Origin of the sequence: Carboxydocella sp. ULO1 (assembly GCF_002049255.1) — a bacterium.
Lineage (GTDB): Bacteria > Bacillota.
In genome coordinates this window covers 52718-110388 of record NZ_BDLQ01000076.1, presented here as the reverse complement: position 1 = coordinate 110388, position 57671 = coordinate 52718, and the positions used below count along the sequence as shown (strand labels likewise).

Here is a 57671-nt window from a genome sequence, read left to right as displayed (position 1 = left end):
AACGGGGGGCGCTACCTGGTGGCCAGAGGACGCCCCATGGTTCCAGGCGAGGCTGGAAAAATCGAGTATTATTTTCTGGATGAAACCCAGCAGGCACGACTGGATGAGATGGAAGAGGAGCAGCGGATTAACTTCTATGAACACCGGACCATTCCCAGTGTGGAAGCCGGGGAGATTCTGGCCCGCAAATATCCGGCCAGGCCGGGGCGGCCCGGGATGACAGTAACCGGGGAAATTATTCCTGTGCCGGAATACAAAGAACCACAGCTGCTGGTGAAGCAGGGGGCTACGTTGATGGAAGATGGCCAGGTGGCGGTAGCGGTTACGGCTGGACGGCCGATTTTGAAAAACTCGGTCATCAGTGTTTTACCCATCTACACGGTGCAGGGGGATGTTAACCTGGCTTCCGGCAATGTGCGCTTTGATGGCCACGTAGTAGTTTGGGGCAATGTCATGGATGGTGCCAGTGTCATCGCCGGAGGCGATGTGGAAATCCATGGCAGTGTCACCCAGGGTTCAGTGCAGGCCAGAGGCAATATCACCGTCCATAAGAACGTGGTCGGGGCAACCCTGGTGGCAGGGGGTATGGATGCCATTAACAGTGAAATTATCTACCGTCTGCGGGAAATCAAGGGGGAACTGGAATCTCTCCTGCTGGCAGTAGTACAGCTCAAACAGCATCCGGCCTTTGGCAGTGAAGACCTGGCTCGCTATGGCTTAGGCCGTTTGCTGCGCATTTTGCTGGATCAGAAATTTGCTACTTTACCGAAACTGATTTTACAAATTGTTCAGATGTTACAAAACCAGAGCCCCAGTGACAGTTTGAACGAAATCATCCGCCTGGTGGCTCGCAAGTTTGTGGGATTAGGCGTACTGGAAGTGGCTGATGAGCTGGAAATTCAGGAAGCCATTTTGCGGCTGGAAAAGGAGATTATTGACCTGGAGGCCACCATCAATTCCGCTTCTGATATTAAGCTGGCTTATGCCCATAACAGTAAACTGGAGGCCAGCGGTAAGATAGTCTTTACCGGCCAGGGTGCCTATATGTGTCAGGTAAGTGCCGGGGGCGATGTGCTGGCGGAGAAAAAAGACAGCATTTTTCGCGGTGGGCGTTTGATTGTGACCGGTAATGCCGTATTGAATGAACTGGGGAGCCCCATGGCCACTCCCACGATGGTGGAATTTGTTTTCGGCCGCCGCATTCTGGTTAACCGGGTCTATCCCGGGGTCAGCTTCCGGGTCGGTCGTCAGCTGTTCAAGGTCCAGGAAGGTCTGCAAGACGTTCGGGTAGCAGTGGATGAACAGGGGATTTTACGGGTGGATTACCTGTATAAAGAACACTTGCAATGAGGAGGAAGAATATGTTACAGGTGGAAAAAGAGCGGCTGGGTGAACGGGCTTTAATAAAAATTAGCGGAGCGCTGGACCTGGGTACGGCGGATGCCTTTAAGCAGCAGCTGGTACCCCTGTTGCTGGGGGAAACTGAAGTAGTATTCAATTTTTGCGGAGTTAAGTTTATTGATTCCACCGGGATGGGGGCGGTGCTGGACTTTCTGGAAGAACTGACCTTGCTGGGAGTAACCGTTACGGGCTGGGAAATCGGGCCGACCTTGTTTGAGATCCTGCAATTACTGGGAATGGTGGTGCCGGCTGAGAACGGCTGGGTACTGAAAGCGGCAGACAAGGAGATACCTCTGGCACTGGTTTGCCGTGATCAGCAGTGAAAAACCGCTTCTGGCTGGTTACTACCCTCTATATCATACTTTTTTCTCTGTTACTGGCCCTGCTGTATTATGATGGTCATCGCCTGGCCTCTGTATGGTTACTGACCTTTTTGCTGCTTTTGGCTCTAGGCGGTGTTTACTATCTATTATTTCAGCAACAAAAAACCTGGTGGCAGCAGCGCTGGGAGCAGGCGGAGCTGGTGCGGCTGGTGTTAAAAATTATGGACGGGCAGGTTATGGCTGAAGAAGCCTGGGAAATCTTTGTCCGCTTTCAGAAAAACCTGGTGGGTTCCTGGGCAGCTGCCATAATAAAGTTTGATGACGAGTATGAGTGGCAAATTATTGCCGGTGATCGACAAATAGCCAGCCGCTTTAGCCCGGCAATCCAGGAAGCAATCCGCAGGCTGAAAAGGGCAGAGGGAGATTATCGTTATCTTTCTGAGCCTATTCCCCTGGGCTGGAATAAGTTGTATGCATCCTGCTACGGGGACTTGTTACTGGTAAATATCTGCTGCCGGCAAAAATGCCTGCTGGATGATTCCGAAGTGGCTAATCATTTTCGCCAGAATCTACGAAGGTTTTTACAAGCCGGAATTATCACTCCTGTATTACAGGCAGAACAGGCCTATTTGCTGGGTTTATTGTTTCTAATGCTAATGTCCGGCAGCCAGATAGGGACGGTGGTGGTCAGGGAAGAAGGAGAAGAAGGCTTTCGCCTGCTGGCCCACTGGGGGCTGGGGGAGGAGGCCAGCCTGAGCCGCCAGACTGTCGGGCTGCTTTCCCTGGTCTGCGCTTCCGGGGAAACACTGAATCTGGGGACTGCGTCCCAAACTGTGCAACTGGATTTGCTTTCCCCGGAATACAGCAATATTCTGGTGGTTCCCATCCGCATTGATGGTACTACCCGGGGAGCTTTGCTTATAGGCAACCGGGTAAAAGCGGAAGACAGCAAGAGACCCTATCCTCCGGAGATAGTGATGGTGGCTACTTTAATTGCGGAAAAAATGGGAGCTATCCTCAAACACGAACTGATGCACCAGGCCATTAAAGCCCGTTTTCTGGCTACCATCCAGGCTCTGGTACAAGCTCTGGAGGCCCGGGACCGCTATACCAAAGGTCATTCCGAGAATGTGGCCCGCTATGCTCGTATTATTGCCGAGGAAATGGGGTTGACGGCACAGCAAAAGGAAAATATTTATCTGGCCGGTTTGTTGCATGATATCGGTAAAATCGGGGTGCCGGAGCTGATTTTGAATAAACCGGGCCGGCTGACGGAAGAGGAACGGGTGGTGATCAGACAGCATCCTGTAACATCCCGGCGTATTCTGGAAGCCATCCCGGAAATGCAGGGGATCCTGCAGGCGGTGGAACAACATCATGAGCGCTGGGATGGCCTGGGTTATCCTGCTGGCATAGCCGGAGAGGACATTGACCTGGGGGCTCGTATTATCGCTGTGGCCGATGCCTTTGATGCTATGACCAGTGACCGGATTTATCAGAAGGGGCGGACGGCTGAACAGGCCTTAGAGGAGTTGGTTCGGGGAGCAGGGGCTCAGTGGGACCCGCAAATAGTGGATGTTTTCCTCAACTGGTGGGAGCGTACGAACAAGAAATCGGTGGTTAACTGGAAATTGAAGTTCACCCGCCGCATCTACCGCGATATTCTGGCCAGTGTCACTCAATCCAAACTGCATCTTGCTGAAAAGGAAGAAATGCTGGATTTCTGGCATAAATTAAATTTGGGAGAGTGGCTGGAGGTTAAGGAGGCCCGGGATCTGGGCCAGCTGCGGGAACATTTCCAGATCTGGTTACAGGTGCGTCAGTATCCGGAGAAACGCAGCAAGGAACTGCTGCTGATTCTCTCTGAGCTGGCAACCAATGCCCTCAAGCATGCCCGGGGCGGGCAGGTTAACTGGGGGCTGGATGACCGAGATAATCTCTATATTGTCGTCAGGGACGAAGGGAGCGGTTTTGAAGTGGAAAAACTGCCCCAGTCCTTGCTGGTCAAGGGGTTTTCTACCAAGAAATCCCTTGGGTATGGTTTCTCGGTAATACTGGAACACTGCAACAAAGTCTATCTGGCTACAGATAGTACCGGTTCTATCGTAATGGTGGAGTGCGGGAAGAGCAGGATGGAGGTTACTGGTACCTTATGAGTATTAAAGTTTTAGTAGAACAGGAAGGCAAGAAAGTTAGTCTAGAGGGAGAAATGGATTTGCTGCTGGCTGAAAATCTGGGAAATGAGAAAAAATATCAGCTGCAGCCGGAGTTTAGTCTGGACTTAAGCCATGTTACTTTTACCGACAGTTCAGGGATTAATATTTTGCTGGAATGGCTGCTGGAATTGCAGCAACAGCAGATCTATGCCAGTTCCTGTCTTTTAGGAGAGGATACCTTCCGTTTGCTCTTTGACATGGGGTTGATTGTACTGGTAGATGGCCGCATCTTCCTGGCTCCGGAAGGTTTGCAACGGCCCATTGCTTTAAGTTTTTTGCATACATTCGCTGAAGAGAAAGGAAAACGCCAATCGCTGTCGAAAGACCTTCTTGTGAATACATAAAACGGGAGGTACTTTCATGGAACTGGCAGAACGGGCGCTGAGAATTTCTCCATCACCTACCCTGGCGCTGGATAGTAAAGCCAAGGCAATGGCCAGAGCCGGGGCAAAGGTGATCAATTTCGGGGTTGGAGAACCGGATTTTGATACCCCTGAACACATCAAGACTGCGGCCATGCGGGCCATAGAGCGGGGGATGACCAAATATACCGCAGTAGCAGGGATAGAAGAACTGAAGGAAGCGATTGTGACCAAACTGGCTCAGGAGAATGGCCTTTTATATAGTCCGGCCCAGGTAGTAGTTTCCTGTGGGGCCAAACACAGTTTGTATAATGCCCTGCAGGTTATAATTAACCCCGGGGATGAGGTGCTGATGCCTGTACCTTACTGGGTGAGTTATGAGGAACAGATCAAGCTGGCCGGTGGGGTACCGGTACCGGTGCCAGCCAGCCGGGAAAATAATTATAAAGTCAGGGTGGAAGACCTGGAAAGGGCAATAACTGGACGAACGAAAGCCTTGATATTAAACAGCCCCAATAACCCTACAGGAGCAGTGTACAGTCGGGAAGAACTGGAAAGTATCGGAAAATGGCTGCTGGAACGGGGTTTGGCGGTGATTTCTGATGAAATCTATGAGAAACTGGTTTATGATGGTAACCAGCATCACAGCATCGTGGCAGTAGTGCCGGAATTGAGCGGGCAGGCCATTGTTATCAACGGGGTGTCCAAAGCCTATGCCATGACCGGATGGCGGATCGGTTATGCAGCTGCTCCTTTGCCCTGGGCCAAAGCTATGGCTGACTTACAGAGCCATTGTACCAGCAACCCCACTTCTATCGCCCAGGCGGCGGCTCTGGCTGCTTTAACCGGGCCCCAGCAGCCCTTGCAGGAGATGGTGGCAGCTTTTGACCGACGGCGGCAGCGGGGCTGGGAACTGTTGCAGCAAATCCCCGGAATCTACTGCTCTCGGCCAGCTGGTGCTTTTTACCTGTTCCCCGATGTCAGTGGCGTTCTGGGCAAAAGCTGGCAGGGGCGGCCAATAGAGAGCAGCGCTCAGCTGGCTGAACTGTTACTGGAAGAGGTCCAGGTGGCTGCTGTACCCGGGGAGGCTTTTGGTCAACCGGGAACCCTGCGCCTTTCCTATGCCGTTAGTCTGGAAGTACTGGAGGAGGGCATCAGGCGGATTGGGCAATTAATATCGGAAGTTAAATAATACAAAAAAATGGGACGGTTTTTCCGTCCTAATTTTTTGTGCCCTATTGCGCTTTTGCAGGTGAATGGTATATATTATAAGTGAACGGTATATATTTTAGTGTGAATGGTTATTCAGCGATCAGGGGTGGGGGCTATGTTGCGCGTGAGAGAAGTGAAAAGTCCACAGACTGTGGATTATCTGGAATCCATCCGTTATTGCCAGTTGATGTTTGACCTGTCCAACTATGAGGTCAGGGAAATTACCCAGAAACTGCTGGATCATTCCCTGATTGCCCCCAATGAGATGCATTACCTGGTCCTGAAAGAGGATGAAGAACTGGTAGGCTATGCTGTCTACTATTATCTCCAGGATTTGCAGCTGGCCTTTCTGGATTATATCGGCATTTTGCCTGCCTTTCAGAGTCAGGGTTATGGAGCCCGACTTTATCAGGCTATGCTGCAGGAAATCCGGCAACAGCATCCTGAGGCACAGGGACTGATAATGGAAGTGAAGAGCACTGATGATGATTTTGACCGCCGTTGCCGGTTCTTTCAGAGACTGGGAGCTTCCCTGATTGATTTGCAATCAATGGATGTGCCGGCCAAACTCAAGGAATCCGGTCTGGTGTTGATGATCCATCCTTTTCAGCAGGATTTACAGCTGGACCGGGAGATGCTGATGAGATTCTTTCGGGTACTGGCCCGCACCCTCTGGCACTAACAGCCTGCACGAGACCCTCCGGGTCTCTTTTTTTATTTTTGCATCTTGACAGAAGGCTGGAAAAGTGGTATTCTTTAACCAGAAAGTTTACTAACATAGTAAACAATGAACGGAGAATGGGTTATGGTACTCAATCAGGCCACCGATTACGCTTTACGGGCTGTAGCCTGTCTGGTCCGGCACCAGGGGGAAAAAGTGGAGGCCCAGCAAATAGCCAGAGAGGAAGTGATCCCGATGCGCTTTTTGCTGAAAATCATGCCTTCCTTGATCAAAGCCGGAATTGTCCGCTCAATCCGCGGGGCGGGTGGAGGCTACCAGCTGGCCAAAAAGCCGAAAGAAATTACCTTTCTGGAGGTAGTGGAAGCCATCGAGGGGCCGCTGGCCATCAATAAGTGTTTACTGGATTATGCTGCCTGCAATAAAAAAGGAGCGCCTGCCTGTTCCATTCACCAGGCTCTGGCCAGGATCCAGGGGAAACTGGTGGAGGCATTGAGGGAGCAGAACTTTGCCAACCTTTAGCCTGCGGGCGCTTCTTTTTGAGCATAAACTTCACTAATTTAGTATACAATAACGACAAGGAGGGGTTTTGATGGATGCTGTTTTGCTTTCGCGGATTCAGTTTGGTCTGACCGCCTTTTTTCACTTCTTTTTTCCGCCTTTGACCATCGGTCTGGCGGCCCTGCTGGCCTTTATTGAGTACAAACACTGGCGCACAGGGAAAAAAGTTTATGATGAAATGTCCCGCTTCTGGACCAAATTGTTTGTGGCCTGTTTTGCCGTTGGGGTAGCTTCTGGCATCACGATGGAGTTTCAGTTCGGCACCAACTGGTCGGAATACTCTAAATTCGTGGGGGATATTTTTGGTGCTCCGCTGGCAGCGGAAGGGGTCTTTGCCTTTTTCCTGGAATCCACCTTTATTGCTCTGCTCATCTTTGGCCGGGAACGAATCTCTGCTGGCTTGCGTTTCTTTGCGGCTCTGATGGTAGCTCTGGGCAGCAGTCTGTCAGCTTTCTGGATTATTGTAGCTAACTCCTGGCAGCAAACCCCTGCTGGTTTCAAAGTGGAAGGCGGGCGGGCCATTCTTACCGATTTTGCTGCTGCTGTCTTCAACCCATCCACTATCCCCCGCTATCTACACACTCTGGATGGGGCTTATATCACCGGTGCCTTTTTCATGATGGCAATCAGTGCCTATCTCCTGCTGAAAAAGAAACGGGTGGAATTGGCCCGGCACTCCTTGAAACTGGCTTTGGTAGTGGCACTGGTAGCCAGCTTGCTCCAGGTATTTCTGGGTGACATTCACGCCAAGCAGGTGGCGGAAACGCAACCGGCCAAACTGGCCGCTTTTGAAGGGTTATGGGAGACCAAAAAACAGGCACCACTGTTGCTGATAGGTATTCCTGCCCCGGCCCAGGAGCGCAATTTGCTGGAAATTGGTGTGCCCGGGGCGCTGAGCTGGCTGGCCTTTGGGGATCCTCAGGCGGAAGTAAAAGGCTTGAAGGATTTTCCCCGCGAAGAACGGCCGCCGGTGGCTGCCAGTTTCTATTCCTTCCGTCTGATGGTGGTGTTAGGCAGCTTTTTCGCTGTACTTCTGCTCTGGGCTCTCTGGCTGCTGTATCGGGGCAAACTCTATGAACATACTTTTACCCTGAAAGCTTTACTCTGGTCTTTGCCCCTGCCCTTTCTGGCCAATGAGCTGGGCTGGATGGCGGCAGAAATTGGGCGGCAGCCCTGGATTGTTTATGGTTTGTTAAAAACTCAAGCTGCTGCTTCTCCATTGCCGGCGGGACAGATAATGCTGACCATCCTGGCCTTTGTGCTCATCTATTCCTTCCTTTTCGGGATGCTGGTATATCTGATTCGCCGCATCATTAACAAGGCCATGGCTGAAGATGTACAGGAGGTGAAGTAGGATGGACCTCAACACTGCCTGGTTTTTGCTGGTAGGGATACTGATCGTTGGTTATGCCATTCTGGATGGGTTTGATCTGGGAGTAGGTACCCTCTATTATCTGCTGGGCAAAAATGATGACGAAAAGCGCCAGCTTCTCAATGCTATTGGTCCTTTCTGGGATGCCAATGAGGTTTGGCTGTTAACCGGTGGTGGAGCTCTTTTTGCCGCCTTTCCCCTGGTGTATGCTACCGTCTTCAGCGGATTTTACCTGGCCTTGATGCTGGTTTTATTTGCTCTTATCTTCCGGGCTGTGGCTATCGAGTTTAGGAATAAGGATGACAGTCTGTCCTGGCATAATTTATGGGATAGGGCCTTTTTCCTGGGCAGTGCTTTACCAGCTCTTCTCTTCGGGGTAGCTCTGGGCAATGTACTCAAAGGCCTGCCTCTCGATAGCCAGCAATATTATACAGGTGGCTTTTTCGGTTTACTTAATCCTTTTGCCTTGCTGGTAGGGGTGCTGGGACTGGCAGCTTTCCTGCAGCAAGGGGCAACCTATGTGATGATGAAAACAGGAGAGCCGCTGGCAGGGCGGGCCCGGCAGCTCCTGCCTGGTATCTGGGGCGGAGTGGTTGCCCTCTATCTGGCGGTTACCCTCTTCAGCTGGCTGGTTGCGCCCCATCTTTTTACCAATTTCAGCAAATATCCCTGGTTGTGGATATTGCCGCTTCTGACCTGGTTGGCGATGGGAGCTGTAATCTATTTTGGACGCCGGGGTCAGGGAACAGCCGCTTTTCTGGCTTCATCTCTTACTATGGCTGGTCTGGTGCTGATCGCCGCTGCTGGTCTTTATCCCAATCTGGTTCCTGCCCTGGATCCGGCCCGCAGTCTGACTATCTATAATGCATCTTCTTCGCCCCTAACTCTTAAGGTCATGCTGATTATCGCCCTCTGTGGTGTGCCGATTGTTCTGGGTTATACCGTTTTTGTCCACTGGCTGTTCCGTGGCAAAGTTAAACCTGATGCTCAAGGTTATTAATTCTGCATAATTCTGTCCGTCACGGGAAAAGAGTATAAGGGGAGGTGATGAAGATGACCCTTATACCCTTTGACCCTTTTCGCGAGTTCAACCGCTTTGTCCAGGAAGCGGTAGGCCGCAGCCGGGAGGGCTTTCTGGGCTATCAGGTAGCGGGGCCACGGGTGGACATCTATCAGACGGAAAATGAAGTGGTGGTGGTAGCGGAAATCCCCGGTCTTGAGTCCAGGGAGGACCTGGATGTGCGGGTTACCGAAGATGCGGTTACCATCCGGGGAGAAATCAAGCGCAGTGCGGAAACCAGAGATGAAGACTACCATCATTCCGAACGGTATTATGGCGCCTTTGCCCGCACCTTTACCTTGCCGGCGGCGGTAAAGGCAGAAGAAGCCCGGGCCTCCTATCGCAATGGCATCCTGGAAATCCGGATCCCCAAAGCGGGACGAGGACGCAGCATCAAAGTGGATATTAACTGAAAAGGTCGGTTACTACCGGCCTTTTTCTTTTGTTTTGGCGGGAAATAGAGTAAAATATGGATATAAGCAGATTAGTGAGGGATGAGAAATGCAAGGCCTGGGTGAAAAAGAAATTAAACTAATTATAAATTTTTTGCAGGAGCGAGTTAACCCCCTTTTTATCTTGCTCTTCGGTTCAGCTGCTCAGGATAGACTGCGGGCCGATAGTGACATAGATCTTGCGTTTCTGGCAGAACAAAAAACTGAGGCCTGGTACAGGTATCAACTGGCTCAGGAACTGGCTGAGCTATTGCAGAGAGAAGTGGACCTGGTGGATTTACGGGAGGCTTCGACGGTATTAACGGCTCAGATTGTCGGTACGGGGAAAATAGTCTTCTCTCGAGATGAAATAGCCAGGCAGTGGTTTTTTATGAGGGCACTAAAGGAATACGCTTTATTAAACGAAAGAAGACAGGTAATACTGGAGGCAATTAAAAAGAGGGGGCGGGTTTATGGCGAAGGATGTGATTATCAATAAAAGTTGCTATAATTTTTAGCGATGCATGTTATTGCCGAGCAGGGATGGGGTGTTCCTCAAAATAGCCGGGAAGCTTTTGATATTTTGCTGGAAAAGGGGATTATTGATGAAAAATTAAGCAAGAACCTCAAAGGAATGGTGGGGTTCCGCAATCTGGCTGTTCATGATTATCAGGACGCTTAATCTGGCCATAGTTCAGCAAATTATAGACAAACACCTGGTTGATTTACTGGATTATAGCACGATTATGTTAAATCTAAAAATATAAAAAACCGTTGCTTTTCGGCAACGGTTTTTTGCGTGGGATTTGGTGCGGACAAGAGGACTTGAACCTCCACGGGCGTAAGCCCACTAGAACCTGAATCTAGCGCGTCTGCCAATTCCGCCATGTCCGCAGGCACTGGTCGGGGCGACAGGATTCGAACCTGCGGCCTCCACATCCCGAATGTGGCGCGCTACCAAACTGCGCTACGCCCCGCAGACAAAGGTTATTATAGCAAAGGCGGTGGCAGAAGTCAATACCTTAATCAGGAACAAGCAGTATAGGTTAAAAATTTTAGAAAATAGAAAAGAAAAGGCGATTCAGTAGCCACATTTTTATAAAAACAAGAAATGAGAATAAAGGCCGGTGAGTCTGAGGCTTAACCTGTCTAATTTTTTTATGGCATGCTTTTTGCAAGTAAACGATATCACTGAAAAGCAATCATCATGGGAGGAGGTTTTGGCTTTATGGCGGATAATCATTTTTTCATCCGCAAGCTCCATTCCCTTCTGGGGGTGATTCCAGTTGGTTTGTTCCTGCTGGAGCATTTGTTTACCAATTCCTTTGCCCTGAAAGGGGCACAAGCCTTTAATGAAAAGGTGGAGTTTTTTCAGAGTATTCCTTATCTTATCTTCATTGAGTTACTCCTGATTTTTTTGCCGCTTCTGTTCCATGGTATTTACGGGACCTGGATTGTTCTGACGGGAGAGAGCAATGTTTTTCAATACCGGTATTATCGTAACTGGTTTTACTGGATTCAGCGGCTTTCCGGTATCATCACTTTAATTTTTGTCATCTGGCATGTCTGGAATACCCGTTTGCAAACCCTGTTCTTTGGCACTGAAATGAGTTTTGAGTTTATGCATAATTTGCTTTCCAATCCAGTTAATGCTGTTCTTTATGCTATCGGGTTGATTGCTGCTACTTTCCATTTTGCCAATGGCATGTGGGCTTTTCTGGTTTCCTGGGGGATTACCATTGGGCCTAAAGCTCAGAGAACCAGTACTATCATCTGGAGCATATTCTTTATCGTTATTACTGCTGTAGGCTTGAATGCGCTGTTCGGCTTTATCAGAGGCTAAAGGGGTGAGAAGGAAGATGGCGGAAAAGAAGATTATCGTTGTTGGTGGCGGCCTGGCCGGCCTGATGGCTACCATTAAGGCAGCAGAGGCTGGCTTCAAGGTTGATCTTTTCTCTCTGGTACCGGTAAAACGCAGTCACTCCGTTTGTGCCCAGGGGGGGATTAATGGTGCCGTTAACACCAAGGGGGAAGGGGATTCTCCCTGGGAGCATTTTGATGATACCATTTATGGCGGGGACTTTCTGGCCAATCAACCACCGGTGCTGAAAATGTGTGAAGCGGCACCTGGAATTATCCATCTGATGGACCGGATGGGAGTAATGTTCAACCGCACACCGGAAGGACATCTGGATTTCCGGCGTTTTGGTGGTACCAAACACCATCGTACCGCTTTTGCTGGAGCGACCACCGGCCAGCAATTACTTTATGCCTGTGATGAACAGGTACGGCGCTGGGAAGCAGCTGGTCTGGTGCAAAAGTATGAGGGCTGGGATTTCCTTTCCATTGTGCTGGATGAGCAGGGGATTTGCCGGGGGATTACCGCCCAGAACCTGGCTAGCATGGAAATCAGGGCCTTCCGGGGTGAAGCGGTGATTATGGCCACCGGTGGCCCGGGCATGATCTTTGGCAAGAGTACCAACTCCACTATCAATACCGGCTGGGCGGCGGCGGCAGTTTACATGCAAGGCGCCTGCTATGCCAACGGGGAGTTTATTCAGATCCATCCTACTGCTATTCCAGGAGAGGATAAATTGCGTTTGATGTCCGAATCGGCCCGCGGTGAAGGCGGTCGGGTCTGGACTTACAAGGATGGTAAACCATGGTATTTCCTGGAAGAAAAATATCCGGCCTATGGGAACCTGGTACCGCGGGATATCGCTACCCGGGAGATTTTCCATGTCTGTGTGGATTTGAAACTGGGGATAAATGGTCAGAACATGGTTTATCTGGATGTTTCCCATATAGATCCTAAAGTGCTGGACCGCAAGCTGGGCGGGATTCTGGAGATCTATGAAAAATTTGTTGGGGAAGATCCCCGCAAAGTGCCGATGAAGATATTCCCGGGTGTCCACTATTCCATGGGCGGGCTCTGGGTGGATTACAATCATATGACCAATATTCCCGGATTGTTTGCTGCCGGGGAATGTGACTACCAGTACCATGGTGCTAACCGCCTGGGTGCCAACTCCCTGCTTTCTGCTATTTATAGTGGCATGATAGTGGGACCGGCAGCAGTGGCCTATGCCAGCGGTTTGAGCAAGTCGGCCTTTGCTCTGGAGGAAAGGCTGTTTGAACAGGAGCGCAAACGGCAGGAGGAAAAGGTGGAAGCCATTTACCGGATGAATGGCAAGGAAAATCCCTATCTGCTTCATGAAGAGCTGGGTAAATGGATGACCGATAATGTCACGGTAGTGCGCTATAATGACCGGATGGAAAAAACCGATGCCAAAATTCAGGAATTGATGGAGCGCTACCAGAATATCAATCTGGCGGATACCGGCCGCTGGTCCAACCAGAGTGTGATGTTTGTGCGCCATCTCTGGGGTATGCTGCAGCTGGCCCGGGTGATTACCAGAGGGGCTATTGCCCGCAATGAAAGCCGGGGTGCCCATTATAAGCCGGAGTTTCCCAACCGGGATGATGAAAACTGGCTGAAAACCACCAAGGCCTTCTATACTCCCGCTGGGCCACGGCTGGAATATGAGCCGGTGGATGTCTCCCTGATCAAGCCCCGGCCGCGCAAATACGATGTGGATAAATCGGAGGTGAAGGCCTGATGGCTGAACAAAAATACATTCACCTGCGGGTACGGCGGCAGGAAAGTCCCCAGGCCAAACCCTACTGGGAAGAGTTTAAAATCCCGTATAAGCCCAATATGAATGTAATTTCCGCCTTGATGGAAATTCAAAAAAATCCCGTCAATGCCCAGGGGGAAAAAACTACGCCGGTAGTGTGGGAATGCAATTGTCTGGAAGAAGTTTGCGGGGCCTGTACAATGCTAATAAACGGGGTTCCCAGACAGGCTTGCTCGGCTTTGATTGACCAGTTACAACAGCCTGTTGAATTGAGACCTCTGACCAAGTTTCCCCTGATTCGTGATTTGATGGTAGACCGCAGCATCATGTTTGAAAATCTGAAAAAAGTCAAAGCATGGATTCCTATCGATGGTACCTATGATCTGGGGCCAGGGCCCAAACTGGCGGCCAAAACCCAGGAATGGGCCTATGAATTATCCCGCTGTATGACCTGTGGTTGCTGCATGGAAGCCTGTCCCCAGGTGAACAGCAAATCCAAATTCATCGGTCCGGCAGCTATCTCCCAGGTGCGCTTGTTCAACACTCATCCGACCGGGGAAATGAACAAGGAAGAGCGGTTGGAAGCCATTATGGGAGATGGGGGGATTACGGATTGTGGTAATTCCCAGAACTGTGTGCGGGTTTGTCCCAAACAGATTCCCCTGACTACCTCCATTGCGGATATGAATAAAGAAACGGTAAAATATGCCATTAAACGCTGGTTAAGAAAATAGCCAGTTTTTTGCCCTCGGTTAAACCGAGGGCTATTTTTTTTAGCATAGATTTGCCCTGCTGGTATCATACTAATGCCGGAGGTGATTTATATGCGGATTGAACAACAGGGAATTGAGGTTACTCCGGACATTATCAAGGCGGGTGATCTGGTCCGGATTCAGTACAATGGCTTACTGGCCCGGTCGGGAGCTGACCAGGTGTACTTGCATGTGGGTTATGGGGATAAATGGGAATATGTTTGTGATTACCCCATGCAGAAAACGGCCAATGGCTGGCAGAAGGTGCTGTCAGTAGAACATCCCGGCAGCCTCAATTTCTGCTTCAAGGACAGTGCCAATAACTGGGATAACAATAATGGCCTCAACTGGTCAGTAGCTATCAACAACAATTTGCGAGCCTAATGGAGGTGAAGACGGTGCATCATATCGCCATTGAGGGCACAGGGCACCTGGTCAATGGTGTAGTAGCCGGGCCCCTGCCGGTAGCCCGCGGGGGTTCAGTGACCATTATCTACAATGGCCTCCTGGCCAATAGCGGTGCTAGCCAGGTATATTTGCATGCCGGCTATGGTCCGGACTGGCATGATTCCCTGGACATGCCTATGGTGCGGACTGCCCGGGGCTGGGAAAATACCATCCAGGTCCAGGATGTCCATGAATTGAATTTTTGCTTCCGGGATGCGGCCAATAACTGGGATAACAACAATGGCCACAATTGGCGGCTGGAAGTTATCTCCTGAGGAGGTGAAATGATGGTGGAAATGAAACACACCAATTTCCGCGATAGTGATCACCGCTTGAAGGAGATGGCAGAAAGCCAGCTACAGGGCGGTGTGACTGTGGATCCTACCCCGATTACGGCTGGTCAGGAAGTGACAATCCTGTATAACGGCCTGCTGGCTAAAAGCGGAGCCCAGCAAATCTACCTGCATGTAGGGTATGGTTCCAATGACAACTGGCAGATGGTAACCGACTATCCCATGTATTTTACCGGCCATGGCTGGGAAAAAACCATAACCGTGGCCGAAGGGACCAGGCTTAATTTCTGCTTCAAGGACAGTGCCAATAACTGGGATAACAACAATGGCAATAACTGGTCCTTTATTGTTCACAATGGGCGCATGGTGTAAACCATGCCCTTTTTTTATCATATTTTTCCGTCCCGCTGGATAAACTAATCAAGTAAATCCAGAACGAAAGGGGGATGACAGTGCGTATATTAATGTATTCCTGGGAGTTTCCGCCCAAAAGCGTAGGCGGTCTGGCCCGGCATGTGCATGATTTGACTCTGGCCACGGCCAAACAGGGCCATGAAATTCAGGTTGTCACCTGCGGGGGAGATAACCTGCCTGCCTATGAAAATATAGAGGGGGTGGAGGTTTATCGCGTCCAGCCATATCATTTGCGGGCTCCGGATTTTCGCACCTGGATTTTGCAGTTGAACCTGGCCATGCTGGAATTCACCATGACTTTGCGGGATAGCCAATCAGCCCCCTGGGATATTGTTCACTGCCATGACTGGTTAACTGCATATGTCAGCCGGGCGATTAAACACGCGCAGAACATTCCACTGGTAGCTACCATTCATGCCACTGAATTCGGGCGCAACTGGGGGCTGCATGATGATAACCAGCGCTATATCAGTGATGTGGAGTGGTGGCTGACTTATGAAGCCTGGCGGGTGATTGTTTGCAGTCAATATATGCATAATGAGGTGAGATACATATTCTCTCTGCCGGAAGACAAAATCCGGATCATACCGAACGGCGTAAGGCCGGAGGATTTTCAGACCGAACCTGAACCGGATTTTCGCAATCGATATGCCCATCCTACCGAAAAAATCGTCTTTTTCGTAGGACGGCTGGTGCATGAAAAAGGGGCGCATGTCTTGCTGGATGCCATTCCGAAAATTCTCCATTACCATCCCCAGACCAAGTTCGTTATCGCCGGTCGAGGGCCGGCGGAAGGTTATTTGCGGCAAAAGGCCTGGGAGATGGGCGTGACAGAGAGAATTTATTTTACCGGTTATATCGATGATGTGACCCGTAATAAACTGTACCGTTCTGCTTCCGTTGCGGTTTTTCCCAGCCTGTATGAACCTTTTGGTATTGTGGCCCTGGAAGCTATGGCGGCCCGGACGCCAGTGGTAGTCAGTGATACCGGTGGACTGGGGGAAATTATTAAACATGGCGTAAATGGTTTGAAATGCTATGTAGGTTCTCCTGATTCCCTGGCCGATAATGTGCTGAAAATTCTCTGTGATCCGCCCTTTGCCCGGCAGGTGGAAGAAAGGGCCTACCGGGAGGTGCTGGAAATCTATAACTGGGACAAAATTGCCCGCACTACGGTAGCAGTTTATGAAGAAATTCTGGCAGAACAATAATAGAGAACGGAGGTCTGGCTATGAAAGCCATTATTATGGCGGGAGGGGAAGGTTCCCGACTGAGACCATTAACCTGTGACCGGCCCAAACCTCTGACGCCTTTACTGAACCGGCCGGTGATGGAACACATTGTCAATCTCCTGAAAAAACATGGCATCCGTCAGATTGGGGTTACCTTGCAGTATCTGCCGGAGGCCATTATGGAATATTTTGGCGATGGCAGTGACTGGGGGGTGGAAATGCGCTATTTTCTGGAGGAAACTCCCCTGGGCACTGCTGGCAGTGTCAAAAATGCAGAAGAATTTTTGGATGAACCTTTTATTGTTATCAGTGGTGATGCGCTGACGGATTTTGACCTGAGCCGGGCCATTGAGTTTCATCGGCAAAAGGGTGCCTGGGCAACCCTGGTTTTGACCCGGGTCCAGACACCTCTGGAATACGGGGTAGTGATGACTGATAAAAATGGCAGTATTTATCGTTTCCTGGAAAAACCCAGCTGGAGTGAGGTTTTCAGTGATACGGTCAATACCGGGATCTATATCCTGGAACCCCGGGTATTGCAATATATTCCGGCAGGTCAGCAGTTTGATTTCAGTAAAGATCTCTTTCCCCGCTTGCTGGCGGAAGGGAGACCGCTCTTCGGCTGTATCCTGGCGGGGTACTGGTGTGATATCGGCAATTTGCAACAATATGCAGAAGCCCATTATGCCGTGCTGGCCGGTGGGGTACAGCTGGAACTGGGCGGTCAACAGGTTGCTCCGGGGGTCTGGGCTGAGGCAGGGGCAAAAATCCATCCCCGGGCCTATCTGGAAGGGCCGGCTTTTATCGGAGCGGATACCGTTATTGATGCGGAGGCCTATGTGGGGCCTTTTACGGTGATTGGCCGCAATTGTCATCTCGGCAGCAAAGCCAGCCTTAAACGGGCTGTTCTCTGGGAAGGGGTAAATATAGGTGCCGGAGCAGAAATCCGCGGGGCTATCCTCTGCCGTCAGGTCAAGGTGGGTCAGGGGAGCCGGATTTATCAAGGTGCGGTGATCGGAGATGGTACGGTACTGGGCGAACGGGTTTATGTAGATGCCGGGGTAAAAATCTGGCCCCAGAAACGGGTGGAAAGCGGAGCCCGCCTGCGGGAAAACCTGGTCTGGGGAGAACGCCAGCCCCGTACGCTCTTCGGGCGCGAGGGGATTGTGGGAGAAATTAACCGGGAACTGACTCCGGAACAGGCGGTGAAAGTGGCGGCTGCTTTTGCCACTCTATTCCAGCCGGAAACTGCCCTGTTAGTCAGCACTGACCATTCTCCGGCGGCAGCAATGCTGAAACATGCTGTTCTGGCGGGATTGCTGGGAGCAGGGATGGTGGTCTGGGATGCCGGCATTCTGACCGGTGGTGCCAGCCGCTACTTGATTCGCAGTCTGGCTGCCAGTGGCGGGGTGCATATTCAGGGCAGCGGGCAGGGCAACCGGGCCCGGGTTTTGCTCCTCAATCAGCAGGGAGCCAGCTTAACTCCGGCAGAAGAACGCAAGGTGGAAAATCTGCTGGGACGGGAAGGGATGCGGCGCACAGCTGCCGGACATCTGGGGCGGGTTATGCCTTTGCCCAGTGGCCTGGATGAATATACCGGCTTTTTGCTCAATTTCCGTCCGCGGGGACAAAATTATCAATGGCGGATTGGGGTAGGGGCCCTGACTCCGGCTCTGGCCCAGATTTTACCCCGGATCTTTCAGGATACCGGTTTTCGTCTCATCTATCTCCAGGACGGGGAACAGCAGCTGGAACAGCTGATCAGTCTGGTACAAACAGAAAGATTGGACCTGGGGCTCTGGTTTGGGGAAGAAGGGGAACGCTTGTCCCTGGTTCTTCCCGGGGGAATGTATTTGGCTCCCGCTCAGGTTCAGATACTGAAAACCTGGCTCTATGCCCAAAGGAAAGAGCAAGCTGTTATTCCCTATCCTGTTCACTGGCCCCAGGCCCTGGCCCGCCGCCTGCAAGAGCGGGGGGCGGTGATTCAGCCGGTCAAGACTAATCCCGGCCTGATTCAGAATCAGTGGGCGCAGGATGAAGAGGGGTTCTACCTGCTGGCCGATGATCTCTATACCCTGCTGGTTCTGCTCAGGCAGGCGGAAGAGCAAGGGCTGGAAAGGCTGTTACAGGAGATGCCTGACTTTAACTGGGTTGCTAAATCCACAGCCTGTCCCTGGGAAGCCAAGGGCCTGGTCATGCGTCGCTTGATGGAAGAATTGCAGGATCGGGAGCTGGAGTTGCTGGATGGCATCAAGCTCTGGGACAATGGCGCCTGGGCCCTGGTTTTGCCCGATTCGGAGGAACCCGTTTGCCGTATTTATGCGGAAGGACCTGACATGGAAATAGCAGAAAGCCTGACTGAGCAGTTGCTGCAAAAAATTACGGAAATCCAGAAAGAAAGCGAGGGTGTCGGTTAAACCGACGCCCTCGCTTTTTGAGGAGGAGCTTCCCAGGCATAAATGCGGTAATTGAGCCAGGGGAAAAGATTGTTATTAATTTCCAGTTCTTGAAGCCAGTGGAGATCCAGCTGGTTTTGCAACAATTGTTCATAAAGTCTGGTGAAATTATGGATATGATTTTTGGTACGTCTGATGGCATAATTCACCATGGTGCCTGTTTTCATAATAAAGGCCCAGTCACTGGCCTGAGCCAGTAAGAGTTCACGAGCGGCCTGGTTGAGGGCCCGTTCCTGTTCTGCCGTAGGATTAGTAAACCGGCGGGCCAATTCGGTCATCCGTTCGGCGGCTTTGTGTAAATGCCGATAAATCCAGTCATTACTGCCTTCCAGCCACACTTCATGGTATCCTTTATGGCCCCAGGAAGAGATGCAGGGTTCGGTAACCTGATTACGGGGATATTCGGCCAGATAGTCAGAAGGGGTAGCAGTTTTCAGGATTTTGGAATCATAATGGATTTTACGCAAGAGAAAATCCAGGAACTGAGGCCCTTCAAACCACCAGTGACCGAACAATTCCGCATCATAGGGAGCTACCACAATGGGTTTACGGTCCATCAGGGACGCCAGGTATTCAACCTGGCGTTCCCGGTTGAACATGAAGTTGCCGGCGTGGATGGCTGCCTTTTCTGTAGCCCACTCGGGCACATAGGGTTCTTTCCATTCGCTCTTCTTGCCCGTAATCCGGTAATATTTGATGCCGGTATGTAAGCGGATACCGGAGGGGTGAATATAGTCCTTGATATAGTCATAATCCAAATCATAACCGATGTCCCGGTAGAATTCCCGGTAATCGAAATCGCCGGGATAACCTTCATCGGCACTCCAGACCTGTTTGGAAGATTCCACATCCCGTCCGAAAGCTGCTACCCCGGCGGGAGTAACAATGGGAGCATAGACCCCGTAACGGGGTCGGGTGGAAGCAAACAATACACCATGGGTATCCAGGAAAAAGTATCTAATGCCGAATTCCGCCAGAAATTCATCATCTCCGGGATGATAGGCACACTCTGGCAACCACATCCCCTGGGGTTGACTGCCAAACACCCGCCAGTGGTTTTCTACGGCCAGAGCCACCTGAGCCCGTACAGCCTGACGGGTCAAACCATTTAAAGGGAAATAGGCATGGGTAGCACCACAGGTGATCAATTCCAATCGTCCGGCTTCCTGTAAGCGACGATAGCCGGTTAATAAATTGCCGGCATATTTTTCAAAGAAATAATAAAAACACTGGTTAACCAGATAATGATACATCTGAGCCAGGCGATGGAAACGAGGATCGCCATAGGTACGGTCCAGTTCTTTGTAGATAAGCTCTCTTAATTTGCTTAAATAAACATAATACCTTTCTTGCAACAGAGGATCCAGGAGCATGGAGGTCAGGGTGGGGCTGAAAGACATGGTCAGCCGAAAATCCACCCCATCCTCCACCAGTTTTTCAAATTTGGCCAGTAAAGGTATATAAGTTTCAGTGATGCCTTCAAACAGCCAGCGTTCTTCCAGAGCATCAGGATCTTCCGGATGCCGGACATAGGGTAAATGGGCATGTAACACTAAAGCCAAATAGCCTTTAGGCATGTTTTTCACCTGCTTTCCAGAAACCGGGAGAAGTTCCCCAGCCTGAAGCTGTACCGGCTTTAATTTCCGGCCCTACGCCCAGAGGGGGCCAGTCGGGATCCCAGCGACCGGAGGCTTCTGCCCGCGGGGTCAGGGCGGGATTGGAGGTAAGCCAGGGTACAAACTGCCCCTGTTCCAGATGCCCCAGCTGGGCGACATATGTGGAGTTAGCGGCCGGAACCCGCAGGTAATAATTGTTGGCCATGGGATGTACCGGATAATCAAAATGGGGGCCGTTCAAGCCCCCGCGATAAAGGCGAATAAACCGGGGCAAATCAGGCGGCCCGATAGGATGGCGCAGGTCCCAGTAGGCAAACAGCCACCAGGGATCCCGGGTTAACAGGACCAGACGGTTCTCCTCATACATCTGGGGCAATTGTGAAATGGACATAGGAGCCAATCATCCTTTCTTTCTGCGGTAATTGCTGATATAAAGGCAGCAAGGGGGGCCAGTTCTCATCAATCAGAGCTGAAAAATAAGCTCTGGGTGTAACTACTTCATTGCTAACCAGCAAGCAATAAAAGAGTTGATTGTTGAGCAAGCGCCCTAACTCCACCTTATATCTGGCATCGGGGCGGGCCAGATGGAAATAAAAACTGGTCACAAAACTGGTCAGGTTTTTACTATCTTCCAGCAGCCATTGCCCGGTAGTTTCATCATATCGATAAAGACGAAGCTGGGTTATGCCGCTTTTCAGGGCTGGTAATTCCGCCTCCAGGCTTTCCAGGTAAACCGGATCCAGCTGCCAGTAGACAAAAATAGTTTCCGGGTCGCGGGCAACGGCTACTAGCCGATTATCTCCCTGGTAATAGGTGGGCAAATCTGTTACAATTTCTTTGACCGGGAAGGCTGGGGCCAGTTCACTGGCGAACTCCTGGTCCTGCCGTTCAGGTTTGGGCGCTGGCCTGGGCCAGGTTGGGATGAAAAGATAATACAAAAGAGCCACTAGAGCCAGCAGGCCGGTGAAAAAAATCAACCAATCGATGGTAGTCACCCCGCATCCTCCTTTGCTGCAAATTTGCCATTCTTAAGCTTTATTTAGTATTGCCCCGCTCAAAGTCCATTATGTCTGCAGTCAGGAGGAAGCTGAAGGAAGGGATAGTAAGATGAAAAATTACTGGCAGGAAATGTTTAACCAACAAATATTATGGCTGTTTTTTTTAATTATATTGCAGCTTATCAGCAAAAAAAGAATAAAATTTTTTCCCACTCAGGGTTTCAGGGCTAAACTGGGAATGATTGCGGTATTAAGCGGTTTACTCATTGGCCAGGGGATGCTCTGGCTGGCTCCCTATTTTCCTCGCCAGCAAGCAGTGGAACAACTGGGATTGAGTACAAACTGGTACTGGCCAGCACTGGCTTTGATTGGCCTGGGACCACTGGTGGAAGAAATTTTCTTTCGCGGTCTGCTGGGCAATTTTTTGCTAAACCGGTTCTCATTCTGGCCGGCAGCCTGTGGGAATGGGCTGATTTTTGCCGCTTTTCATGGTGGTGGCTGGTTGCTTTTGCCTTTTACCCTGGCTGGGATGGTCCTGTTCTGGCTTTTTTACAGGGAAAGGGCGATTTTTTACCCCTGGTTGGCGCACACTTCGTGGAATTTGCTGGTATTTTTCGCTTACTGGCAATAATTGCAGGGTCAAAGGTTGTCTTTTTGGGATGAATAAACATAAAATTTTATTGATTTTTGTGCACGGCAGATGTATAATTATAAAACGTACAGAATAAATACAAGGCTTTGGAGGACTGATAACATGGTATTTTACAAAAAGCTGGCTTCCATGTTGCTTGCAGCCAGCCTGGTGCTGACTCTGGCCGGTTGTGGCGGCGGACAGGCTGCCGAGGAGAAAAAACAGGGAAATGAAGGTGGCAAGCAGAAAATTGTTGTCGGTACCGACGCAGCTTATGCTCCCTTCGAATATGTAGAAGAAGGTACTGGCAAAATCGTCGGTTTTGATGCCGAATTAATGCAGGCCATTGGTGAAGCCGCTGGTCTGGAAGTGGAAATGAAAAACATAGGCTGGGATGGCCTGATTCCTGGTCTCAAGAGTGGTAGTGTTGATGCTGTCATTTCAGCTATGACCATTACCGAGGAAAGAGCCAGGGAAGTTTCCTTTTCCGAGCCTTATTTCAAGGCTGTTCAATATATCGCCATCAAGGAAGGTGCTCCTTACAGCAAGCCTGAAGACCTGGTAGGTAAGAAAATCGGGGTTCAGCTCAATACCACCGGTCATTTTGCTGCTGAAAAAATTCCCGGTGTGAACAAGGCTGATATCCGTACTTTTGATACTACCCCGGCCGCTTTGACTGAGCTGGTTAATGGCGGGGTTGAGGCTGTAGTGGCTGATAGCCCGGTGGTGCTGGAGTTCATCAAAAAGAACCCCAATGCTAAAGTGACTTACTTTGACCCCAAATTTCCGCAGGAAGACAACTATGGTATTGCGGTTAAAAAGGAAAATACCGAGCTGTTGAACAAAATCAACGAAGGTTTGAAGAAGGTAAAAGAAAGCGGCAAATATGACGAACTGTATAAAAAATACTTTGGCGTTTAAAAATAAATAAAAAGCAGGGATTTCCCTGCTTTTTTCATCGATGGAGGAAAAAGTATGCTGGATTTGGATTTTGGCATTGCCCTGCGTAACCTGCCGGTTTTGCTGCAGGGCACCTGGTTGACGCTGGAATTGACCATTGTTTCAGTGTTCCTCGGCACTTTCCTGGGCCTGTTCCTGGCCCTCTGTCGCCTGTCTCACTGGCGGGTCCTGTCCTGGGGAGCTGCTGCCTATGTGGACTTTTTCCGCGGAACTCCCTTGCTGGTACAGATCTTGATCATCCATTACGGTATACCCCAGCTGGTCCAGGGAACTTCCTGGGAATATGTTCCTAATCCTTTTCTTTCCGGTATTCTTGCCTTTACCCTCAATAGCGGTGCCTATGTGGCGGAAATCTTCCGGGCCGGTATTCAGTCTATTGATAAAGGGCAAATGGAAGCAGCCCGCTCCCTGGGCATGTCCTATGGCCAGGCAATGCGTTTTGTTATCCTTCCTCAGGCTTTTAAACGGGTAATTCCGCCATTGGGCAATGAATTTATAGCTTTGCTCAAGGACTCATCCCTGGTTTCCGTCATCGCTTTGCCGGAATTGATGATGCAGGCCAAGAACGTAGCTGGCCGGGAATACAAGTTCTTTGAAATCTATATTGCAGCTGCTGTGATCTATCTTATCATGACTATGACCATTTCCCGGTGGGTGGCCTATATGGAAAGGAGGTTGAGGGTCAGTGATCGTCATTAAAAACCTCTATAAACGCTTCGGTGACCTGGAAGTGTTAAAGGACATCAACCTCCATGTCCGGGAGGGGGAAGTGGTGGTGGTTATCGGTCCTTCCGGTTCCGGCAAAAGCACCATGTTACGTTGTATCAATAAACTGGAAGAAGCTACTTCCGGTGAAATTATCGTGGACAATATTCCTCTCACCTCCAAGGCCAATATCAATGCCATTCGGCAGGAAGTGGGCATGGTTTTTCAGCGCTTTAACCTCTTTCCCCATATGACTGCCCTGCAAAACATAACCCTGGCCCCCATACAGGTGCGGAAGCAGAGTAAGGCAGAAGCGGAAAAAATCGCCCGGGAACTGCTGGCTAAAGTGGGCCTTTCCGACAAAGCCGATTCTTATCCGGACCAGCTTTCCGGCGGGCAGCAGCAACGGGTAGCTATCGCGCGGGCCCTGGCCATGCGTCCCAAGGTCATGCTGTTTGATGAACCCACCTCTGCCCTGGACCCGGAGATGGTGGGGGAGGTACTGAACGTAATGAAGGACCTGGCCCGGGAAGGGATGACCATGGTGGTGGTTACCCATGAAATGGGGTTTGCCCGGGAAGTGGGCGACCGGGTCATTTTCATGGATGAAGGGCGGATCGTGGAAGAAGGAACACCAGAGGAGATTTTCCAGAACCCCCGTCAGGAACGGACTCGCTCTTTTCTCAGCAAAGTATTGTAAGAAAAATTTTCTACTTTCTGTTTGAAATTAGCAGGATTTTTTAGCGGACAAACAGAAAATATTATACTTACAGACGAGAAAGGAGTGACTGTTATGAAGTTTGTTGTACGGGGGAAAAACATTGAAGTAACGGACGCACTTAGAGATTATGTGGAAAAGCGGATTGGTAAGCTGGAGAAATATCTGGGTGAAATAACGAATGTGCAGGTAACTCTGGTGGTAGAAAAGAACATGCACCGGGTAGAAGTGACCATTCCCGTTGAAGGTATGATTATCCGCGGCGAGGAAGCCAGCAATGATATGTATGCTTCTATCGACCTGGTGGTGGAAAAGCTGGAACGTCAGGTTCAAAAATATCGCGCCCGCCTCAGCAAAAAGCTGCGCAACCTGGCTTCCCTGGAGCCAGTGGCAGCTGATGTGGAGACAGCTGATATTGATGACAGTGTAGTCAAGACCAAACGCTTTGCAGTTAAACCCATGCCCGTAGAGGAAGCTATTTTGCAAATGAATCTGGTAGGTCATTCCTTCTACGTTTTCCGTAATGCCGATACCAATGAGGTGAATGTGGTTTACCGGCGGCGCGATGGCAAATATGGTCTGATCGAACCTGAATTTTAAAGTTTTGGCAGTATGAAAATAGGCCGGTCCACAGGGACTGGCCTTTTTTAAAAAAGTTGTATTTTTTGAATTAACAAGCAGGAAAAATTGAAATTTTGTAGAAAATATTACACTAATCGAGAGTGAGCGAGAATACCAGGAGAGGACGGATGATAGAAAATGGGTGTAACTCCGGAAATGATCAGAGAATTTGAAGCTATTATTCGCCAGATAAAGGATGTAGTTTCTGCTAAAATAGTTTCCAATGAATACGGTGAAGTTCAGGAAGTCCATGTTCTGGCCAAGCAAAACCGCAGCCCCAAGCAACTGGTGCGGGATATAGAATCGGCGGTGATGGCCCAGTTTGGCGTGGCTCTGGACCACAAGAAAATTTCCGTAGCTCAAATGGCTAATGAAGAAGAGATTCCCGTCACCGAGGTTCGCCCCAAACTGATACGGGCTGAGCTGTTTACTGAAGGGGTACAAGCCAAGGCGGAAGTGGAACTTCAGCTCGGTGATGATACCATGTTTGGTCGAGCCCAGGGCCCGGGAGCCTATAACAATAAACTGCGCCTGGTGGCTCAGGCCACTCTGGATGCGCTGGAGCGCTATCTGCGCGGCAATTGCACCTTCGCGGTGGATGATGTAGCCATCATTCATCTGGGACGCAAGCAAGCCGCAGTGGTAGCTGTGACCCTGGTTACCCCGGAAGAGGAAGAGGCCTTGATTGGTTCCGCCTACGTCAGGGTTGATGAGTGGGAGACTGTGGTAAAGGCTACCCTCAATGCCGTAAACCGGCGGCTGTCATTACTGGTTAAACCCTAAACGGGCCATTGGTTTCCCGATCCAGGGAGACATGGCATAAATGAGAGTGAGAGGAGCGGTCACCTGAAATAAAAATGAGAAGGAGGTGTACCGCGATGCAAAAAGTACTGAAAGTTGTATTGGCTCTGATCGCTGTTGTACTGGTAGGTGGGGCAAACGCGAGATGGTAACTCTTTAGAACCGATTGAGGTGAGTTTATGCAAGAGCCTATAAAAGCGAAGCTTTTAAACTGGTATGTGGTAATTTTGAGTATAGTAACGGGTGTCATTCTTTTATATACACTTAATAGCATCAATTTCAACCAGAAAACAATAATTAATACTATTATTTTTTCTCTGATTTATTTCATAATTGAGTTGTTTCCGGTACATTTGCCTAGAGGTGGCAGTGTATCTGTAAGTATAGCTCTTACTGTTGCTATTTTATATTTATTTGATTTACCCGTTGCTATTTTTACCGTTTTTATAGGCGAATGCTTGATTCACCTCAAATCAAAGAACAAAAAAATAATTAAGACTTTTTTTAACTTTAGTCAATTAATAATTTCAATAACATTCTCAGGCATTATTAAAATTGGATTAATTAAGCTTGGTGCAGTATATGCGACAATAATTGCTGCTTTTTGTCATGTTATTATCAATTTATCGCTGGTTACGATAGTTTTAGCATTAAGCCAAAATGCGAAACCATATGGTATATGGATGTTGAATTTTAAATGGGTGGCACCTAATTTTATAGCCCTTACACCTATGGGGATATTAATGGCCAAGATCTATGAAACATGGGGGGCAGTGGGGATAATTCTTTTCATCCTGCCCCTCATGCTGGCCCGTCATTCCTTCAAACTCTACATGGACACCCGGCAAATGTACCTGGACACAGTCCAGGCCCTGGTTACCGCTATTGAGGCCAAGGATCTCTATACCAAAGGACATTCCGAGCGAGTAGCTGAATTTGCAGTGGAAACCGCCCGGGAACTGGATTGGCCGGAACATAAAATTGAGACTTTGCGCTATATGGCTTTGCTCCATGATATTGGCAAAATTGCCATTCCTGATGTTATCCTTAACAAAAGCACCCGTCTTAGCCCCCAGGAATATAATCGCATCAAGGACCACGCCGTAGTAGGGGCAGAGATTATCAAACAGGTCAAAAATCTGGGAGATGCTTATCTTATGGTCCGCCACTACCATGAACGCATGGATGGCTCCGGCTATCCTGATGGACTAAAAGGTGAGGAAATTCCCATGGGTGCCAGAATCATTGCAGTGGCAGATTGCTTTGATGCCATGACTTCTAACCGGGTCTATCGGGCTGGACGGTCTCCCCGGGAGGCCATTCAGGAACTGCAAAAATGCGGTGGTGCTGAACTGGACAGCCAGGTGGTTCAGGCATTTGTGCAGGCCTGGGAAAAGCGGTTAGCCCCGAAGTGGGAAAAACAAATACTAACGGAAATAGAAACCGGTGCAGCCAGGGGTGAAATAGCAGCAGCACAAGCGGAAGAATAGACATTTACATAAATTGAGATGCGGTACATAGAAAGCCTTACAGTGGAGTGAGCTAAATGCGAAACAAGGAGAGTAAGGCTATATGCAATCAGGCAGAAAGCCGTCCCAAGCCAACGGGAAGGGCTTTTTTCTATGGTATCTGTTGTCGAAAAATAGAGAAACTTTGCTTTTAATGTCATTCAGTTTTCTTGCAATTGCTCTACTCTCAGTTAAATGGCAAACCAGCATCACACAAGGGGTGATGCTTCTTAGTTTTTATCTAATTCCTCTCGCACTGGCTGGCTATGCCTATTACAGCTACCGGCGCATGAAAGTTCAGTTGCTGCAGACCCTGGAAGTACTGGCATCTATAACCGAGCGCACAGTAGACGGCAAGGAAGGCCATAACCAGCGGGTCGCTCAACTGGCGGACTGGCTGGCTTTACAAAAGGGAATGACAGAACCGGAGCGCAAAAAGCTATGGAGGGCTGCTCTCTACCACGATATCGGTAAACTGGTTCTAAAAGGCGATGAGCTGGATCAGGATGCCCATGCCCTGGCGGGCCAGCGCATACTGGAGCGCATTCCTTTTCTGGTTGATGTCAGCCGCTGGGTAGGGATGCACCATCTGCGCTATGATGGGGCTAACTGTTTCTTTGGTTTACAGGGAGAGAAAATTGAATTAGCTGCACGCATCTTGCATGTAGCTGATTTTGTAGATACATTGTTAGTTCAGGGTAAGAACAAAGAGGAAATTAAACAAATCCTCGCCTCGGAGAAAGGCAAGCTGATTGACCCCGAACTGGTGGACCTGATTATTTCCGGGTGGTGGAGGGAGGAATAAAAGTGTTCTGGATGGCACTGGTGGCTGCCTTGATTTTTGGCTGGCTGCGCCGGGGCAGCCTGGCCAGACTGGGTGAACTGGAATTACGGGGATTGATGCTGGTGGTGATTGCCTTCGCCCTGCAATTTCTGCTGGATATTCTGGCCCGGGCCCGATTTTATCCAGTTATTCTCTGGGGGGGCTGGGTCCATGTGGTCAGTTATTTTTTTCTTTTCTACTGGCTCTATCTTAACCGGCATTTGATTGGGGTCAGAATCCTGGGACTGGGCTTGTTTCTTAACTTCCTGGTGATTCTGTTTAATGGTGGTTATATGCCGGTCAGTGGCCGCTTTTTACCGGCCCATGTCAAGGAGAGGCTGGCCCTCTATGAAGATGGTACCCACCGTCTGTTGCAGGTAGATGATGCCCTGCCTTTTCTGGGAGACATTTTTTATATTCCCGGATTGAATGAAGTTTTCAGCATTGGTGACGTCTTGCTGGCGGTAGGTCTTTTCTGGATTATTGCTGAAGGAATGGTGGGCAGTGGCCGGAAAAAAAGCAGCTGAAAGTTGCGCCAATCCTGAGGTAATGATAAAATTATATATTGCAAGAGTTCAGGCAAAAGGGACCCTTGTGGGTTCCTTCGTTATTATAAGGGGGCAAACGGAGTGGTATTAAATTTTTTAAAAAACTTACTAGACGATAATGCCAGAGAGATTAAGAAATTGCGCAAAGTGGTGGATGTAATTAACGGTTTGGAGCCGGAAATGGAAAAACTGTCTGATCAAGAACTGGCGGCCAGGACTGGTGAATTTAAGCAACGGCTGGCCAGTGGGGCCAGTCTGGATGACCTTTTACCAGAGGCTTTTGCGGTTGTTCGCGAAGCGTCCAAACGGGTTCTGGGGATGCGCCATTTTGATGTGCAGCTTATCGGCGGTATGGTATTGCATCAAGGGAAGATTGCGGAGATGCGAACCGGGGAAGGAAAAACCCTGGTTGCTACTTTACCTGCCTATCTCAATGCCCTGGAGGGCAAGGGGGTTCATGTAGTCACTGTAAACGACTATCTGGCCAGGCGGGACTCGGAATGGATGGGTCAGGTTTATCGTTTCCTGGGATTGGAAGTGGGTTTGATTGTTCACGGCCTGGATTATGCCGAACGGAAGCGAGCCTATGCTGCGGATATTACTTATGGTACCAATAATGAATTCGGTTTTGACTATCTAAGGGATAATATGGTTATGCAGGCTGACCATATGGTACAGCGGCCCTTGAATTATGCCATAGTGGATGAGGTGGACTCTATCCTCATCGATGAGGCCAGGACGCCCCTGATCATTTCCGGGGCCGGGGACAAGGCAACTGACCTCTACTATGTTTTTGCCCGCATTGCCGAAAAGCTGGTGGAAAATGAAGACTATACAGTAGATGAGAAGGCTCATACTATTGCCATGACGGAAAAGGGCATCGAGAAAGTAGAGAAAATGCTGGGAGTGGATAACCTCTACGAAGATGACCATACGGAGTTAACCCACCACCTGCACAATGCCGTCAAGGCCAAGGCCTTGATGAAGCGGGATCGGGATTATGTGGTAAAAGATGGGGAAGTCATCATCGTGGATGAATTTACCGGGCGCCTGATGTTTGGCCGCCGCTACAGTGATGGCCTGCACCAGGCCATTGAGGCCAAGGAAGGGGTAAAAATAGAGCGAGAAAGCCAGACACTGGCTACCATTACCTTCCAGAACTATTTCCGCATGTACAAAAAGCTGGCGGGTATGACCGGTACAGCGGCAACGGAAGAAATGGAATTCCGCAAGATCTACAACCTGGATGTAGTGGTCATACCCACCAACCGGCCCAACCGCCGGGTGGATTTGCCGGATTTGATTTTTAAAACTGAAAAGGCCAAATACAAGGCTGTTGTTGAGGAAATAGTGGAACGCCACCGTACCGGACAGCCAGTTCTGGTTGGTACTACTTCCATCGAAAAATCGGAAATGCTGAGTGAGATGCTGCGCAAGCGCGGAGTACCGCATCAGGTGCTGAATGCCAAATACCATGAAAAAGAGGCAGAGATAGTAGCTCAGGCCGGTCGTTTGGGGGCGGTAACGATTGCAACCAATATGGCTGGTCGGGGTACCGACATTTTGCTGGGGGGTAACCCGGAGTTTCTGGCTAAACAGCGCCTGCGGCAAATGGGTTATGATGAAAGAATCGTCCATCTGGCAGCGGAAAAGGTGCCGCCCAATATTCCCGAAGTGCTGGAGGCCAGAGAGCATTTCTTAAGGCTGTATGAGGAAGCCAAACGGGAAACCGATGCCGAACAGGAAAAGGTAGTGGCGTTAGGTGGCCTGCATATTATCGGGACAGAAAGGCATGAGAGCCGCCGAATCGATAACCAGCTGCGGGGACGGGCTGGCCGGCAGGGAGACCCGGGGAGCAGCCGCTTCTATCTGTCTCTGGAAGATGACTTAATGCGTAAATTCGGTTCAGATAATATAGCCGGGTTAATGGACAAGCTGGGCATGGAAGAAGATGTACCTATCGAACATCCTCTGGTCACTCGTTCCCTGGAAACAGCTCAGAAGCGGGTGGAAGCCCGTAACTTTGAAATTCGCAAACACGTGCTGGAATATGATGATGTTATGAACCAGCAGCGGGAAGTGATTTATGAGCAGCGGCGTCGGGTCCTTTATGGCGAGAACCTGCGGGAAACCGTGCTGGGTATGGTGGAGGACCTGATCGACCGGGCCCTGGATATCTACTGCAATGCCGGTGTCCATCCGGAAGAGTGGGATCTGGCCGGGTTGTTACGCTACAGTGAGCAATTCTATCTGCCAGAGCATAATCTGACTGTGGAAGCTCTGCAGGATGTTGGGCGAGAAGAAATCCGCCGCCAGCTCCTGGAAGCGGCCCTGGCTTATTATGAAAACAAGGAAAAGGCATTGGGTCAGGAAACCATGCGGGAGCTGGAACGCATTATCATGCTGCGGGTTGTAGACGAAAAATGGATGGACCACCTGGATGCCATGGACCAGCTGCGCCAGGGCATTGGTCTCAGAGCCTATGGTCAAAAAGACCCGCTGGTTGAGTACAAGTTTGAAGGCTATGAAATGTTCCAGAACATGATTGAAAGCATTAAAGAAGATGTGGTTCGCTATGTTTATCGCCTTACTGTGGTAGAGGAACCGGAGGAACGCCAGGATGTCCAGGAAAATCTCTACCAGGACCAGCCCAAAGCACCGGTAAGAGGTGAAAAGACAGTAGGCCGCAATGATCCCTGCCCCTGTGGCAGTGGCAAAAAATACAAACGCTGCTGTGGAAGGAGTGCATAACATGCTGGGTGACTGGAAGCGCCCACTGGAAGAATTGCAGGAAAGACTGGAAGAAATGAGGGTTTCTCTTTGACCTGGCTGGTAAAGAAGCTCGTTTGAAGGAACTGGAACCGAAAACAATGGCTCCGGATTTCTGGGACCAGCCGGAGGAAGCGCAAAAACTGATGCAACAGATTACTTCCTTACAGGAACAAATTCGGGAATTCCAGGACTTATACCGGGAATGGGAAGATGCCTGGACCCTCTACCAGCTGGCAACGGAAGAAGACCTGGAAGAGATGGAGGCAGAAGTAGCCCAGGCTGTCCGGCAGCTGACCCGGGCGGTGGAAAAGAAAGAGCTGGAGGTTTTGCTCTCCGGACCCTATGATCAGAATGATGCTCTGCTCAGTCTGCATGCCGGTGCCGGTGGTACAGAGGCCCAGGACTGGTGTCAGATGCTGCTCAGGATGTATACCCGCTGGGCCGAAAACCGGGGATATAAAGTGGAGGTTTTGGATTTATTGCCGGGAGATGAAGCGGGGATCAAAAGTGCTACCCTGGAAATCAGTGGCCCTCATGCCTATGGTTATCTAAAGGCAGAAAAAGGGGTGCACCGCTTGGTGCGCATCTCCCCCTTTGATGCCTCCGGGCGCAGGCATACCTCTTTCGCTTCTGTGGATGTCATACCGGAAGTGGAAGATGAAGTTGAGGTTGAAATTAACCCTGAGGATCTGCGCATCGATACTTACCGGTCCGGGGGAGCGGGGGGACAGCATGTCAATAAAACCGACTCGGCTGTGCGAATTACCCATATTCCGACTGGCATCGTGGTACAGTGCCAGAGCGAGCGCAGTCAGATCAGCAACCGCACCAAGGCAATGAAAATGCTAAAGGCCAAACTCCTGGACCTGAAACTGAAGGAACAGGAAGCCAAACTGGCAGCCTTACGGGGAGAGCAACAGGATATCGCCTGGGGGAGTCAGATTCGTTCCTATGTTTTTCAACCCTATCGTCTGGTTAAAGATCATCGAACCAATGTGGAAATCGGCAATGTTGAGGCAGTAATGGATGGAGAAATCGATGAATTTATCAGTGCTTATCTTATTCAACAGGCCCGCCAGCGCAAGGAATAGAGAGAGGGGAAAGGGGAAAGTGCATTTCCCCTTTCCTTTTGGGGGATAACATTAAATGAGGTGATAACTTGACAACCTGGAGAAAAAGCAAATTCATATGGCAATCCCTGGGCACCCTGCTGGGCTCTCTGATCACTGCTGCCGGGATAGTCTGGTTTTTGGCCCCCAACCAGATTGCAGCCGGAGGTGTGAGCGGGATCGCCATTATCCTCAATAAGCTGTTTGGTTTTCCGGTTGGCCGCTCGATGCTGGCCATGGAAATTCCCCTGTTTATTGCCAGTACGCTGGCTCTGGGCTGGGGTTTTGCTGCCCGCACCTTCCTGGGTGCCCTTACCCTGCCGATTTTTGTTGATTTGCTTACTCCCTATCTTCAGCCGGCAACCAGCAATTTGCTTCTGGCCAGCCTTTATGGCGGAGTGGTAACCGGGGCGGGGATTGGTCTGGTTTTTCGCAGCAAGGGCAGTACCGGTGGTACCGATGAACTGGCGGCCTTATTACATAAATTTGTAGGTTTACCGCTGGGGCAGATTCTGTTGTTTATTGATGGGCTGGTTATCCTGGGGGCGACCCTGGTTTTTGGGGTAGAAAAAGCCCTTTATGCGCTGATTACGGTTTTTGTGGCAGCCCGGGTAATTGATCTGGTCCAGGAAGGAATAATCTCGGCGAAAGCAGCTTTTATTATTTCAGATCACAGTGAGGAAATTGCCTGCAACATTATGACCCGCCTGGACAGGGGCGTAACTTCTCTGGCTGGTAAAGGAGCCTATACGGGCATCAGTCGGCATGTCCTTTTATCTGTTGTCAGTCAATCCGAGGTCAGCCGGCTGAAAGAGGTGGTCTATGAAACTGACCCGCAGGCATTTGTGATTGTTACAGATGTACACGAAGTTCTGGGCGAAGGATTTAAAAAATTCAACTAATGGAGGGCTTTGCATGATGACAATGGTAGAGGCAGATGTCAGGTTGATAGCGGAAAAAGCCAAAGAAATGCGCCGTCAAATAATCCGTATGATCGGAGCGGCCCAGTCCGGACACCCCGGCGGCTCCCTTTCGGCTGCGGATATCGTGGCTACCCTTTATTTCCATGAAATGCGGGTAGACCCGGCCCAACCTCACTGGCCAGAACGAGACAGGTTTGTACTGTGTAAAGGCCACGCTGCCCCGGTTCTCTATGCGGCTCTGGCGGAAAAGGGCTTCTTCCCCAAAGAAGAGCTGTTAACCCTGCGTCGCATTAATTCCCGTTTACAGGGTCACCCTGATATGAAAAAACTGCCCGGAGTAGAAATGTCTACTGGCTCTCTGGGACAGGGACTTTCAGTCAGCGTAGGCATGGCTCTGGCGGCAAGAATGGATCAGGCTGCCTGGCGGGTCTATGCCCTGCTAGGTGACGGAGAAATCCAGGAAGGACAGGTCTGGGAAGCGGCCATGGCTGCTGCTCATTATAAGCTGGATAATTTGTGCGCTATTCTGGACTATAACGGTCTGCAGATAGATGGGCCCTGCTGCGAAGTGATGAATTCCGAACCAGTTGCCGAGAAGTGGCGGGCTTTTGGCTGGCACGTCCTGGAGATTGATGGCCATGATATTACGGCCATAATTGAGGCCCTGGCTCAGGCCCGGCAGACCAAGGGGCAGCCGACAATTATCATAGCCAGAACCATTAAGGGTAAAGGGGTTTCCTTCATGGAAAACCAGGTAGGCTGGCATGGTACTGCTCCCAAACCGGAACAAGTTGAAGCAGCACTGGCTGAATTGGCTTGATGAGGAGGAAGACAGATGAGTAAAATTGCAACGAGAGAAGCTTATGGGAAAGCGCTGGCCCAGCTGGGAGCCCAGAATCCTGCGGTAGTGGTCCTAGACGCTGATTTGTCTAAATCCACCAAGACAGCAGACTTTGCCAAAGTGTTTCCGGAACGTTTTTTCAATGTTGGTATAGCTGAACAAAATCTCATGGGTATTGCCGCCGGTCTGGCCGCTGCCGGAAAAATTCCTTTTGCCAGTACTTTCGCTATGTTTGCTACCGGCAGAGCCTTTGAACAGATTCGTAACTCCATCGCCTATCCCAGGTTGAATGTTAAGATTGCCGCTACTCATGCAGGGATCACCGTTGGCGAGGATGGGGGTTCCCACCAGACGGTGGAGGACATAGCCCTGATGCGGGTATTACCAGGAATGACAGTGATTGTACCTGCTGATGGCATAGAAGCGGAGCAGGCAGTATTTGCAGCTGCTGTCCATCAGGGCCCGGTTTATCTCCGCTTTGGCCGCTCGGCAGTACCTCAGGTCAATGCGGATAACTATCGCTTTGAAATCGGCAAAATCTATGAACTGCGCCCAGGTCGGGATGTAACCATTTTTGCCTGTGGTATCATGGTAGCCGAAGCCCTGAATGCTGCGGAAAACCTGGCAACTGACGGTATTGAGGCCCAGGTCATCAATGTGCCCACCATTAAGCCGCTGGATGCTGAGGCTGTGGTTCAGGCTGCCCGCTTGACAGGAGCGGTAGTAACTGCAGAAGAGCACAGTATCATTGGTGGTCTGGGCAGCGCTATTACCGAGGCCCTGGCTGAGCATTATCCTGTCCCGGTGGAAAGGGTAGGGATTAAAGATACTTTTGGCGAGTCGGGACAACCGGCCGAACTTCTGCAAAAATATGGTTTGACTGCAGAAGCTATAAGAGCAGCAGTATTCCGGGTGTTGAAACGGAGGGAAGGAAAATAAAAAGAATTCGCTGGGGTATCCTGGGCATGGCCCGTATTGCCAGGGAAAAATTCATTCCTGCTTTGCACGTTACTGAGGATGGTGAACTTCTGGCAGTTGCTAGCTCCAGTCAACAAGGGCAGGCACAGGCCCGGCAGCTGGGCAGTAAGAGGGTATATTCCAGTTATGAGGAACTACTGCAGGACCCCGAAATAGATGCAGTCTATATACCCCTGCCTAACGCTCTGCATAAAGAGTGGGTAATTCGGGCCGCAGCAGCGAAAAAACATATCCTGTGTGAAAAACCCCTGGCTTTGACAGCTGCTGATGCCGAGGAGATGGTTTCAGTCTGTAAACGGAATGGGGTTTTTCTGGCAGAGGCTTTTATGTATCGCTACCATCCGCAGCTTCAGAGGGTAAAGATGCTTCTGGCCCAGGGTGTGATTGGAGAGGTCAAATACTTTCGCGCTGGTTTCAGCTATCTTATGAATTGGGAAAAGAAAAATATCCGTTTAGATCCACAATTGGGCGGAGGCTGTCTGTTTGATATCGGTTGCTATTGTCTCGATGCCTTGAATTTCCTACTCGGGATGAAACCTGAGGAGATTTATGCCACTGGAGTCTTTCACCCTGAGTACAAAATAGACATAGCAGCGGCTGTCAATTTGAAGCTGGAAAAGGGTATTCTAGCCCAATTACAATTCAGCTTTCAACAGCCCTTTAGCGATTATTGTGAGATTTTCGGCGAACGGGGAACGATCACGTTACCCCGGGCCTTTCGCCCCGATAAAGCCGGCGGCCAGGGTATCATCCTGTTCACTGATGCCGGGGGCAAACAACAAGAGGAAGTCTATCAAGGCGATCCCTATCTGTTGCAGCTACAGGTTTATCATGCTAACTTGCGAACAGAGGACAATGACGGGGCTGAAATGTCCCGGCTGATCGAACAGGCTCGCTTACTGGAAGCCTGCTTTGCTTCTCTACAACAGGAACAGGTGGTTCACTTATAAAAAAGGCTCTTCCTGCTATGCAGGAGGAGCCTTTTCAGCTTAGAGGGAGAGTAAATTCCACCAGCGTCCGGCCAGGATGGCTATCTATCCGGATTTGACCGCCATGAGCATTTATCAGCTGGCGACAGATGGTGAGTCCCAGACCGGTACCGTATTCTTTGGTGGTATAGAAAGGGTCAAAAATGCGCTCCTGCAAGTCAGGAGGAATACCAGGACCGTTGTCCCTTACCCGCACTATAACCTGTGGACCGTTCCGAACAGTTTCCAGAAGCACTTCGCCCTGGCTGTTAGAAACGGCATGAAGGGCATTCTGAACCAGGTTGAGAATAACCTGTTTGATCTGGTTGCGGTCCATGGCTACCGGCGGCAGGGTAGCAAGCTGTAATTTCAACTGGACACCTGTCTTGAGTTCCGGCTTAAGCAACTCAGCTACCTCACAGACCAGCTGGTTGAGGTCATGCTGCTCTTTATTTTTTGGCTCAGTGAGAGGAGCGGAAAGATAAAGCAGGTCAGTGACCAGCTGGTTGATACGATTGAGTTCGGTTTTCATTAGCTGTATAGTTTCAGTATCCAGTTTGTTGCCCAGGCTATAAAGCTGTAGAAAGCCTTTAACAGCAGTAAGGGGGTTGCGAATTTCATGGGCCAGACCAGCAGCCAGCTGCCCGATGGTGGCCAGGCGCACTGAATTGCTGAGAGCAATTTCCCGTTGTTTGGCGGATTTTCTGGTAACCTGGTTTAGTTTTTGTTCAAGATCAGTTAAAAGGGATTCAAGATTAAAACTGTTGTTTTCAATTTTTACATTAGTGAAAGGAATCTGAGCTGCATGCAGCCGTTCTGATAAAGGGGAATGACTGATAATTAAAATACGATTAGTTGTATAACGGCAAAAGAGCTGGGGACCACACAGGTTGCGCAGATAAATAGCGAAATCACTTATATTTTTAAATTCGGCATGTTGGGTATATTCAATAAGTGTCAGCCATAAAGGAAAAGTTAGATTATTTTCTTGATTAAGGTAGCTGAAAATGTATTGCCGTGAATAGATGTGAGATTCATTTTCAAGCAGGTCATTTTCGAAATTGTTTATTAACTTATTAATAATATATTTTTTAATGAAAAAAAGGACAGTAGGCACTAAAATAGCTGTAAGTACTGGGCTGGCATTAAATGCATTAAAAATAATAATATAGACTGGTAAACCAATTAAATAAATTGATATTATTTCATGAATTATAGTTTTATTAAAAATATCTGCCAAAACCAATATTGAAAAAACGAAGATGGCATTAATGGTCATAAAGAGCAAAAGAAAAATCAAAAAATGCACTGTTTGGGTTTGCGGAAGAAATTTTTGACTATTAAGGTAGATAAAATGGGTTAACCAGCAAGTTAAGATGATTTGACCAATATTATATATTGCCTTGTCAGCCGGTTTCCTATTGTGAATACTTTCAAAAAGTGATTCTAATAAAACTGTAATTAATAAGTTGCTAATGCCATAATGAAAGTAAATGATTGGATATAAGGTACTAACGAAATTAAAAGTATATTTTAGTAGAATATTTCCAACATAAACAGTTAACAGCGCGGAGGAAAGCAACAACAAGAAGAGATAATCAAAAGAAGGTGGAAATAGGTATAAATTATAGAAAATGGTGAACAAACTAAGAAGGAAGACCGAGAAAATATATACCTTCGCATGCCAGGCCAATTTCATAAAAAATTGCCTCCATCAGGTTCTAAATTTTTTACTGCGCTGGCAGTGAAAATTCAATTAAGCTACAACAAAAAACTAAATAAATATACAACTTGGCATACCAGGCTAATTTCATCGCTAAATAGCCTCCACTAGCTAACAATGTTTAAAAACAGTGGCAACTTAAGGATAAATGTAGTGTAGTCACTTTCAGATGCCAGTTCCAGTTGACCATTATGATTGGCGGCAATTTGCTGGCAAATAGTCAGGCCCAGTCCAATCGCATTGGGCCTGGTTGTAAAGAATGGCTGGAAAACCAGCTCCCGCTTATCAGGCTCAATGCCAGGTCCGCTATCCTGTACGGTCAGAAAAACATGGGCCTGGTCCTGACCGGTTTTCACTTTAATCCAGCCTTTACTTTCCACAGCCAGGTAGCTATTTTGCAGCAAATTGATAAGCAGCTGCCGAATTTGGGCAGCATTTAGATAAAGCTCAGGCAGACCGGGATCCAGTTCTATTTTCAATTCGATTTCCCGCAGTAAAAGTTCCGGCTTAACCAGTTCTACTGTTGAGGTCACTAGCTCATTCAAATTCAGCTTTTCCCTTTGTTTATGTTCCAGGGATGGATTGGATAAATAAAGTAACCCTGTAACCAGCTGGTTAACGCGGTCTAGTTCTTCCTCCATCATCTTAATCGTATCAGCAGGTAATTCCCTGCCCCATTCCAGTAACTGCAAAAAGCCGCTGACAGTGGTCAGAGGATTACGGATTTCATGGGCAATACCGGCGGCCAGCTGGCCAATAGTGGCCAGGCGAATGGACTGTTGCAATTGTTTTTCTTTTTCCTGCTGATATTCCTGACGCAACTCCCCCAGCTTTTGTTCCAGCTGATCCAGAATTTCCTCTACTGAAATCAAAGCGGGAGTGAAAGCTAACGTGGCTACCAGACAAGGAGGCTCAGCAGCTGGTTGTTTTATTTGGTCCATACTCAAAATAGCCAGCTGATTGCTGGTATAGCGGTAGACAGTTATTCTGGTATTGGACTTATACAGGGAGCGGACAAACTGGCGCAATCCATCTTCAGCGGCTAGACTGCCGTGGATTTCTTCAATATCCCTGTAGTCCGGCAATTCCAGCAGGGTAATCCAGTGGGAAGACTGCTTCTTCTGGGCTAATTGGGCCAGAGTATAGAATAAGTGTTTTCGTGAATAAAGGAGTACATTATTATCCAGAACTTCAGGCTGAGTTGTAGGCAAAGTGGGTTGTAACAGTTTTTTGATCAGATAAAGGAAAGCAGGTACCAGGATCAGGGTTTCCGTAGGACTGGCCTGATAGGCAGCAAAAATCAGATAATAAAAGGGTAAGGAAAATAACAAAGTTGAGCTAATATTCCCGAGCAAGGAAGAATAATATTGCCCGCTTAGTAAAAGCAATGGCAGGTAAAGCAGTCCATTTAATACAGTAGAGATTAAATAAAAGAATAGAAAGTTAATGGATATCGGTAATTGGAAAGGTTGATTCAGGGTTTGCAGGATGGTAGTTGTCAGGGTCAGGAAAATTGCCGTCTGTCCCAGATTGAACAACAGTTTGACCCAGCCATCCCTGCGGCTAATATTGTCAATAACAACTTCTGCTGTTCCCAGCCAGACCAGGGCTGCCGGACCGAAAAAGTAAAAACAGATAAAATCCAGACCGCTCACCAGGTTGAATGTTACCCCCAGATTAAGGGCGGATAAATAAGTGGTAATTCCTGCAGCCAGGAATAATAGGAGCAATTCGTTGCTCAGGGGCTGGTACCAGAAGGACAGATGCTGGGTCAGAAAAATAATACCAATTATAAAATAAAGCAATGCCAGTATTTTGATGGAACGGTTGGATTGCAGCAAAGTTCGACCACTCCTGAACATCTTAATTGAAAATATTAATTATAATAATATCATTATAACACAGGAAATTTATTTCATCGACACCGGGAAGGAATTTGCTACCCGGTGTCGAATATTTTTCAGGGAATGCCTGTAGGAGGGAAATTAGGTGATTGAACTTTACAATATATCCAAAATTTATCCTAATGGTGTCAAAGCCCTGCATGATCTGACCCTTAAAATCGGCAGAGGGGAGTTTGTGTTTCTGGTCGGACCCAGCGGGGCGGGGAAATCCACTTTACTGAAACTGTTGACCAGAGAGGAAAATCCCACTAGGGGCCAGATCTATATCAATGGTAAAAACATTGTGCGCATGAAAAACAGTGAGGTGCCTTATTTGCGGCGGAAAATCGGAGTGGTTTTTCAGGATTTCCGCCTGTTACAGGATAAAACGGTTTTTGAAAATGTGGCCTTTGCCCTGCGGGTGGCGGAGGCGTCCGGAAAAGAAATCAAGCGGCTGGTACCAGGCATGCTGGAACTGGTGGGCCTGAAGGGAAAAGAAAATTCCTTTCCCCGGGAATTGTCCGGTGGAGAACAGCAACGGGTAGCTATTGCCCGGGCCATGGTCAACAACCCCCTGATGGTTATTGCAGACGAGCCTACCGGTAACCTGGACCCCGATACATCGCTGGGGATTATGAAACTGCTGGCTGATATCAACAAACTGGGGACAACCATTCTCATGGCCACCCATGATAAAGAAATGGTAAACATGATGCAAAAACGGGTGGTGGCTCTGGAAAACGGGCAGATTGTCCGCGATGAGGAGAAAGGAGTATATGGCTATGAAGATTAGGACCATGGGCTACCTGGCCGGGGAAGCCATGGTCTCCCTGCGCCGTAACGCCTGGCTGGCAGCGGCTTCTGCCGGTACGGTTGCTATCGCTTTGCTGATTTTAGGGGCGGCTCTGCTGGTTGTGTTGAATACCAATTCGGTGGCCACCCATCTGGAATCTCAGGTGGAAATTTCGGTAATTGTCAAAAAAGATTTACCCCGGGAACAGGTGGAAGAACTGGGGACGCGATTACGAAATTTGGCGGGAGTCAAGGAAGTGGATTTTGTTTCCAAGGAACAGGCCCTGGAGAAGATTAAAGAAAATTTCTCCGATCGCCGCGGGGTGCTGGAAGCGATCAAGGGACAAAATCCTTTGCCTGATGTTTATCGGGTGAAGATGCAAAAACCCGAGCAGGTTAAGCCAGCGGCCCAGGAGATAGAGACCATGTTTGGAGTGGACAAGGTTAAATATGGCCAGGGTGTAGTAGAAAAGCTGTTTGCTATTACTAACTGGGTTCGAGTGGCCGGTTCAGTCTTGATCGGACTCCTTTCCCTGGCGTCAGTCTTTCTGATTTACACTACTATTCGGTTGACTGTTTTCGCCCGCCGCAAGGAAATCAATATCATGAAATACCTGGGGGCAACCAACTGGTTTATCAAATTGCCATTTGTTCTGGAAGGGCTGGTAATCGGGCTGATTGGGGCCGGAGTAGCGGTGGGAATTCTTTATTTTTCCTATACCTCTTTGCTGGAAACGGTAACTGTTTCCCTGCCCACCTTGCCCCTGACCCGGGACTGGCGGCAGCTGGCCCTGGTGTTTGAGGGCCTGCTGGGAGCAGGGGTTTTACTGGGGGTGTCAGGTAGCTTTATAGCTGTACGCCGCTATCTACATGTCTGATGGGGGAGGGATTAAATTGCGTCGTCTGGTTTCGTTACTGCTTATATCCGTACTGACTCTTACTACGGTAAGCAGTGCTTTTGGGGCTGACAGCAGCCGCAGTCGGGAGCAAAAGGCCATCAAGGAACTTAATAAAATCAGGGCCCAGAAAAAGACATTAGAAAAGAGAAAGGATGCCACTGAAGAAGAAATCAAACGCCTGGCCGATGCTATCGACCGGGTTAAATCGGAAATAGATAATCTCCAGGAAGATATTCAGGCCAAGGAGAAGACTATCCGGACGCTGGAAGAGCAGATAGCGGCAGCGGAAGAGGAGCTGGCTCAGGCCAACCAGGAACTGAATGAACAGGTGGAACAGCTTAACAACCGCTTGCGGGACCTTTATGAAAACGGGGCGGTCAGCTATCTGGAAGTGCTACTATCCGCTGAGGATTTCTCTGACTTTTTAACCAGAGTTGACTACATGCAGGCCATTATCCAGCAGGACGGGCAGCTGGTGGAACAGATTGAAGCCAGGCAAAATGAGATTAAGGCCAAGAAAAAGAGTTTGCTGGAGCGTAAACAAAAAGTGGCTGAATTAAAACAGGCCACAGAAGCTAAGAAAGAAGAAAGCCTGGCCAAAGAGGCGGAACATGAACAGTTAAAACAACAGGCAGAAGCCAATTTGGACAAGTTCCAGGAGGAAATTGAGCGCCTGGAGGAGGAAGAAAGCCGCAAGGTAGCGGAAATTATCCGCATTCGGGAAGAAAGAAAGCGGCAGGAAAATCAGCAGAATACCCCGCGCGGGGAAGGGGCAATGAAATGGCCGGTGCCCGGGCATGGGCGGATTACCAGCGGTTTCGGCTGGCGCGTACATCCCATTTACGGGGAAGCCCGTTTCCACCGGGGTATTGACATCGGCGCTCCCCAGGGCACACCCATTGTAGCGGCCCAGGATGGGGAAGTGATTTATTCAGGCTGGATGAGCGGATATGGCAATGTGGTGATCATCGACCATGGGGGTGGCATCAGCACCCTTTATGCCCACATGTCAGCCCGCAGTGTCAGTGTAGGGCAGCAGGTTAGTAAGGGCGAAACCATTGGTCTGGTGGGCAGTACTGGCCGCAGCACAGGTCCCCATCTGCATTTTGAAGTGCGAAAAAATGGAGAACCGGTCAATCCGCTGGGATATGTGTAAGAATTTGCGAAAGGGTCAAATCTGGCCCTTTCTTGTTTTTTCTTGCCCGGTATTGTAGTATAGTAGTTGTGAAGTATTGGAGGTGAACTGGTTCTTGAAAGCGCTGAAAAGAATAATTCTGATTATTATGGTCTTCCTCAGTGTGGTAGGTCTGGTGGCATTGCCCTTTCTGTTTGCCATAGTGCAGAATTGGACAGAAGTACGCCATTTATTACAGGTAGTTGACCTGGTAGAAGAAAATTATATTGAACCAGTGAATAGCGGGCGTCTGGTGGAGGGAGCAGCCAAAGGCATTGTTGAGGCGCTGGATGATCCCTATTCCGTTTACATGGATAGCAAAACTTTTAAACATTTGCAGGAACAGATTTCCGGGGCTTTTGGCGGGGTCGGTATCCAGGTGGCCGTAAAAGACAAACATATTACAGTAATTGCGCCCATTAAAGGGACTCCTGCCTACCGGGCTGGCATTAAGGCCGGGGATGTGATTGCCAAAATTAACGGAGAAGATGCCCTGGATATGGATATTGAGCGGGCTGTGCAGTTGCTTAGGGGCAAGCCTGGTACAACGGTAAAAATCACGGTTGTACGCAAGAATGAAAGCAAACCCCTGGAGTTTACTCTGACCAGGGAGATTATCAATGTTCCCAGTGTGGATGGTAAATTATTGTCAGACCTGCCGGTGGCTTATATCAGCATCAGCATGTTCAATGAGCATACCGGTGATGAGCTGGTCAAGGTCCTGAATGATCTGAAAACCGAAGGGGATTATAAAGGCATAATTCTCGACCTCAGGGATAACCCCGGGGGTGAGTTGACCGCTGCTGTCAAAGTTGCTGACCAGTTTATTGGCAAGGGGCCGGTGGTAACCATCCGTGACCGGAAGGGAGTAGTACAGGTCGAGGATTCCGATGCCGGCAAACTCAATTTACCTCTGGTGGTACTGGTCAATGGCAACAGTGCCAGTGCTTCGGAAATAGTTGCTGGTGCGATCCAGGATTATCAAGCTGGGGTACTGGTTGGGACCAGGACCTTTGGTAAAGGGGTTGTTCAGACTATTTATCCCATCGATAACACCACTGGTCTTAAATTGACTACTTCCAAATATTTTACTCCCAAAGGCAGAGATATTCACAAAAAGGGAATCACTCCTGATATAGTTGTAGAACAGCCGGAAAACGGGGAGGACCTGCAGTTAGCCAAAGCCAAGGAAATAATCCGGGCTAAACTGTATTAATTTACGAGGGGAAAGGGGGCATTTTGATGCTGGTTGATGTATCTGACCTGTGGGTTATTGCCAAACAGGTCTTGCTCATCCCTTTTGAAGCCCCCGCTTCAGTACTGATTATCCTGGTTCTCCTCTTTCTTCTCCAAAAAAAGCAATTTAAACGCTATTTCGGGGATAGGGCCGGTTTTCTGGCCTATAGCAAAGCCCTGGCCAGCCAGGCCCTCTGGGGTTTGGCTGGCGGAATCCTGGGCAGCTGGTTGCTGCTGGGCCTGGGCATTGATATTGATAGTCTGGGAGTACAGTGGCTCTGGCCCCTGGCTTTGATTCTGATGTTATTCCATCACCGCTTTTTATGTTTTTCCTATGCTGCCGGGATACTAACTCTGAGCAACCTGCTCTGGGGCTGGCCTGAAGTCAATGGTGTCCAGTTGATGTACCTGGTAGCTGTCCTGCATCTGCTGGAGGCAGTGCTGATCTGGTTTACCGGGGCCCGTTATGCGGCGCCCATTACTGTGGCCCATCCCCGCCAGGGTACGGTGGGAGGCTTTTATCTTCAGGCTTTCTGGCCCATTCCCCTGGTGATCTGGGTTCAATCCGGCGCTGATTTCTATCTTTTACCATTGCTGGCTGCTCTTGGCTATAGCGATTTGGCTCTGACCCGGCTGCCCTGGCAGCGGGCACGGCGTACAGCCTGGCAGTTAGCCGGTTTCAGTCTGGTGCTGGGTGGTTTGACCTGGCTGGCCAGTTTTTATCCCGGGCTATTGCCGCTGGCAGCCCTGTTCAGTCCCCTGGGACATGAACTGGTGGTGCACGCCAGTCCCCGGGAGGAAATGGCAGGCAAACCGCGCTGGCAATCCACTGCGGAACGGGGCTGGCAGGTACTGGCCACCCAGCCGGGCAGTTTTGCCGAGTGGCTGGGCCTGCGCCAGGGTGACTGGTTGTTGAATATCAACGGGCAGCCGGTGGGGGAAGATCTGCTAGCAGTTAGGGGCTGGGTGACGGTGGACTTTATTACCGCTCAGGGCCAATGGCAGCGCAAAATCGGCTTTCTGGCTCAGCACCATCAGTGGGGGATGACTCTTTCCCCGCAGGCGGAAGACCAGCCAGAAGTGCGGCTTTCCTTTGAAGGACTGGCGAAAAGGTTGTGGCAAAAACTGTTCCGGCAAAAGGAGGACTCCCGATGGATTTGACCCGGTTAGCGGAACAGGCGTTAGCATGCAATAAATGCGGGTTGAGGCAACAGGCTACCCAGGTGGTTTTCGGGGAAGGCAATCCCCGGGCTGATCTGATGTTTATCGGGGAAGGGCCGGGAGCGGAAGAAGACCGGCAGGGGCGACCCTTTGTCGGGGCTGCGGGTCAGCTGCTGACCCGGATGATTAGTGCCATGGGCTGGCGGCGGGACCAGGTCTATATCGCCAATATCGTCAAATGTCGGCCGCCGGGCAACCGCGTCCCTAAACCGGAAGAGGCCCGGGCCTGTTTGCCCTGGCTATATCAACAAATCGACCTGGTGCAGCCGAAAATTATCGTCTTGCTGGGCAGTACAGCTCTGCAAAATCTGATCAAACCCGGGGCGGCTATTACTCAATATCGCGGGCGCTGGTTTGTTGATGAACGCGGTATCTGGGTTATGCCCACCTATCATCCGGCTGCTTTGCTGCGGGATCCGGCCAAAAAGGCAGAATGCTGGCAGGATTTACAACAGGTGATGGCCGTCCTGGAGTATATGGGACTTCATCCTAATTCATACTAAGGATGAAGTCTTTTTTAATGGGGTGGATGAACATGGGCCGTCGCATTGTTGCTTTTTCGCTTGTGCTCCTGGTCGTGTTGACGGGCGGTTGTGGTTTGTTGAAAAAGGCCAAAAAGCCACTCAGCAAAAAAGAAAATGAAATTCCCATCGGAGTCGCCATGGCTAACATGGCGGGGGATGGCTATCCCTTTTTCAAAAAGGAGATGGACAAAGGAGCAAAGCCTGCCAAAGTCAAGCTGCTCTGGCAGGATGCCAAAAATGATGGTCCGACTCAGGCAGTACAGGTGGAAAAACTATTAGAGAAAAAAATCAAGGCCCTGGTTCTGCTGCCGGCGGATGCCGCCATTGCCAGAGATATAGTCAGCAAAACTGCGCAGAAAAAGGTTAAGGTTCTGATCCTGGAGAATTTGCCCCGTGACGTCAATGCCGATGGTTTTTTGTCTCCAGACTGGTTGCGGGCAGGGGAATTGCAGGGGGAGCTGTTAGTAAAGCAAAAATTCAAAGGCAATCTCCTGATTTTGACAGCAGCGCAGCCTTCCATGGTGGAAGAAGCCCTGTTTGCTGGCTTGCAACGCAGCCTGCAGGGGCTAACGGGAATAAAGGTAAAACAAGCCCCGCTGGATGTAACTGGTAAGCCGGAAGATGTAGCCACACGGGCATATGAGGCATTAAAAAGCCAGACAGGCATTCAGGGTGTAGTGGTTCAGCATAGTTTGCTGGTCCCAGGACTGATCAAATACCTCAAGGAGAAAAAGGAAAAGCAGGAAACTCTGCCAGTGACGGTGGCCCTGGGGGCCAGCAAAGAAGGGGCGGCAGCTATCGCCGGCGACCTGCTGACAGCAGACGTAGACACCCGGCCCGATTTACTGGCCTATTATGCTCTGGCGGGGGCCAGCAAACTGGCCAAAAAGGAAATGCTGGAATATGATCAGAAAATCAAAAATGATGGGGCGGATGTGCCGGTCAAAGTTATTCCGGTACGCCTGATTCGCAAGGATAATCTCTATCTGCTGGAAGAACGCTGGGGTAAGATTAAACCCCTTGCCGTCAAAAGCGGCTCCGGTAGCCAGGGAGATTCTAAATCCGGAGAAAGCGAAAAGAAAGGTCAAAGTGCAGGGGAAAGCACGCCCAGTAAAATAAAGATAAAAGGCAAGGAAGGCAAAACCCTGGAACTGGAGTTGAAACCCGGGGAGAGCCTGGAGCTGGAGATAGATGGGGAAATCAAAGCCATGAAACGGGGGAAAGGAGAAGAACAGGAAGGACAGCAGGGAGGCACAGAATCAGGTCAGGGAACATAAGATAAAGCAGTAACCCGAAGCAAAGCGGGGGAGGAGCCATGTTTTACCATCCCTATGACCTGGTAGCCAGGCATATGGTCAATAACTGGTCTGGCTGGACCTTAATGCCCGGAGGAGGAAAAACTCCGGATAAACCGGAATTGGTGGAATTTGATGATCGCCTTTTTTTCTTTGTTCGTGGGCTTAATGATGGCCTCTGGATAAATAGCCTGCGGCCCTTTAATCCCAGCCCTTTCAGCGGCTGGCGGGAAGTGCCAGGAGGCGGTAGGGCCCGCAGTGGACCAGGAGCGGCGGTGTATCGCAATCGCCTTTACCTGGTAGTAAGGGGCTTAAATGATGGGATCTGGTATAACCGGATGGATGATGATGAAGACTGGGACGGTTGGATAGAAGTGCCCGGCGGTGGCCGCACGACGGGCAGCCCGGAGGCTGTGAACTATGGCGGTTTCCTCTGGGTGTTTGTCCGCGGAACTGACAACCGTATCTACTCTAATCGGCTCAACCGCGATGGAATCTGGAGCGGCTGGTCGGAGGTGCCTGGCAATGGCCGTACTTTGTCCGGGCCCGGTGCAGCCAGTTATCGCGGCTATCTCTACCTGTTTGTTCGCGGTACTGATGACCGCATTTATCTCAACCGCCTGTCACCCCTGGGGATCTGGAGTGGCTGGTCAGAGGTTCCCGGCGGCGGCTTGACCCTGGCGGAACCGGAGGCGGTGGTATTCCGCTCGGAATTGAACCTGTTTGTCAGAGGCACGGATAATGGTATTTACCAGAATATCCTGCGTCGGGACCTCTGGAGCGGCTGGTCGGAAGTCCCCGGTCAGGGTCGTACTCCTTCCGGACCGGCAGCGGAAAACTTCCGCAACTTGCTCTGGCTGGTGGTGCGGGGGATGGATGACAGCATATATTTTAATGTCAAAGTCTTTTAACCCGGTTTTGGCCGGGCTTTTTGTTTACTCGGAGACAATTTCGCTGTATCATATACTATGTGAGAACAAATATACGGAGTTGAGGGCAGATGGAGTTTAAGCTAAAATCCGAGTTTACCCCCAAAGGGGACCAGCCGGAGGCTATAGCCCGGCTGGTAGAGGGGTTAAATAAAGGTTATCGCTATCAGACCCTGCTGGGTGCTACCGGCACCGGCAAAACCTATACCATGGCCCAGGTAATCGCCCGGGTACAGCGGCCGACCCTGGTGATTGCTCACAATAAAACCCTGGCAGCCCAGCTGGCCAGTGAGTTCAAGGAATTTTTCCCGGACAATGCGGTCGAGTATTTTGTCAGCTATTATGATTATTATCAGCCAGAGGCCTATATTCCTCAGACTGATACTTATATCGAAAAAGATGCCTCTATCAATGATGAAATCGACAAATTGCGCCATTCGGCCACGGCAGCCCTGTTTGAGCGGCGGGATGTCATTATTGTGGCCAGTGTTTCCTGTATCTACGGCCTGGGTTCCCCCCAGGAATACCGGGAAAACATGTTTTCCCTGCGGCCGGGGCAGATCTGGGACAGGGAGCAGATTTTACGCCGCCTGGTGGACATGCAGTATAATCGCAATGACCTCAATTTTACCCGGGGTACATTCCGGGTGCGGGGAGATGTAGTCGAAGTTTTCCCGGTCGCCTCCAGTGAGCGGGCCATTCGGCTGGAACTGTTCGGGGATGAACTGGAGCGCATAGTGGAGTTCGACCCCCTGACCGGAGAAATTTTCGGGGAGCGCCGGCATGTGGTGTTTTTTCCGGCCTCTCACTATGTGACCGGTCGTGAGACATTGGAGCGGGCCCTGGCTTCCATTGAAGCAGAGCTGAAAGAAAGGCTGGAAGAACTGCGGGCTCAGAATAAACTGCTGGAAGCCCAGCGGCTGGAGCAGCGGACCCGGCATGACCTGGAGATGCTGAGGGAAATGGGCTTTTGCCAGGGGATTGAAAACTATTCCCGGCATTTAACAGGGCGGGCGCCGGGGGAACCGCCTTATACCTTGCTGGACTATTTCCCGGATGACTTTTTGATTATGGTGGACGAATCCCATGTCACTATTCCCCAGATCGGAGCCATGTATGAAGGGGATCGCTCCCGCAAACAGGCCCTGGTGGATCACGGTTTCCGTTTGCCCTCTGCCTTTGATAACCGCCCCTTGAAGTTCAGCGAGTTTGAGCAGAAAATCAATCAGATTATTTTCGTTTCCGCTACCCCCGGTCCCTATGAACTGGAAAAGAGTGCGCAAATAGTGGAACAGATCATCCGTCCCACCGGCTTGCTGGATCCGGAAATTCATGTTCGTCCCACTAAAGGGCAGATCGATGACCTGGTAGGGGAAATCCGGCAACGAGTGGAACGGGATGAGCGGGTGCTGGTCACTACCCTGACCAAGAAAATGGCGGAGGACCTGACTGATTACTTGCGGGAACTGGGCATCAAAGTCCGTTACCTGCATTCGGATATTAAAACCCTGGAGCGCATGTTGATTTTGCGCGACCTGCGCCTGGGGGTCTTCGATGTCCTGGTTGGCATTAACTTACTCAGAGAAGGCCTGGATTTGCCGGAGGTAAGCCTGGTCGCCATTCTGGATGCTGACAAGGAAGGTTATCTCCGTTCTGAACGGTCCTTGATTCAGACCATCGGCCGGGCGGCTCGCAATGCCAATGGTCAGGTGATCATGTATGCTGACCGCATTACCGATTCCATGGCCAGAGCCATCCAGGAGACCAACCGCCGCCGCAGTAAACAGATGGCTTACAACCAGGCCCATGGCATTGTGCCCCAGACGGTGCGCAAGGCGGTCCGGGATGTAATTGAGGCCACCCAGGCGGTAGCCGAAGCAGCGGCTAAATATGGTGAATCCACTGGCAAGAAGAAAAAGCTGAACAAAAGAGAGGTAGACAAACTGCTGCGGCAACTGGAGAAAGAAATGAAAGAGGCTGCCCGGCGCCTGGAATTTGAGCGGGCAGCGGAATTGCGGGATGCTATCCTGGAATTGCGCGCAGAATACCTGAGCTAAACAGGAGGTTAACAGCATTGATTAAAGATATTGTTGTAAAAGGTGCCAGAGTTCATAATCTGAAGAATATAGATATTACCATCCCCAGGGACAAGCTGGTGGTGCTCACCGGTTTATCCGGTTCCGGCAAGTCCTCTCTGGCCTTTGATACCATCTATGCCGAGGGCCAGCGCCGTTATGTGGAAAGCCTTTCCGCCTATGCCCGGCAGTTTCTGGGTCAGATGGACAAGCCGGATGTGGATTACATTGAGGGACTATCCCCGGCTATATCCATTGACCAGAAAACCACCAGCCGCAACCCCCGTTCCACGGTGGGTACGGTGACGGAAATCTATGACTACCTGCGGCTGTTGTTTGCCCGCATCGGTCGTCCCCATTGCCCCCGCTGCGGCCAGCCCATTCAACAGCAAAGCCTGGACCAGATGCTGGACCAGATTCTGGGCCTGCCGTCAGCCAGCCGCCTGCAGATCCTGGCTCCCCTGGTACGAGGGCGTAAAGGGGAACATGCCAAACTGCTGGAGGAAATTCGCAAACAGGGATATGTCAGGGTGCGGATAGATGGGCAGATTTATGACCTGAATGAACCCATCAGCCTGGAAAAGAATAAAAAGCACACCATTGAGGTGGTGGTGGACCGGATTGTGCTGAAGGAAGGCATTCGCCAGCGCCTGGCCGATTCCCTGGAAGTGGCCCTGAAGCTGGGGGAAGGGATTGCAGTGGTGGATGTAATTGACGGCGAAGAACTAACTTTCAGTGAAAACTTCGCCTGTATCGATTGCGGTATCAGTATCGAGGAAATTGCCCCCCGGCTGTTTTCCTTCAACTCCCCTTTTGGGGCCTGTCCGGAATGTACGGGGCTGGGGCAGAAGATGGAAATCGATCCGGAGCTGGTGATTCCGGACCCGGAAAAAAGCATCGCTGAAGGGGCGATCCTCCCATATAGCAGCACTAACCAGTGGATGTGGCAATTGCTGGCGGCGGTGAGCAAACACTTTGGTTTTGATCTCCATACCCCCATCAGTCGCTTTACCCCTGAGCAAAAACAGGTCCTCCTTTATGGTGCTCCGGGACAGAAAATCCACTGGACCTTTTACAGCAGTTATGGACGCAAACATACCATGGATTCGGTCTGGGAGGGGATTATCCCCAACCTGGAGCGACGCTACCGGGAATCCACTTCCGAGAGCGTCAAGGCGGAAATTGAGGAATACATGACCACCAAACCCTGTCCGGCCTGTCAGGGAGCCCGCCTGAAGCCGGAAGCCCTGGCCGTACTGGTGGGAGGCAAGAATATCCGGGAAGTGACTGACCTTTCGGTGGAAGAGGCCCTGCGCTTCTTTGAGGAATTAGCGCTGACTGAGCGGGAACAGCTGATTGCCCGTCAGATCCTCAAGGAAATCAAGGCGCGCCTGGGTTTTCTCAATAATGTGGGCCTGGATTACCTGACCCTGAGCCGGGCGGCCCATACCTTATCCGGAGGTGAAGCCCAGCGCATCCGGCTGGCCACCCAGATCGGTTCCGGCCTGGTAGGAGTGCTCTATATTCTGGATGAACCCAGCATCGGCTTGCACCAGCGGGACAATGACCGCCTGCTGGCTACCCTGAAACAGCTGCGGGACCTGGGCAATACCCTGCTGGTGGTGGAACACGATGAAGATACCATTCTGGCCGCCGACCATGTCATCGATATCGGCCCTGGAGCCGGGGCCAATGGCGGGGAAGTGGTGGCCCAGGGGACAGTGGCGGAAATCATGGCCAATCCCCGCTCCCTGACCGGTCAGTATTTGAGTGGCAAAAAACGCATTCCGGTGCCGGCCCTGCGTCGGCCCCCCAATGGCAAATATCTGGAGATCATCGGGGCCCGGGAGAATAACCTGAAAAACCTGAATGTCCGCATTCCCCTGGGGGTATTTGTCTGTGTCACCGGGGTTTCCGGTTCCGGCAAATCCACTCTGGTCAATGAAATACTCTACAAGGGAGTTGCTGCCCATCTTTATCGGGCCAAGGATAAGCCCGGTGCCCATCAGGAAATCCGGGGCCTGGAGCATATCGACAAAGTAATCGATATCGACCAGTCCCCTATTGGCCGTACTCCCCGCTCCAATCCGGCTACCTATACCGGGGTCTTTGACGCTATTCGGGAGGTTTTCAGCCAGACTCCGGAAGCCCGGGTGCGAGGTTATAAGGCCGGAAGATTCAGTTTCAATGTTAAGGGGGGCCGCTGTGAAGCCTGCAGCGGGGATGGGATTATCAAGATTGAGATGCATTTCCTGCCCGATGTCTATGTCCCCTGTGAGGTATGCAAAGGCAAGAGGTATAATCGGGAGACGCTGGAAGTGAAGTACAAAGGCAAAACCATCGCTGATGTGCTGGAAATGGTAGTGGATGAGGCGGTGGAATTTTTCCAGAATATCCCCAAAATCCACCGTAAACTCAAGACCTTGCAGGATGTGGGCCTTGGCTATATCAAACTGGGGCAGCCGGCCACCACCCTGTCCGGCGGGGAAGCCCAGCGGGTCAAGCTGGCTACCGAGCTCAGCCGCCGCAGCACCGGCCGCACTCTTTATATCCTGGATGAGCCCACCACCGGTTTGCATATGGCTGATGTGGACAAACTATTACAGGTACTACACCGGCTGGTGGAAAACGGTGACACGGTGGTGGTGATCGAACACAACCTGGATGTAATTAAAACCGCCGATTATATCATCGATCTGGGGCCGGAAGGAGGCAATAAGGGCGGAGAGATAATCGCCCAGGGCACTCCGGAGGAAGTGGCGGCCCAGCCTCAGAGTTATACCGGCCAGTTCCTGGCCCGGCTGCTGGCCCGGGAGCGTCAGCTAGCATAGAGAGGGAGGTAATTAACATGAAGGTAAACATTAAATGGCAGGGGAAAATGCATTTTCTAGGGCGGGGGGCCCAGGAGGTGGATATTCCCATCGATGCTGCTCCGGCTGCCGGTGGTGAAGGCAAAGGCGCTTCGCCCATGGAGTTATTGCTAATGGGGGTTGCGGGCTGTACCGCCATTGATATTGTCTCCATTCTGGAGAAGATGCGCCTCAATTTGCAGGATTTTGTTGTAGAGGTTGAAGGGGAGCGGGCTGCTGATCACCCCAAAGTATTTACTGAAATCACCCTGGTTTACAGGGTCTGGGGCGAAATTCCAGAGGAGAAGCTGGTCAAGGCCATTGAACTGTCCCTGGATAAATACTGCAGTGCTTCTAACACCGTCAAAGGGGTAGCTAAAATCAATTATCGCTACGAAATTAACGGGGTGGTATGATGAAAAAACGGCAATGCTGGAGCTGGCTGCTGTTTTTCTCCTTGCTGCTCGGCGGATGCAGCTTGCCCGGTATGGGGCCAGCTGCCGAGGATTTGAGCAAAGCAGCAAGCCAGTTTGCTGAAGCCCGCCTGAGCCGGGAGGAACAGAGTTTGCGCAATACCCTGACCACGGCCCGACGGAGTCAGGTAGCGGAAATCTTAGGCCCCCTTAATCCCCACTGGGTCGGCTATCAAATCGGAGCAGTGGATACAGAGCAAAAAACAGTGACTGTCCGCTGGCAGGAAACCTACTCCGACCGCAGTTATACCCGGGTCTATCAAAGCCGGCTCAAACTGAAAAAAGAGGAAGGCCAGTGGCGGGTAGATGGCATTGAGGACCTGACCCCCGACTGGCTGGTAACCGCCCGGGATATTGCACTGGTATTGCAGCAAAAGGGCGGGCAGGCCCGTACCCTGCTGTCCCTGGAACAATTGCCCAATGTAGCTTCTCCCCTGGGGGCGGAGCCGGGGACGGAATTCGGTGTTGGGCGGGAAGGCTTTGGCCCCCTGGCCCTGCGGCCGGATGGGAAGGAGCTGGCCCTGTCCACCCGCGGCCTCCATGCCTTTATTGCCCTGCTGCCGACTGAAGCTGCTGCCAGGCCGGCCTTAAAGCCCCTGGATTTGTACTTTGAAGGAGGAGTGGCGGCTCTGGCCTGGTCACCGGAGGGCAAATATCTGGCAGCCAATCTGGATACGCCTGCCGGGACCCGGCGTCTGGTAATTTATGAGCCGGGAGTGAAAAAGGTGTTGAAAACCCCTTTTGATGAGCAGTTTCCCTGGACTAACTATGATTTGAATTTTCTCTACTGGCTGCCGACTGGTCCGGAGATTTATTTCCTGGTGACGGCGGCTCAGGGGACTGTACCCCAGCAGGGGGCAGAAGGAATCTGGAAATGGTCCCTGGCTACGGGGAAGCTGGAACAGGTGAAGAAATGAGAAACCAGGCCTTGCCGGTAAATCGGTCAGGCCTGGCTTTTTTAATTACCTCGTCATAATCTATTTAAAGAGTAACTGCTTTTCTATAAATTTCGTTTTTAGAATTAGAAGAGAGTATCTTCTCTATAAAGAATGAAGAAACTAAATAAGCAGGGAGGCTTATGCCAATGTGCAGGAAAGTGAACTTGTAGCCTAAAGAGGCAATTTCAAAAAGTACAATAGGGAGTTTTGTGCTTGACCATACTCCTAAAAAAAATAATACATAAGCTAGACGAGCGCCTTTTTTTAATAAAAGGGCAGCAATAGGGAAGGCTGCATATAAGGGTCCAGCAGCTGCTGTGCCTAAGAAAAATGCAACGGCTATTCCTTTTATTCCTGAATGCTGTCCCATGTATTTTATCATAGTTTCTTTTGGTGTCCATACATCTAATAGTCCAACGAGGACAAAGGTAGGAGGAAGTATTTTGAGCATGGTTATTATGTTTGAAAGAAAAATGCTAAAGGCCTTTGTTCCTGTAGGTTTATCATAAAAATAAATAGCAATTGTAATAATAAATAAAAAGATGGCCCATTTGTATTTTTTGACTATAATCATTTATTCATCACCTGACTTATCAAAAAAGTAAAGAGTATACATATGATAAGGGCTAACCCGTTTCTCAGTATTGCAGTAGGTTTATTAAAATATTTGATCTCGGCAGGAAGGGTTGCAATTCCTACCGCCATAAGGGTTGATACAAAGGCAGCAACTTGAGTGTAACCGGCACCATTGCTTAATAAAGTAGCCCCAAGGGGAAAGGCGATAAAGCTTGGAATTAATGTAATGGAGCCTATAGACAAAGCAATGATAACACCTAGTATTCCTGACTGTTTACCAATGATTTTAGAAACAGTAGGAGGATTGATGATGGATAAGGATATTCCTACAAAAAACATAATAGACAATACTTCAGGTAATAAATTTAAAAAAGAATTTTTTGCCTTAATTAAGGCTTGTCTTGTTTTCTTTTTATCTTTAATAAACGAAAAAAGTAAACCTATAGAAGCTATATAAAGAATAAAATTATCCATTTATTTTTCCTCCTGAACAAACATTTTTTTATAGTGGGATAAAAAAAACTGTAAATTTTTAATTCTTTGCTGAATATCTTCGTTGTATTCTGCTAGTTTTTCTAATCCCAGAGGAGTTATTTTGTACCATTTCTTTGGAGGGCCTGGTTCTGTTGTATCCCAATAGGCAGTAACTGCATTCATTTTTAAAAGGTCTTTTAAAGCTCTATACAAGGCCGCCCCATCAATATTGTTATAAGGTAGTCTTTCGTTCATCTTATTTAAAAGCATTGAACCATAGGCTGGTTCTTCTGCTAACAACAATAAAACGAATGCAGGTACATGACGACCATATTTACCATTTGACATTGCATTTCACCCTTTCGATATTAAATGCATATATATGTTATTAACATTATAATGTTATCAATATATATGTGTCAATAATTATATAAAAAGATGGAGACATTCCTTTTACGCAATCACCAAATTAACTATTGACAAAACCCCGCTTTTTGTGTAACATAGAACATGCAATCCGGCGGCGTGGCGAAGTGGTAACGCAGCGGTCTGCAAAACCGAGATGCGTCGGTTCGATTCCGACCGCCGCCTCCATCTGACTGCTGAAGCTGAGTTTTCGTAAGATTTACGAAACTCAGCTTTTCTGCATAAGGGGACCTTTCCCGTCGGACACTATCCATAAGGAGGTGGCCGACCGTGGAACCTTATGCCATTGGCTCAGCCAGTGATACCAACCTGTTGAAAAAACACCTGTTACAGCAGTTTGACCGGCTGAAAGAAGAAGGCTTTCGCTTTGCCCTGAATGAATTTACATCCGGAGAATATACCTTCCTGGGTTTATCGGTCCACGATACTGGCCAGTTAGGTTATGCCGACAAGGAAATTCGCCAGATCATCCGCCATTTTGTGGCCGGGGCCGTGGCCGACCTGATTGTGGACCGCTGGGAAGAGGATTTGCTCTGGGGCTATATTCACAGCAACTACTATTACTTTGCCCCGGAAGAACAGCATCGCATCTTTGCCCTGGCCTGGCGGGAACTGAATGGGGAAGGACAGGAGCAGCTGGTGGTGCGCAAGCTGTTACGTAAGAACCGGATTACCGCCAAGGTGCTGGATTATCTGGCTACCAATCAAGAACTGGTAGTAGATGGCTTTCTGCGTTTTCGTTTACAGGAATATTTGCAGGAACTGGAACAGGCAGTGGAAAATGCCGTTGATGCCTTTCTTTTGGATCGGGAGTACCAGGAGTTCATCCGCCTGTTGCGCTACTTTGTCGACATCCAGGAACCGCGCACCCCGGAAGTCCATATTTTTTTTCCCCTCGACCGCCAGTTCCGCCTGGAAGACAGGGAGGGAGGGGCCCTGGCTGAGGATTTCGTGGATGACTGGTTGCAATACCAGCCGCCCAGTGAAATAAACCTGGATGACATCCTGGTTAGTGCCTTGATTACACTGGCTCCCGAACGGCTAATTATCCACAAAACCCCGGCCAACCGGCTCAAAACCAGGGGGATGCTGAAGGAGATTTTCGGCACCCGCTTGCAGGAGTGCTCAGGCTGCCATCGCTGTCTGGTCCATTAAACGAGGAGGGCTTGGCTTGTTACCGAAATGGGTAGTTTTGCCCCTGATTGGGGCTCTGATCGGATATGCTACTAACTACATTGCAGTGCGCATGTTATTCCGACCACGGCGGGCCTGGCATTTTCCCCTGATCAATTTTACTCTGCAGGGACTGATCCCCAAGCGTCAGGCGGAACTGGCCCGGGTGATCGGCCAGATTGTGGCGGAAGAGCTGCTGACAGCGGAGAAACTGGCGGAGGAATTGCGTCAGGTTATATTGAAACCTTCGGTTTTGCAGGCGATCAATCAGGGGGTGAAAAAGAGGGCGCTGGAAAAATTGCCTTCCTTTTTGCCTTTAGCCATGCGGACAGTGGCGGTGGAGTTAATCGGTGAGCTGGTGGATAAAGAGATACCGGCCTTACTGGGCAAAACCCTGGACAGGCTGGAGGGCCAGGTGGTGCAGGACCTGGAGCTGGCCCGGCTGGTGGAGGAGAAAGTGCTGGCCCTGGACCTGGACCAGCTGGAACAGCTGATCCTGAAGATTGCCGCCCAGGAATTGCGGCATATTGAAGTGCTGGGCGGAGTGCTGGGATTTTTTATCGGGCTCTTGCAGATTCTGTTTATTTAGGATATAATGTATAATCAAGTGAAAGCGAGGATGGGGACAAGTAGTCTCTCTTA

The 57671-nt window shown here is 50.0% G+C and carries 57 protein-coding genes, 3 tRNA genes and 1 other annotated feature (2 of these 61 running past the window's edge); of the genes, 50 read left to right on the top strand and 10 right to left on the bottom strand.

Annotated elements, in window-relative coordinates; translation table 11 throughout:
* The 12 genes from ULO1_RS09940 to ULO1_RS09885 all read left to right on the top strand — a co-directional run.
* On the top strand, positions 1-1350 hold the 3' portion of the coding sequence (locus ULO1_RS09940; RefSeq protein ID WP_079933488.1) for a DUF342 domain-containing protein. The gene continues 654 nt to the left of window position 1, outside the view; the window shows 1350 of its 2004 coding nt (coding positions 655-2004); its start codon lies off the left edge, out of view; it ends in the stop codon at positions 1348-1350.
* A gap of 11 nt (positions 1351-1361) precedes the next feature.
* On the top strand, positions 1362-1724 hold the full coding sequence (locus tag ULO1_RS09935; protein ID WP_159073869.1) for an STAS domain-containing protein: 363 nt from the start codon (positions 1362-1364) through the stop codon (positions 1722-1724).
* A complete protein-coding gene (locus ULO1_RS09930; RefSeq protein WP_079933486.1) occupies positions 1721-3880 on the top strand; it encodes an HD domain-containing phosphohydrolase in 2160 nt (719 codons plus the stop codon). Before ULO1_RS09935 ends, ULO1_RS09930 begins: the two co-directional genes overlap by 4 nt.
* Positions 3877-4284, top strand: coding sequence for a hypothetical protein (locus ULO1_RS09925; protein ID WP_078664672.1), 408 nt, complete (start codon positions 3877-3879; stop codon positions 4282-4284). Before ULO1_RS09930 ends, ULO1_RS09925 begins: the two co-directional genes overlap by 4 nt.
* A gap of 16 nt (positions 4285-4300) precedes the next feature.
* Positions 4301-5494 (top strand): pyridoxal phosphate-dependent aminotransferase, encoded by a 1194-nt coding sequence (locus ULO1_RS09920; protein WP_079906758.1) that lies wholly within the window; start codon positions 4301-4303, stop codon positions 5492-5494.
* Between the two features lie 135 nt (positions 5495-5629).
* A complete protein-coding gene (locus tag ULO1_RS09915; RefSeq protein ID WP_159071936.1) occupies positions 5630-6196 on the top strand; it encodes a GNAT family N-acetyltransferase in 567 nt (188 codons plus the stop codon).
* A gap of 123 nt (positions 6197-6319) precedes the next feature.
* Positions 6320-6715 carry an Rrf2 family transcriptional regulator gene (locus ULO1_RS09910; protein WP_078664669.1) on the top strand — a complete coding sequence of 132 codons (396 nt, stop codon included), beginning with the start codon at positions 6320-6322 and terminating at the stop codon, positions 6713-6715.
* A 70-nt stretch (positions 6716-6785) separates the two neighbouring features.
* A complete protein-coding gene (locus ULO1_RS09905; protein ID WP_079933485.1) occupies positions 6786-8108 on the top strand; it encodes a cytochrome ubiquinol oxidase subunit I in 1323 nt (440 codons plus the stop codon).
* Between the two features lies 1 nt (position 8109).
* Entirely contained in the window at positions 8110-9126 is a 1017-nt protein-coding gene (gene cydB, locus ULO1_RS09900) for a cytochrome d ubiquinol oxidase subunit II (RefSeq protein ID WP_079933484.1), read from the top strand.
* 47 nt (positions 9127-9173) lie between these two features.
* A complete protein-coding gene (locus ULO1_RS09895; RefSeq protein ID WP_242947931.1) occupies positions 9174-9599 on the top strand; it encodes an Hsp20/alpha crystallin family protein in 426 nt (141 codons plus the stop codon).
* 88 nt (positions 9600-9687) lie between these two features.
* On the top strand, positions 9688-10116 hold the full coding sequence (locus tag ULO1_RS09890; RefSeq protein ID WP_079933482.1) for a nucleotidyltransferase domain-containing protein: 429 nt from the start codon (positions 9688-9690) through the stop codon (positions 10114-10116).
* A 21-nt stretch (positions 10117-10137) separates the two neighbouring features.
* Positions 10138-10299: a DUF86 domain-containing protein gene (locus ULO1_RS09885; protein ID WP_242947930.1), complete on the top strand. Its 162-nt coding sequence runs from the start codon at positions 10138-10140 to the stop codon at positions 10297-10299.
* A gap of 125 nt (positions 10300-10424) precedes the next feature.
* Here ULO1_RS09885 and ULO1_RS09880 read toward each other — a convergent pair.
* Positions 10425-10511, bottom strand: a tRNA-Leu gene (locus ULO1_RS09880).
* 6 nt (positions 10512-10517) lie between these two features.
* Positions 10518-10594, bottom strand: a tRNA-Pro gene (locus ULO1_RS09875).
* 251 nt (positions 10595-10845) lie between these two features.
* Here ULO1_RS09875 and ULO1_RS09870 point away from each other — a divergent pair.
* The 8 genes from ULO1_RS09870 to ULO1_RS09835 all read left to right on the top strand — a co-directional run bounded on the left by ULO1_RS09870 (position 10846) and on the right by ULO1_RS09835 (position 18810).
* On the top strand, positions 10846-11460 hold the full coding sequence (locus ULO1_RS09870) for a succinate dehydrogenase cytochrome b558 subunit (RefSeq protein ID WP_078664665.1): 615 nt from the start codon (positions 10846-10848) through the stop codon (positions 11458-11460).
* 16 nt (positions 11461-11476) lie between these two features.
* Positions 11477-13237 (top strand): succinate dehydrogenase flavoprotein subunit, encoded by a 1761-nt coding sequence (sdhA, locus tag ULO1_RS09865; RefSeq protein ID WP_079933481.1) that lies wholly within the window; start codon positions 11477-11479, stop codon positions 13235-13237.
* Complete coding sequence (gene sdhB / locus ULO1_RS09860) at positions 13237-13989, top strand: succinate dehydrogenase iron-sulfur subunit (RefSeq protein ID WP_078664663.1); 753 nt, start codon at positions 13237-13239, stop codon at positions 13987-13989. Before sdhA ends, sdhB begins: the two co-directional genes overlap by 1 nt.
* A gap of 90 nt (positions 13990-14079) precedes the next feature.
* On the top strand, positions 14080-14391 hold the full coding sequence (locus tag ULO1_RS09855; protein WP_107753860.1) for a carbohydrate-binding protein: 312 nt from the start codon (positions 14080-14082) through the stop codon (positions 14389-14391).
* Between the two features lie 14 nt (positions 14392-14405).
* On the top strand, positions 14406-14729 hold the full coding sequence (locus tag ULO1_RS09850) for a carbohydrate-binding protein (protein ID WP_242946644.1): 324 nt from the start codon (positions 14406-14408) through the stop codon (positions 14727-14729).
* A gap of 12 nt (positions 14730-14741) precedes the next feature.
* Positions 14742-15119, top strand: a complete 378-nt coding sequence (locus ULO1_RS09845) for a carbohydrate-binding protein (RefSeq protein WP_242946645.1) — start codon at positions 14742-14744, stop codon at positions 15117-15119.
* Positions 15120-15199: 80 nt separating this feature from the next.
* Positions 15200-16372, top strand: coding sequence for a glycosyltransferase family 4 protein (locus ULO1_RS09840; RefSeq protein WP_200805666.1), 1173 nt, complete (start codon positions 15200-15202; stop codon positions 16370-16372).
* A gap of 20 nt (positions 16373-16392) precedes the next feature.
* Positions 16393-18810, top strand: coding sequence for a sugar phosphate nucleotidyltransferase (locus tag ULO1_RS09835; RefSeq protein WP_079933480.1), 2418 nt, complete (start codon positions 16393-16395; stop codon positions 18808-18810).
* Here ULO1_RS09835 and ULO1_RS09830 read toward each other — a convergent pair.
* From ULO1_RS09830 to ULO1_RS09820, 3 genes are read right to left on the bottom strand one after another with little or no spacing between them, the layout of a single operon-like run.
* Positions 18807-20426 carry a glycoside hydrolase family 57 protein gene (locus tag ULO1_RS09830; protein ID WP_078664658.1) on the bottom strand — a complete coding sequence of 540 codons (1620 nt, stop codon included), beginning with the start codon at positions 20424-20426 and terminating at the stop codon, positions 18807-18809. The two genes, ULO1_RS09835 and ULO1_RS09830, sit on opposite strands and share 4 nt — an antisense overlap.
* Positions 20419-20856, bottom strand: a complete 438-nt coding sequence (locus tag ULO1_RS09825; RefSeq protein WP_078664657.1) for a DUF4912 domain-containing protein — start codon at positions 20854-20856, stop codon at positions 20419-20421. The genes ULO1_RS09830 and ULO1_RS09825 overlap by 8 nt, the downstream gene beginning before the upstream one ends.
* Entirely contained in the window at positions 20825-21460 is a 636-nt protein-coding gene (locus tag ULO1_RS09820; RefSeq protein WP_159446879.1) for a DUF4912 domain-containing protein, read from the bottom strand. Before ULO1_RS09820 ends, ULO1_RS09825 begins: the two co-directional genes overlap by 32 nt.
* 112 nt (positions 21461-21572) lie before the next feature.
* Here ULO1_RS09820 and ULO1_RS09815 point away from each other — a divergent pair, with 112 nt between their 5' ends.
* From ULO1_RS09815 to ULO1_RS09745, 15 genes are all read left to right on the top strand, one after another.
* A complete protein-coding gene (locus ULO1_RS09815; protein WP_079933478.1) occupies positions 21573-22094 on the top strand; it encodes a CPBP family intramembrane glutamic endopeptidase in 522 nt (173 codons plus the stop codon).
* Positions 22095-22217: 123 nt separating this feature from the next.
* Positions 22218-23015 carry a basic amino acid ABC transporter substrate-binding protein gene (locus ULO1_RS09810; protein WP_079933477.1) on the top strand — a complete coding sequence of 266 codons (798 nt, stop codon included), beginning with the start codon at positions 22218-22220 and terminating at the stop codon, positions 23013-23015.
* A 57-nt stretch (positions 23016-23072) separates the two neighbouring features.
* Positions 23073-23753 carry an amino acid ABC transporter permease gene (locus tag ULO1_RS09805; protein WP_078664757.1) on the top strand — a complete coding sequence of 227 codons (681 nt, stop codon included), beginning with the start codon at positions 23073-23075 and terminating at the stop codon, positions 23751-23753.
* Entirely contained in the window at positions 23740-24459 is a 720-nt protein-coding gene (locus tag ULO1_RS09800) for an amino acid ABC transporter ATP-binding protein (protein WP_079933476.1), read from the top strand. Before ULO1_RS09805 ends, ULO1_RS09800 begins: the two co-directional genes overlap by 14 nt.
* A 93-nt stretch (positions 24460-24552) precedes the next feature.
* Entirely contained in the window at positions 24553-25077 is a 525-nt protein-coding gene (gene hpf, locus ULO1_RS09795) for a ribosome hibernation-promoting factor, HPF/YfiA family (protein ID WP_078664652.1), read from the top strand.
* 159 nt (positions 25078-25236) lie between these two features.
* Positions 25237-25881 carry a hypothetical protein gene (locus tag ULO1_RS09790; protein ID WP_078664651.1) on the top strand — a complete coding sequence of 215 codons (645 nt, stop codon included), beginning with the start codon at positions 25237-25239 and terminating at the stop codon, positions 25879-25881.
* A 761-nt stretch (positions 25882-26642) separates the two neighbouring features.
* Positions 26643-27389 carry an HD-GYP domain-containing protein gene (locus tag ULO1_RS14785; RefSeq protein ID WP_159446878.1) on the top strand — a complete coding sequence of 249 codons (747 nt, stop codon included), beginning with the start codon at positions 26643-26645 and terminating at the stop codon, positions 27387-27389.
* Positions 27390-27630: 241 nt separating this feature from the next.
* Positions 27631-28212 carry an HD-GYP domain-containing protein gene (locus ULO1_RS09780; RefSeq protein ID WP_159446877.1) on the top strand — a complete coding sequence of 194 codons (582 nt, stop codon included), beginning with the start codon at positions 27631-27633 and terminating at the stop codon, positions 28210-28212.
* An 11-nt stretch (positions 28213-28223) separates the two neighbouring features.
* Positions 28224-28757: a DUF5317 domain-containing protein gene (locus ULO1_RS09775; protein ID WP_242947934.1), complete on the top strand. Its 534-nt coding sequence runs from the start codon at positions 28224-28226 to the stop codon at positions 28755-28757.
* A 102-nt stretch (positions 28758-28859) separates the two neighbouring features.
* Positions 28860-31529, top strand: a complete 2670-nt coding sequence (secA, locus tag ULO1_RS09770) for a preprotein translocase subunit SecA (RefSeq protein ID WP_079906384.1) — start codon at positions 28860-28862, stop codon at positions 31527-31529.
* Position 31530: 1 nt separating this feature from the next.
* Positions 31531-32641 (top strand): peptide chain release factor 2 gene (gene prfB, locus ULO1_RS09765; RefSeq protein WP_177592992.1). Its coding sequence is split into 2 segments (ribosomal slippage): positions 31531-31599 and positions 31601-32641, totalling 1110 coding nucleotides; the frame shifts between segments, so codons are not numbered across the junction.
* Positions 32642-32709: 68 nt separating this feature from the next.
* The gene (locus ULO1_RS09760) at positions 32710-33561 is read left to right on the top strand and encodes a YitT family protein (protein WP_079906385.1); all 852 of its coding nucleotides are present in this window, start codon (positions 32710-32712) and stop codon (positions 33559-33561) included.
* Between the two features lie 22 nt (positions 33562-33583).
* Positions 33584-34402 carry a transketolase gene (locus tag ULO1_RS09755; RefSeq protein ID WP_079933504.1) on the top strand — a complete coding sequence of 273 codons (819 nt, stop codon included), beginning with the start codon at positions 33584-33586 and terminating at the stop codon, positions 34400-34402.
* A 15-nt stretch (positions 34403-34417) separates the two neighbouring features.
* A complete protein-coding gene (locus tag ULO1_RS09750; protein WP_079933470.1) occupies positions 34418-35362 on the top strand; it encodes a transketolase family protein in 945 nt (314 codons plus the stop codon).
* Positions 35293-36351 carry a Gfo/Idh/MocA family protein gene (locus ULO1_RS09745; RefSeq protein ID WP_307167971.1) on the top strand — a complete coding sequence of 353 codons (1059 nt, stop codon included), beginning with the start codon at positions 35293-35295 and terminating at the stop codon, positions 36349-36351. Before ULO1_RS09750 ends, ULO1_RS09745 begins: the two co-directional genes overlap by 70 nt.
* A 34-nt stretch (positions 36352-36385) precedes the next feature.
* Here the strand turns inward: ULO1_RS09745 and ULO1_RS09740 are convergent, their stop codons facing one another.
* Both ULO1_RS09740 and ULO1_RS09735 read right to left on the bottom strand, forming a co-directional pair.
* Positions 36386-37486 carry a nitrogen regulation protein NR(II) gene (locus ULO1_RS09740; RefSeq protein WP_159446876.1) on the bottom strand — a complete coding sequence of 367 codons (1101 nt, stop codon included), beginning with the start codon at positions 37484-37486 and terminating at the stop codon, positions 36386-36388.
* A gap of 713 nt (positions 37487-38199) precedes the next feature.
* Positions 38200-39933 carry a nitrogen regulation protein NR(II) gene (locus ULO1_RS09735; RefSeq protein WP_159446875.1) on the bottom strand — a complete coding sequence of 578 codons (1734 nt, stop codon included), beginning with the start codon at positions 39931-39933 and terminating at the stop codon, positions 38200-38202.
* Between the two features lie 148 nt (positions 39934-40081).
* On the opposite strand from ULO1_RS09735, the gene ftsE reads away from it, so the two are divergent.
* The 12 genes from ftsE (at position 40082) to ULO1_RS09675 (ending at position 54359) form a co-directional block, all read left to right on the top strand.
* Positions 40082-40768 carry a cell division ATP-binding protein FtsE gene (gene ftsE, locus ULO1_RS09730; protein WP_078665532.1) on the top strand — a complete coding sequence of 229 codons (687 nt, stop codon included), beginning with the start codon at positions 40082-40084 and terminating at the stop codon, positions 40766-40768.
* Complete coding sequence (gene ftsX, locus ULO1_RS09725) at positions 40758-41645, top strand: permease-like cell division protein FtsX (RefSeq protein ID WP_078665573.1); 888 nt, start codon at positions 40758-40760, stop codon at positions 41643-41645. The genes ftsE and ftsX overlap by 11 nt, the downstream gene beginning before the upstream one ends.
* Before the next feature lie 16 nt (positions 41646-41661).
* A complete protein-coding gene (locus ULO1_RS09720) occupies positions 41662-42822 on the top strand; it encodes a murein hydrolase activator EnvC (protein ID WP_159071931.1) in 1161 nt (386 codons plus the stop codon).
* Positions 42823-42916: 94 nt separating this feature from the next.
* Positions 42917-44056 (top strand): S41 family peptidase, encoded by a 1140-nt coding sequence (locus ULO1_RS09715; RefSeq protein ID WP_242947929.1) that lies wholly within the window; start codon positions 42917-42919, stop codon positions 44054-44056.
* A 26-nt stretch (positions 44057-44082) separates the two neighbouring features.
* Positions 44083-45237, top strand: coding sequence for a hypothetical protein (locus tag ULO1_RS09710; protein ID WP_079933466.1), 1155 nt, complete (start codon positions 44083-44085; stop codon positions 45235-45237).
* A complete protein-coding gene (locus ULO1_RS09705) occupies positions 45228-45800 on the top strand; it encodes a uracil-DNA glycosylase family protein (RefSeq protein ID WP_079933465.1) in 573 nt (190 codons plus the stop codon). The genes ULO1_RS09710 and ULO1_RS09705 overlap by 10 nt, the downstream gene beginning before the upstream one ends.
* Positions 45801-45832: 32 nt before the next feature.
* The gene (locus ULO1_RS09700; protein WP_159446874.1) at positions 45833-47098 is read left to right on the top strand and encodes a substrate-binding domain-containing protein; all 1266 of its coding nucleotides are present in this window, start codon (positions 45833-45835) and stop codon (positions 47096-47098) included.
* 38 nt (positions 47099-47136) lie between these two features.
* Positions 47137-48027, top strand: a complete 891-nt coding sequence (locus ULO1_RS09695; protein WP_078665537.1) for a hypothetical protein — start codon at positions 47137-47139, stop codon at positions 48025-48027.
* Positions 48028-48116: 89 nt separating this feature from the next.
* Positions 48117-50102 (top strand): excinuclease ABC subunit UvrB, encoded by a 1986-nt coding sequence (uvrB, locus tag ULO1_RS09690; protein ID WP_079906393.1) that lies wholly within the window; start codon positions 48117-48119, stop codon positions 50100-50102.
* 17 nt (positions 50103-50119) lie between these two features.
* Positions 50120-52951, top strand: a complete 2832-nt coding sequence (gene uvrA, locus ULO1_RS09685; RefSeq protein ID WP_079906394.1) for an excinuclease ABC subunit UvrA — start codon at positions 50120-50122, stop codon at positions 52949-52951.
* A gap of 17 nt (positions 52952-52968) precedes the next feature.
* Complete coding sequence (locus tag ULO1_RS09680; RefSeq protein ID WP_078665540.1) at positions 52969-53385, top strand: OsmC family protein; 417 nt, start codon at positions 52969-52971, stop codon at positions 53383-53385.
* Positions 53385-54359 (top strand): hypothetical protein, encoded by a 975-nt coding sequence (locus tag ULO1_RS09675; protein ID WP_079906395.1) that lies wholly within the window; start codon positions 53385-53387, stop codon positions 54357-54359. Before ULO1_RS09680 ends, ULO1_RS09675 begins: the two co-directional genes overlap by 1 nt.
* 64 nt (positions 54360-54423) lie before the next feature.
* Here ULO1_RS09675 and ULO1_RS09670 read toward each other — a convergent pair whose 3' ends face one another.
* From ULO1_RS09670 to ULO1_RS09660, 3 genes are read right to left on the bottom strand one after another with little or no spacing between them, the layout of a single operon-like run.
* The gene (locus ULO1_RS09670) at positions 54424-54954 is read right to left on the bottom strand and encodes a permease (protein WP_078665542.1); all 531 of its coding nucleotides are present in this window, start codon (positions 54952-54954) and stop codon (positions 54424-54426) included.
* A complete protein-coding gene (locus ULO1_RS09665; protein WP_078665543.1) occupies positions 54951-55430 on the bottom strand; it encodes a permease in 480 nt (159 codons plus the stop codon). The genes ULO1_RS09670 and ULO1_RS09665 overlap by 4 nt, the downstream gene beginning before the upstream one ends.
* A complete protein-coding gene (locus tag ULO1_RS09660) occupies positions 55431-55778 on the bottom strand; it encodes a PadR family transcriptional regulator (protein ID WP_079906396.1) in 348 nt (115 codons plus the stop codon).
* Between the two features lie 171 nt (positions 55779-55949).
* Here ULO1_RS09660 and ULO1_RS09655 point away from each other — a divergent pair.
* The 3 genes from ULO1_RS09655 to ULO1_RS09645 all read left to right on the top strand — a co-directional run bounded on the left by ULO1_RS09655 (position 55950) and on the right by ULO1_RS09645 (position 57618).
* Positions 55950-56024, top strand: a tRNA-Cys gene (locus ULO1_RS09655).
* Positions 56025-56126: 102 nt separating this feature from the next.
* On the top strand, positions 56127-57011 hold the full coding sequence (gene ytxC / locus ULO1_RS09650) for a putative sporulation protein YtxC (protein WP_159071929.1): 885 nt from the start codon (positions 56127-56129) through the stop codon (positions 57009-57011).
* Between the two features lie 16 nt (positions 57012-57027).
* A complete protein-coding gene (locus ULO1_RS09645) occupies positions 57028-57618 on the top strand; it encodes a DUF445 domain-containing protein (RefSeq protein WP_079906397.1) in 591 nt (196 codons plus the stop codon).
* 18 nt (positions 57619-57636) lie between these two features.
* Positions 57637-57671, top strand: a binding site (T-box leader) (it continues 196 nt past the right edge of the window).

Excerpts from the sequence above, each read along its gene's own strand:
- ULO1_RS09935 (WP_159073869.1), top strand. The coding sequence starts at position 1,362 with ATGTTACAGGTGGAAAAAGAGCGGCTGGGTGAACGGGCTTTAATAAAA.
- ULO1_RS09925 (WP_078664672.1), top strand. The coding sequence starts at position 3,877 with ATGAGTATTAAAGTTTTAGTAGAACAGGAAGGCAAGAAAGTTAGTCTA.
- ULO1_RS09920 (WP_079906758.1), top strand. The coding sequence starts at position 4,301 with ATGGAACTGGCAGAACGGGCGCTGAGAATTTCTCCATCACCTACCCTG.
- ULO1_RS09915 (WP_159071936.1), top strand. The coding sequence starts at position 5,630 with ATGTTGCGCGTGAGAGAAGTGAAAAGTCCACAGACTGTGGATTATCTG.
- ULO1_RS09910 (WP_078664669.1), top strand. The coding sequence starts at position 6,320 with ATGGTACTCAATCAGGCCACCGATTACGCTTTACGGGCTGTAGCCTGT.
- ULO1_RS09905 (WP_079933485.1), top strand. The coding sequence starts at position 6,786 with ATGGATGCTGTTTTGCTTTCGCGGATTCAGTTTGGTCTGACCGCCTTT.
- cydB (WP_079933484.1), top strand. The coding sequence starts at position 8,110 with ATGGACCTCAACACTGCCTGGTTTTTGCTGGTAGGGATACTGATCGTT.
- ULO1_RS09895 (WP_242947931.1), top strand. The coding sequence starts at position 9,174 with ATGAAGATGACCCTTATACCCTTTGACCCTTTTCGCGAGTTCAACCGC.
- ULO1_RS09890 (WP_079933482.1), top strand. The coding sequence starts at position 9,688 with ATGCAAGGCCTGGGTGAAAAAGAAATTAAACTAATTATAAATTTTTTG.
- ULO1_RS09885 (WP_242947930.1), top strand. The coding sequence starts at position 10,138 with ATGCATGTTATTGCCGAGCAGGGATGGGGTGTTCCTCAAAATAGCCGG.
- ULO1_RS09870 (WP_078664665.1), top strand. The coding sequence starts at position 10,846 with ATGGCGGATAATCATTTTTTCATCCGCAAGCTCCATTCCCTTCTGGGG.
- sdhA (WP_079933481.1), top strand. The coding sequence starts at position 11,477 with ATGGCGGAAAAGAAGATTATCGTTGTTGGTGGCGGCCTGGCCGGCCTG.
- sdhB (WP_078664663.1), top strand. The coding sequence starts at position 13,237 with ATGGCTGAACAAAAATACATTCACCTGCGGGTACGGCGGCAGGAAAGT.
- ULO1_RS09855 (WP_107753860.1), top strand. The coding sequence starts at position 14,080 with ATGCGGATTGAACAACAGGGAATTGAGGTTACTCCGGACATTATCAAG.
- ULO1_RS09845 (WP_242946645.1), top strand. The coding sequence starts at position 14,742 with ATGGTGGAAATGAAACACACCAATTTCCGCGATAGTGATCACCGCTTG.
- ULO1_RS09835 (WP_079933480.1), top strand. The coding sequence starts at position 16,393 with ATGAAAGCCATTATTATGGCGGGAGGGGAAGGTTCCCGACTGAGACCA.
- ULO1_RS09830 (WP_078664658.1), bottom strand. The coding sequence starts at position 20,426 with ATGCCTAAAGGCTATTTGGCTTTAGTGTTACATGCCCATTTACCCTAT.
- ULO1_RS09825 (WP_078664657.1), bottom strand. The coding sequence starts at position 20,856 with ATGTCCATTTCACAATTGCCCCAGATGTATGAGGAGAACCGTCTGGTC.
- ULO1_RS09815 (WP_079933478.1), top strand. The coding sequence starts at position 21,573 with ATGAAAAATTACTGGCAGGAAATGTTTAACCAACAAATATTATGGCTG.
- ULO1_RS09810 (WP_079933477.1), top strand. The coding sequence starts at position 22,218 with ATGGTATTTTACAAAAAGCTGGCTTCCATGTTGCTTGCAGCCAGCCTG.
- hpf (WP_078664652.1), top strand. The coding sequence starts at position 24,553 with ATGAAGTTTGTTGTACGGGGGAAAAACATTGAAGTAACGGACGCACTT.
- ULO1_RS09790 (WP_078664651.1), top strand. The coding sequence starts at position 25,237 with ATGGGTGTAACTCCGGAAATGATCAGAGAATTTGAAGCTATTATTCGC.
- ULO1_RS14785 (WP_159446878.1), top strand. The coding sequence starts at position 26,643 with ATGGCCAAGATCTATGAAACATGGGGGGCAGTGGGGATAATTCTTTTC.
- ULO1_RS09780 (WP_159446877.1), top strand. The coding sequence starts at position 27,631 with ATGCTTCTTAGTTTTTATCTAATTCCTCTCGCACTGGCTGGCTATGCC.
- ULO1_RS09775 (WP_242947934.1), top strand. The coding sequence starts at position 28,224 with ATGGCACTGGTGGCTGCCTTGATTTTTGGCTGGCTGCGCCGGGGCAGC.
- ULO1_RS09755 (WP_079933504.1), top strand. The coding sequence starts at position 33,584 with ATGGTAGAGGCAGATGTCAGGTTGATAGCGGAAAAAGCCAAAGAAATG.
- ULO1_RS09750 (WP_079933470.1), top strand. The coding sequence starts at position 34,418 with ATGAGTAAAATTGCAACGAGAGAAGCTTATGGGAAAGCGCTGGCCCAG.
- ftsX (WP_078665573.1), top strand. The coding sequence starts at position 40,758 with ATGAAGATTAGGACCATGGGCTACCTGGCCGGGGAAGCCATGGTCTCC.
- ULO1_RS09710 (WP_079933466.1), top strand. The coding sequence starts at position 44,083 with ATGCTGGTTGATGTATCTGACCTGTGGGTTATTGCCAAACAGGTCTTG.
- ULO1_RS09705 (WP_079933465.1), top strand. The coding sequence starts at position 45,228 with ATGGATTTGACCCGGTTAGCGGAACAGGCGTTAGCATGCAATAAATGC.
- ULO1_RS09700 (WP_159446874.1), top strand. The coding sequence starts at position 45,833 with ATGGGCCGTCGCATTGTTGCTTTTTCGCTTGTGCTCCTGGTCGTGTTG.
- ULO1_RS09695 (WP_078665537.1), top strand. The coding sequence starts at position 47,137 with ATGTTTTACCATCCCTATGACCTGGTAGCCAGGCATATGGTCAATAAC.
- uvrB (WP_079906393.1), top strand. The coding sequence starts at position 48,117 with ATGGAGTTTAAGCTAAAATCCGAGTTTACCCCCAAAGGGGACCAGCCG.
- ULO1_RS09680 (WP_078665540.1), top strand. The coding sequence starts at position 52,969 with ATGAAGGTAAACATTAAATGGCAGGGGAAAATGCATTTTCTAGGGCGG.
- ULO1_RS09675 (WP_079906395.1), top strand. The coding sequence starts at position 53,385 with ATGAAAAAACGGCAATGCTGGAGCTGGCTGCTGTTTTTCTCCTTGCTG.
- ULO1_RS09670 (WP_078665542.1), bottom strand. The coding sequence starts at position 54,954 with ATGATTATAGTCAAAAAATACAAATGGGCCATCTTTTTATTTATTATT.
- ULO1_RS09665 (WP_078665543.1), bottom strand. The coding sequence starts at position 55,430 with ATGGATAATTTTATTCTTTATATAGCTTCTATAGGTTTACTTTTTTCG.
- ULO1_RS09660 (WP_079906396.1), bottom strand. The coding sequence starts at position 55,778 with ATGTCAAATGGTAAATATGGTCGTCATGTACCTGCATTCGTTTTATTG.